General features: G+C 42.1%; 59 protein-coding genes, 1 pseudogene and 1 riboswitch (2 of these 61 cut by a window edge). Of the genes and pseudogenes, 37 read left to right on the top strand and 23 right to left on the bottom strand.

The window, feature by feature from the left end; all coding sequences use genetic code 11:
• Positions 1 to 300, top strand: the end of a protein-coding gene (locus tag ISALK_RS01360) for a glycerophosphodiester phosphodiesterase family protein (protein ID WP_201756810.1). Its footprint begins 480 nt before the window's first position; 300 of the gene's 780 nt are visible here — the last part of the coding sequence; the start codon falls outside the window, past its left edge; the stop codon is at positions 298 to 300.
• A 242-nt stretch (positions 301 to 542) separates the two neighbouring features.
• On the top strand, positions 543 to 1985 hold the full coding sequence (locus tag ISALK_RS01365; protein WP_201756811.1) for a DEAD/DEAH box helicase: 1443 nt from the start codon (positions 543 to 545) through the stop codon (positions 1983 to 1985).
• A gap of 234 nt (positions 1986 to 2219) precedes the next feature.
• On the opposite strand, the gene ISALK_RS01370 is transcribed toward ISALK_RS01365, so the two are convergent.
• The 4 genes from ISALK_RS01370 to ISALK_RS01380 all read right to left on the bottom strand — a co-directional run bounded on the left by ISALK_RS01370 (position 2220) and on the right by ISALK_RS01380 (position 4457).
• Complete coding sequence (locus tag ISALK_RS01370; protein ID WP_160718437.1) at positions 2220 to 2954, bottom strand: ABC transporter permease; 735 nt, start codon at positions 2952 to 2954, stop codon at positions 2220 to 2222.
• Positions 2951 to 3916, bottom strand: coding sequence for an ABC transporter ATP-binding protein (locus tag ISALK_RS01375; RefSeq protein ID WP_160718438.1), 966 nt, complete (start codon positions 3914 to 3916; stop codon positions 2951 to 2953). The genes ISALK_RS01370 and ISALK_RS01375 overlap by 4 nt, the downstream gene beginning before the upstream one ends.
• 72 nt (positions 3917 to 3988) lie before the next feature.
• Positions 3989 to 4120 carry a hypothetical protein gene (locus tag ISALK_RS15265; RefSeq protein ID WP_306770675.1) on the bottom strand — a complete coding sequence of 44 codons (132 nt, stop codon included), beginning with the start codon at positions 4118 to 4120 and terminating at the stop codon, positions 3989 to 3991.
• Positions 4113 to 4457: an ArsR/SmtB family transcription factor gene (locus tag ISALK_RS01380; protein WP_236660217.1), complete on the bottom strand. Its 345-nt coding sequence runs from the start codon at positions 4455 to 4457 to the stop codon at positions 4113 to 4115. The genes ISALK_RS15265 and ISALK_RS01380 overlap by 8 nt, the downstream gene beginning before the upstream one ends.
• A 255-nt stretch (positions 4458 to 4712) precedes the next feature.
• Here ISALK_RS01380 and ISALK_RS01385 point away from each other — a divergent pair, with 255 nt between their 5' ends.
• Positions 4713 to 5090 (top strand): DUF6608 family protein, encoded by a 378-nt coding sequence (locus tag ISALK_RS01385; protein ID WP_160718440.1) that lies wholly within the window; start codon positions 4713 to 4715, stop codon positions 5088 to 5090.
• Positions 5091 to 5441: 351 nt separating this feature from the next.
• A complete protein-coding gene (locus ISALK_RS01390) occupies positions 5442 to 5861 on the top strand; it encodes a flavodoxin domain-containing protein (protein WP_160718441.1) in 420 nt (139 codons plus the stop codon).
• Between the two features lie 112 nt (positions 5862 to 5973).
• Here ISALK_RS01390 and ISALK_RS01395 read toward each other — a convergent pair whose 3' ends face one another.
• A complete protein-coding gene (locus ISALK_RS01395) occupies positions 5974 to 7317 on the bottom strand; it encodes a CapA family protein (protein ID WP_160718442.1) in 1344 nt (447 codons plus the stop codon).
• A 121-nt stretch (positions 7318 to 7438) separates the two neighbouring features.
• A complete protein-coding gene (locus ISALK_RS01400) occupies positions 7439 to 8545 on the bottom strand; it encodes a D-alanyl-D-alanine carboxypeptidase family protein (RefSeq protein ID WP_160718443.1) in 1107 nt (368 codons plus the stop codon).
• A 472-nt stretch (positions 8546 to 9017) separates the two neighbouring features.
• On the opposite strand from ISALK_RS01400, the gene ISALK_RS01405 reads away from it, so the two are divergent.
• From ISALK_RS01405 to ISALK_RS01415, 3 genes are all read left to right on the top strand, one after another.
• Entirely contained in the window at positions 9018 to 10712 is a 1695-nt protein-coding gene (locus ISALK_RS01405) for a sensor histidine kinase (RefSeq protein ID WP_160718444.1), read from the top strand.
• Positions 10713 to 10745: 33 nt separating this feature from the next.
• Positions 10746 to 11528 carry a LytR/AlgR family response regulator transcription factor gene (locus ISALK_RS01410; protein ID WP_160718445.1) on the top strand — a complete coding sequence of 261 codons (783 nt, stop codon included), beginning with the start codon at positions 10746 to 10748 and terminating at the stop codon, positions 11526 to 11528.
• A 131-nt stretch (positions 11529 to 11659) separates the two neighbouring features.
• Entirely contained in the window at positions 11660 to 13084 is a 1425-nt protein-coding gene (locus ISALK_RS01415) for a carbon starvation CstA family protein (RefSeq protein WP_160718446.1), read from the top strand.
• Between the two features lie 102 nt (positions 13085 to 13186).
• Here the strand turns inward: ISALK_RS01415 and ISALK_RS01420 are convergent, their stop codons facing one another.
• The 4 genes from ISALK_RS01420 to ISALK_RS01435 all read right to left on the bottom strand — a co-directional run bounded on the left by ISALK_RS01420 (position 13187) and on the right by ISALK_RS01435 (position 17601).
• Positions 13187 to 14062, bottom strand: a complete 876-nt coding sequence (locus ISALK_RS01420; RefSeq protein WP_160718447.1) for a GDSL-type esterase/lipase family protein — start codon at positions 14060 to 14062, stop codon at positions 13187 to 13189.
• Positions 14063 to 14159: 97 nt separating this feature from the next.
• Complete coding sequence (locus ISALK_RS01425) at positions 14160 to 15170, bottom strand: DUF2705 family protein (protein WP_160718448.1); 1011 nt, start codon at positions 15168 to 15170, stop codon at positions 14160 to 14162.
• Positions 15157 to 16116: an ABC transporter ATP-binding protein gene (locus ISALK_RS01430; protein WP_236660218.1), complete on the bottom strand. Its 960-nt coding sequence runs from the start codon at positions 16114 to 16116 to the stop codon at positions 15157 to 15159. Before ISALK_RS01430 ends, ISALK_RS01425 begins: the two co-directional genes overlap by 14 nt.
• Before the next feature lie 324 nt (positions 16117 to 16440).
• Entirely contained in the window at positions 16441 to 17601 is a 1161-nt protein-coding gene (locus ISALK_RS01435) for an HD-GYP domain-containing protein (RefSeq protein ID WP_160718449.1), read from the bottom strand.
• Between the two features lie 217 nt (positions 17602 to 17818).
• On the opposite strand from ISALK_RS01435, the gene ISALK_RS01440 reads away from it, so the two are divergent.
• The 21 genes and pseudogenes from ISALK_RS01440 (at position 17819) to ISALK_RS01535 (ending at position 37530) form a co-directional block, all read left to right on the top strand.
• Positions 17819 to 19033: an EAL and HDOD domain-containing protein gene (locus ISALK_RS01440; protein WP_160718450.1), complete on the top strand. Its 1215-nt coding sequence runs from the start codon at positions 17819 to 17821 to the stop codon at positions 19031 to 19033.
• A 262-nt stretch (positions 19034 to 19295) separates the two neighbouring features.
• On the top strand, positions 19296 to 19874 hold the full coding sequence (locus tag ISALK_RS01445) for an HD domain-containing protein (RefSeq protein WP_201756812.1): 579 nt from the start codon (positions 19296 to 19298) through the stop codon (positions 19872 to 19874).
• 2 nt (positions 19875 to 19876) lie between these two features.
• On the top strand, positions 19877 to 20569 hold the full coding sequence (gene cuyB / locus ISALK_RS01450) for a cysteate racemase (RefSeq protein WP_160718451.1): 693 nt from the start codon (positions 19877 to 19879) through the stop codon (positions 20567 to 20569).
• Positions 20570 to 20707: 138 nt separating this feature from the next.
• A complete protein-coding gene (locus ISALK_RS01455; RefSeq protein WP_160718452.1) occupies positions 20708 to 21412 on the top strand; it encodes an SGNH/GDSL hydrolase family protein in 705 nt (234 codons plus the stop codon).
• 124 nt (positions 21413 to 21536) lie between these two features.
• Positions 21537 to 22469: a quinolinate synthase NadA gene (gene nadA, locus ISALK_RS01460; RefSeq protein WP_160718453.1), complete on the top strand. Its 933-nt coding sequence runs from the start codon at positions 21537 to 21539 to the stop codon at positions 22467 to 22469.
• Between the two features lie 13 nt (positions 22470 to 22482).
• Entirely contained in the window at positions 22483 to 24162 is a 1680-nt protein-coding gene (locus tag ISALK_RS01465; protein WP_160718454.1) for an L-aspartate oxidase, read from the top strand.
• Positions 24163 to 24218: 56 nt separating this feature from the next.
• Entirely contained in the window at positions 24219 to 25049 is an 831-nt protein-coding gene (gene nadC, locus ISALK_RS01470; RefSeq protein ID WP_160718455.1) for a carboxylating nicotinate-nucleotide diphosphorylase, read from the top strand.
• 24 nt (positions 25050 to 25073) lie between these two features.
• Positions 25074 to 25214 (top strand): hypothetical protein, encoded by a 141-nt coding sequence (locus ISALK_RS14990; protein ID WP_236660219.1) that lies wholly within the window; start codon positions 25074 to 25076, stop codon positions 25212 to 25214.
• Between the two features lie 159 nt (positions 25215 to 25373).
• Positions 25374 to 25514: a lmo0937 family membrane protein gene (locus ISALK_RS15200; protein ID WP_160718456.1), complete on the top strand. Its 141-nt coding sequence runs from the start codon at positions 25374 to 25376 to the stop codon at positions 25512 to 25514.
• A gap of 88 nt (positions 25515 to 25602) precedes the next feature.
• A riboswitch (M-box (ykoK) riboswitch) is annotated at positions 25603 to 25773 on the top strand.
• Between the two features lie 250 nt (positions 25774 to 26023).
• Positions 26024 to 27361 (top strand): annotated as a pseudogene (gene mgtE, locus ISALK_RS01480) (magnesium transporter); the annotation flags it as partial.
• A 34-nt stretch (positions 27362 to 27395) separates the two neighbouring features.
• On the top strand, positions 27396 to 28088 hold the full coding sequence (locus ISALK_RS01485) for an MgtC/SapB family protein (protein ID WP_160718457.1): 693 nt from the start codon (positions 27396 to 27398) through the stop codon (positions 28086 to 28088).
• A 162-nt stretch (positions 28089 to 28250) separates the two neighbouring features.
• Positions 28251 to 28688, top strand: coding sequence for a type II 3-dehydroquinate dehydratase (gene aroQ, locus ISALK_RS01490; protein ID WP_160718458.1), 438 nt, complete (start codon positions 28251 to 28253; stop codon positions 28686 to 28688).
• A gap of 70 nt (positions 28689 to 28758) precedes the next feature.
• Positions 28759 to 29619, top strand: a complete 861-nt coding sequence (locus ISALK_RS01495) for a shikimate dehydrogenase (RefSeq protein WP_160718459.1) — start codon at positions 28759 to 28761, stop codon at positions 29617 to 29619.
• Positions 29620 to 29910: 291 nt separating this feature from the next.
• Positions 29911 to 30954, top strand: coding sequence for a [citrate (pro-3S)-lyase] ligase (citC, locus tag ISALK_RS01500; protein WP_160718460.1), 1044 nt, complete (start codon positions 29911 to 29913; stop codon positions 30952 to 30954).
• Between the two features lie 118 nt (positions 30955 to 31072).
• Positions 31073 to 31741, top strand: a complete 669-nt coding sequence (locus tag ISALK_RS01505; RefSeq protein ID WP_160718461.1) for a GntR family transcriptional regulator — start codon at positions 31073 to 31075, stop codon at positions 31739 to 31741.
• 135 nt (positions 31742 to 31876) lie between these two features.
• Complete coding sequence (gene citS, locus ISALK_RS01510) at positions 31877 to 33277, top strand: citrate/sodium symporter CitS (protein WP_371723352.1); 1401 nt, start codon at positions 31877 to 31879, stop codon at positions 33275 to 33277.
• 127 nt (positions 33278 to 33404) lie between these two features.
• Positions 33405 to 33677 carry a citrate lyase acyl carrier protein gene (citD, locus tag ISALK_RS01515; protein WP_160718462.1) on the top strand — a complete coding sequence of 91 codons (273 nt, stop codon included), beginning with the start codon at positions 33405 to 33407 and terminating at the stop codon, positions 33675 to 33677.
• A gap of 2 nt (positions 33678 to 33679) precedes the next feature.
• Entirely contained in the window at positions 33680 to 34570 is an 891-nt protein-coding gene (locus ISALK_RS01520; protein WP_160718463.1) for an HpcH/HpaI aldolase/citrate lyase family protein, read from the top strand.
• Entirely contained in the window at positions 34567 to 36123 is a 1557-nt protein-coding gene (citF, locus tag ISALK_RS01525; protein ID WP_160718464.1) for a citrate lyase subunit alpha, read from the top strand. Before ISALK_RS01520 ends, citF begins: the two co-directional genes overlap by 4 nt.
• A gap of 2 nt (positions 36124 to 36125) precedes the next feature.
• Positions 36126 to 36635, top strand: a complete 510-nt coding sequence (gene citX, locus ISALK_RS01530; RefSeq protein ID WP_160718465.1) for a citrate lyase holo-[acyl-carrier protein] synthase — start codon at positions 36126 to 36128, stop codon at positions 36633 to 36635.
• Positions 36628 to 37530, top strand: a complete 903-nt coding sequence (locus ISALK_RS01535) for a triphosphoribosyl-dephospho-CoA synthase (RefSeq protein WP_160718466.1) — start codon at positions 36628 to 36630, stop codon at positions 37528 to 37530. The genes citX and ISALK_RS01535 overlap by 8 nt, the downstream gene beginning before the upstream one ends.
• Positions 37531 to 37708: 178 nt before the next feature.
• On the opposite strand, the gene ISALK_RS01540 is transcribed toward ISALK_RS01535, so the two are convergent.
• Positions 37709 to 38080, bottom strand: coding sequence for a hypothetical protein (locus ISALK_RS01540; RefSeq protein ID WP_371723356.1), 372 nt, complete (start codon positions 38078 to 38080; stop codon positions 37709 to 37711).
• Between the two features lie 173 nt (positions 38081 to 38253).
• On the opposite strand from ISALK_RS01540, the gene ISALK_RS15270 reads away from it, so the two are divergent.
• From ISALK_RS15270 to ISALK_RS01550, 3 genes are all read left to right on the top strand, one after another.
• A complete protein-coding gene (locus ISALK_RS15270) occupies positions 38254 to 38703 on the top strand; it encodes a DUF8806 domain-containing protein (RefSeq protein WP_306770676.1) in 450 nt (149 codons plus the stop codon).
• Positions 38704 to 38781: 78 nt separating this feature from the next.
• A complete protein-coding gene (locus ISALK_RS15275) occupies positions 38782 to 39276 on the top strand; it encodes a molybdopterin-binding protein (RefSeq protein ID WP_371723381.1) in 495 nt (164 codons plus the stop codon).
• A gap of 281 nt (positions 39277 to 39557) precedes the next feature.
• The gene (locus tag ISALK_RS01550; RefSeq protein ID WP_160718467.1) at positions 39558 to 41180 is read left to right on the top strand and encodes a cryptochrome/photolyase family protein; all 1623 of its coding nucleotides are present in this window, start codon (positions 39558 to 39560) and stop codon (positions 41178 to 41180) included.
• A gap of 88 nt (positions 41181 to 41268) precedes the next feature.
• Here ISALK_RS01550 and ISALK_RS01555 read toward each other — a convergent pair whose 3' ends face one another.
• From ISALK_RS01555 to ISALK_RS01610, 12 genes are all read right to left on the bottom strand, one after another.
• Positions 41269 to 41463: a CsbD family protein gene (locus tag ISALK_RS01555; protein WP_160718468.1), complete on the bottom strand. Its 195-nt coding sequence runs from the start codon at positions 41461 to 41463 to the stop codon at positions 41269 to 41271.
• 102 nt (positions 41464 to 41565) lie between these two features.
• Positions 41566 to 42747, bottom strand: a complete 1182-nt coding sequence (locus ISALK_RS01560) for a pyridoxal phosphate-dependent aminotransferase (protein ID WP_160718469.1) — start codon at positions 42745 to 42747, stop codon at positions 41566 to 41568.
• A 76-nt stretch (positions 42748 to 42823) separates the two neighbouring features.
• Positions 42824 to 44197 carry a YjiH family protein gene (locus ISALK_RS01565; RefSeq protein WP_160718470.1) on the bottom strand — a complete coding sequence of 458 codons (1374 nt, stop codon included), beginning with the start codon at positions 44195 to 44197 and terminating at the stop codon, positions 42824 to 42826.
• A 196-nt stretch (positions 44198 to 44393) separates the two neighbouring features.
• Complete coding sequence (locus tag ISALK_RS01570; protein WP_160718471.1) at positions 44394 to 44612, bottom strand: hypothetical protein; 219 nt, start codon at positions 44610 to 44612, stop codon at positions 44394 to 44396.
• A gap of 260 nt (positions 44613 to 44872) precedes the next feature.
• Entirely contained in the window at positions 44873 to 45766 is an 894-nt protein-coding gene (locus ISALK_RS01575; protein ID WP_160718472.1) for an ArsA family ATPase, read from the bottom strand.
• Entirely contained in the window at positions 45750 to 46646 is an 897-nt protein-coding gene (locus ISALK_RS01580) for an ArsA family ATPase (protein ID WP_160718473.1), read from the bottom strand. Before ISALK_RS01580 ends, ISALK_RS01575 begins: the two co-directional genes overlap by 17 nt.
• An 18-nt stretch (positions 46647 to 46664) precedes the next feature.
• The gene (gene arsD, locus ISALK_RS01585; RefSeq protein WP_160718474.1) at positions 46665 to 46964 is read right to left on the bottom strand and encodes an arsenite efflux transporter metallochaperone ArsD; all 300 of its coding nucleotides are present in this window, start codon (positions 46962 to 46964) and stop codon (positions 46665 to 46667) included.
• A gap of 123 nt (positions 46965 to 47087) precedes the next feature.
• Positions 47088 to 47936 carry a universal stress protein gene (locus ISALK_RS01590; protein ID WP_160718475.1) on the bottom strand — a complete coding sequence of 283 codons (849 nt, stop codon included), beginning with the start codon at positions 47934 to 47936 and terminating at the stop codon, positions 47088 to 47090.
• 74 nt (positions 47937 to 48010) lie between these two features.
• Complete coding sequence (gene arsB, locus ISALK_RS01595) at positions 48011 to 49102, bottom strand: ACR3 family arsenite efflux transporter (RefSeq protein WP_160718476.1); 1092 nt, start codon at positions 49100 to 49102, stop codon at positions 48011 to 48013.
• Between the two features lie 77 nt (positions 49103 to 49179).
• A complete protein-coding gene (locus ISALK_RS01600; RefSeq protein ID WP_160718477.1) occupies positions 49180 to 49521 on the bottom strand; it encodes an ArsR/SmtB family transcription factor in 342 nt (113 codons plus the stop codon).
• A 211-nt stretch (positions 49522 to 49732) separates the two neighbouring features.
• Positions 49733 to 49960 carry a thioredoxin family protein gene (locus ISALK_RS01605; protein WP_160718478.1) on the bottom strand — a complete coding sequence of 76 codons (228 nt, stop codon included), beginning with the start codon at positions 49958 to 49960 and terminating at the stop codon, positions 49733 to 49735.
• 108 nt (positions 49961 to 50068) lie between these two features.
• Positions 50069 to 51076 (bottom strand): permease, encoded by a 1008-nt coding sequence (locus tag ISALK_RS01610; RefSeq protein WP_160718479.1) that lies wholly within the window; start codon positions 51074 to 51076, stop codon positions 50069 to 50071.
• 195 nt (positions 51077 to 51271) lie between these two features.
• On the opposite strand from ISALK_RS01610, the gene ISALK_RS01615 reads away from it, so the two are divergent.
• The 6 genes from ISALK_RS01615 to ISALK_RS01640 all read left to right on the top strand — a co-directional run.
• A complete protein-coding gene (locus ISALK_RS01615) occupies positions 51272 to 51637 on the top strand; it encodes a VOC family protein (RefSeq protein WP_160718480.1) in 366 nt (121 codons plus the stop codon).
• A 133-nt stretch (positions 51638 to 51770) separates the two neighbouring features.
• Positions 51771 to 52319, top strand: coding sequence for an RNA polymerase sigma factor (locus tag ISALK_RS01620; RefSeq protein WP_160718481.1), 549 nt, complete (start codon positions 51771 to 51773; stop codon positions 52317 to 52319).
• On the top strand, positions 52300 to 52887 hold the full coding sequence (locus ISALK_RS01625) for a hypothetical protein (RefSeq protein ID WP_160718482.1): 588 nt from the start codon (positions 52300 to 52302) through the stop codon (positions 52885 to 52887). Before ISALK_RS01620 ends, ISALK_RS01625 begins: the two co-directional genes overlap by 20 nt.
• Positions 52877 to 55081: a hypothetical protein gene (locus ISALK_RS01630; protein ID WP_160718483.1), complete on the top strand. Its 2205-nt coding sequence runs from the start codon at positions 52877 to 52879 to the stop codon at positions 55079 to 55081. The genes ISALK_RS01625 and ISALK_RS01630 overlap by 11 nt, the downstream gene beginning before the upstream one ends.
• A gap of 244 nt (positions 55082 to 55325) precedes the next feature.
• A complete protein-coding gene (locus tag ISALK_RS01635; protein ID WP_160718484.1) occupies positions 55326 to 57116 on the top strand; it encodes an ABC transporter ATP-binding protein in 1791 nt (596 codons plus the stop codon).
• Positions 57117 to 57671, top strand: partial view of an ABC transporter ATP-binding protein gene (locus ISALK_RS01640; RefSeq protein ID WP_160718485.1) — the beginning only. The gene runs 1218 nt beyond the window's last position; only the first 555 of its 1773 coding nucleotides appear in the window; its start codon is at positions 57117 to 57119; its stop codon lies off the right edge, out of view.

Raw genomic sequence — 57671 nt, forward strand, 5'->3', positions numbered from 1 at the left:
ATCATCCGGGGACAAATCTCCGGAAGCTTTAAAAAGAAACAACTAACCCTGTATAAAAAATTCCTACTGAATCATTTACTACTGAACCATGTAAGTAATCCTCATTTTATCAATTATGACATCAGATACTTGTCCAATCTTCCCATGCGAATACGAAAGATGAAAGGGAGCATCATTCTGGGCCACACCGCAAAGAACTCAAAAGAGTATAAGAATACACTGGAAGAAATCACAAATGTGGTGTTTGAAGGGTTCAATCCTAAAAAGATGACAGCGGGACGGAGAAATTGTCATCTCTAACTAAGAAAAGCATAATGAAGTACTGCAAACTTTTGAACTATAGAGAAGTTCTTAGCCACCCCCATTTTATTATTAATGGAAAAGGGATCGGATTTTCATATTTTCATCTATCATGATCTTACGGAAATATATCTTGGGCAGAGAAGTGTGTTATAATGGAAAATAGTGTTTTAATTGATCCTATGTATAGTATCTTTAACACCAAATTATATTCTGATTAGAGAAGAAAGAGATGATAAATCATGGAATCACAATTTACGGATTATGAGTTAAGTAGTGAAATTTTAAAGGCGGTAAGCCTACTAAATTTCGAGAGTCCGACAAAGGTTCAGGAGTTGGTGATCCCGGCGACACTAAAGGAAAGGGACATCATCGTAAAATCCCAAACCGGAAGCGGAAAGACCGCAGCTTATGGCATTCCCATTTGTGAGTTGGTGGACTGGGGTGAAAACAAACCCCAGGCATTAATCATGGTTCCCACCAGAGAACTTGCTATGCAGGCCAAGGAAGATCTTTTCAATATCGGCAGGTTTAAGCGGGTCAAGGTATCGGCGATTTTCGGTCAGTCTCCCTTTAACAGTCAAAGGAAAGAGCTTCGGGAGAAAACCCATATCGTAGTTGGAACTCCAGGACGAATTATTGACCATCTGACAAGGGGCACTTTTGATTTATCAATGGTAAAATACCTTGTAATCGATGAAGCTGATGAAATGCTGAACATGGGATTTATCGAAGATATCGAGACTATTATATCCGGTGTGTCAAAGGGGCGGGTTACCCAGTTGTTGTCAGCGACGATGCCCGAAAGAATCGAGACATTGGCAAGTGAATATATGAAAGATCCTATTATTACCAAGATCGAAGAGGAAAATACAGCGGTGGATCGGATCATCCAGGAAAAATATGAGGTTGGCCAAAGAGACAAGAAAAAACTCTTAAGGGATATCACTGTCGTGGAAAATCCGGACAGTTGTATCATATTTTGCAATACCCAGCAAAGTGTGGATGAGGTTTACGAGGAGTTGTATGAGCTGGGATATACCTGCAGTGAAATTCATGGGGGAATCGAACAGGACGACAGGTTGCGAATCATGAAGGATTTTAAAAAAGGAGCCTTTCGATACCTTGTGGCTACCGATGTTGCAGCTCGCGGCATTGATATTGAGGATATTTCCCTTGTGATTAATTTTGATGTTCCCCGGGAAAAAGAAAGTTATATACACAGGATTGGTCGTACGGGAAGGGTGAGCAAAGAAGGAAAAGCGATCACCTTTGTTACCGAATATGAAAGCCGGTACCTGCGGGCCATCGAACAGGAAATAGACAGGAAAATTCCTTTCAAAGAGGGACCGGGAGCGGAAAAAGTGGAAAACTCTGAAGAAGAGTTTGCTCAAAAGATCAAAAACCCACCGGAAGAGAAGGAAAGCAAAGGAGATCCCTTAAGCAAGGAAATACTAAAACTCCATATAAATGCAGGAAAAAAGACTAAAATGCGACCAGTAGATATTGTTGGTACCCTTTGCAGCATTGAGGGAATGACTGCAGGGGATATCGGAATCATCAATGTGCTTGATGTGTCCACCTTTGTAGAAATACTGAACAATAAGGGAGAGCTGGTCCTTGAGGAATTACAAAACCGTCCCATTAAGGGAAGACTTCGTAAGGTCAGCAAAGCCGAGAGATAGGACGGACATATTTTCGGGGAATCCTGGATCCTGATGCAGAAGCCGCTCGGGAGCTTAAACCTTGCGCCGGTACTCAGTTTGATCCTGAAATTGTCGAAACATTTGTGAATAAGGTATTGAGACTAAAATGAAGCAAAGAGGATGAAGGTATTCGGTACATCATGTACCGAACGCCTTCATCCTCTTTTTTTCATCCTGCCAGGTCTTATTGCGAGGGCAGGTCTCGGTCCTCACCTAATAAATCCACTTTTTCTTAATATTATGGGTGCTGACCATAAACAGGGCCAGGGAGTATCCGATCAGCACTAAAAGACTGATCCATATACTAATGGAACCGTCGGCATTAATGGAAAACCTCAGCATATCCGCTCCGTAAGTTAAGGGAAGGATATAGGACAGGGGTTGCAGGAATGTTGGCAGACTTGCGATGGGAATAAACAGCCCGCAAAGAAACATCATGGGGAATCGAAAAAAGTTGGAAAATGTTTGAGCTTCAAAAACCTCGCTAACGGAAACGGCGATAAAGAGTCCGAGAAAAGTGGAGGTGATGGCGATTAAAACGACGCCGGCAATGGCGACGAACCAATTGATACCGGACAGATCAATGATAAAGGAAGCAAAAAGCACGGGAACAAAAGCATTAACAATACCGAAAAAAATGGCGCCGGTGGTTTTCGCAAGCATCAATAGATTTAGACTGATCGGTGCCAACAGTAAGCGTTCAAAGGAACGGCTTTTCCGCTCGAAGGTTATGGTAACCGCAAGCATAGATGTGGTTCCAAATAGAATGGACAGAGCCATAACCCCGGGAAGAATTCCACGAACATCCATTTCACCGCCGGAACGCATAAAAAACATTAAGGTCCAAGAAACGGGAAATATTATTCCCCAACTGATGTTGGGCGGTTTTAAGTAGTAATTTCTCATGTCTTTCATTAAGATGCTCCAAAAGGCCATTGTTTTATTCATCGCTTTTGTCCCTCCTGTTCTTTTTTCAGTTTATTAATCTCGATCCCGGTTATTTTTACAAACACTTCCTCTAAAGAGGGGTGGATGATTTTCGCTTCACTAATTTTGATATTCAACCCTTCAAAAAACTGCATAAAAGGCATAAGTTCTATGGAAAAAGGAGAGCTGATACGTATACAGTTTTTGGACTGGGACAGAATTGAAATATCAGGAAAAGTGCTGAGGAGCTGATCTTTGAGATCCAAGTTGTTTTTATCCGTTCGAAACTCCACAATATTGTCTTGCTGAGCATCTCTCATTAACTTTTCCACTTTGCTTACCTTAATGACATTTCCGGTTACTATAAATCCAATTCTGTGACAAAGTCTCTCCGCATCTTCAATGTAATGGGTGGTTAAAAAAATTGTAGTGCCTTTTTGATTGAGCTCTTTAATCATTCTTCGAATTTGTCGTGCACTCTCCACATCAATACCCGTGGTAGGCTCATCAAGAAAGAGAATTTCAGGGGAATGAATGATGCCGGCGGCGATGGTAAGTTTTCGCTTCATACCTTTGGAGTAGGCTTTGAATGGACGATCCCCCGTATCATCTAAGGAAAATTGTTTTAATAGTTCCGTTGCTCGTTTCTCCCGGAGACTCTTTTTCATACCATACAAGGAGGCACAAAAAACAAGATTGTCAAAGCCGCTCATATCGTCATATAGATTACTCTCATCGGGAACAATACCGATAACCTGCTGTACCTTTTTAATACCATCAATCCCGTTTTCTCCGGCAATAGTTATTTCTCCCGAAGATGGTTTTGCAAGGCCGGTCAGCATATTGATGGTGGTAGTTTTACCCGCACCGTTAGGACCAAGGAATCCGAAGACTTCCCCTTTTTCAACGGTAAAGTTGATGCCTTTCACCGCTTGAAAATTATCATAACTTTTACTAAGATTTTTCACTTCTATGATGTTCAAGTCATTACCCTCCTTGATTAATTGAAAGAAACAGAATTCCTTTTGAAATTCTGTTTCTTTCAAAATAGAATCCTATGCATTTTTCTCGTCTTCTTCATTACAAGGATGTTTGGAATCCTTGCCATGACATTTTTCGATTAGTTCTTCACTGCATTTCCCATCTTTTGGCTTTCGCTCAGGATGTTCACAGTTTTTCTTATCCATTTTGTTTCACCTCCTTTCGAGAGCAGGAGTGACTACTCCCTCGGGATTTTGAACATTCCATGGGGAGTTTTTCCAGATTCCCTAAGGCTGTAAGTTCCGATGCCGCACTCTTTAACAACTCCCGGTCTACGGAGTAGTGGGTATAGTAGCCTTTTCTTTCTCCCTTTACCACGCCGGCATTTCTAAGAACTTTTAAGTGCTGGGATACGGCAGACTCAGACAATCCCAATCTTTTTGCCAACGCACCAACACAGTAGTTATGTTGTAGAAGAGACGCCACGATATGGTATCGGTTCTGGTCCCCCAAAGCTCGCATAATTGCGACAAATTTATCCAAAATAATCATCTCCTGTTTGATTAAGTGTTTTCTGATTTAAATCATAATATACTTAAATGGATTTGTCAAATGTTAAACGTAAAATAAGTCAAGAGGGAGAAGCGCCAAATAATAAACCGTAAACTCCGCCTTAAGACGGAGAATAAAGAAGTCCTGGGGCGGTTCTTAATAAGTTCGGATTACGGTAGTATTGAAGTGAAAATATAGAGTTGTTGAAGAATTAATTGTTCACAGTGTACAGTAGGAGGAGCGCTGATGGGAAAAAGTGTATTAGTGAAAGTCAGGAATAATATAGCGATTTTAACGATAATTTGTAGCCTTGCAATGCTATTTTTGTATATTGTTGGATATTTTACGACCCTGCACCCCGATGCATACCGGGATCTGGTTCGAAGTATTCTTTTGGGGTACGGAATTTATCTTGCAATATTCAGCTTATACAACGGAGTTTATGGGAAGTTATCCGTCCGGGTTAAGGGAACAGGAAGCAATAGAGTACGCAGCAAAACAGTTGGAAAAATAAAAGAAAGTCCCTCGGAGGCGATCTGTATAATTTTTATGATAATCACATTCCTGAACAGCCTAATGATGCTGACGGGATTCGATACACCTAAGGAAGGTACCTATGCCTAAGATCATATGAAGACGCGGCTGGTGATCATCGCTGGCATCATTACGATCTTCATGTGGAAGGATGTGCTGCAGCGCAAGAAAAATTTCAATTTTCAAAATATATTCAGGAATTTTTACAACAAAGCTTATCAATCGATCTTTCGCTTCACTGCAAAAATATTTACCCTAATCACAGTAATATACTGCACGTTAATCATTGCCCTTCAAAGCATCATTGATCCTGATGGCGGACTGTTTTTTTACCAATCCTTGCTGGGAATTTTACTCTTTGTGTCGATAACAATGATAGTGTTTCGCTTTAGCAGAAGGGCTTAAGTCGGAAAAGAATTTGATTCGAGGAGGAAGGATAAAATGAACTCAAAAATTATCTACTTTACCAAAACCGGTCATTCGCGAAAAATTGCAAAGCGTCTGGAAAAAGATTTACAGGTAGAAGCCCTGGATGTAAAAGAAAATCCAAAGCTCGAAAACGTGGATTTGCTCTTTGTGATAGGGGGCATTTACGGAGGGAAAAGTGATCCGATGTTATTGACCTATGTTGAAAACCTGGATCAAGGAGTTGCAAAAAAGGCGGTACTGATGACTTCCAGCACCGGTATGAAAAATACTCAGGATCAGGTGCGCCAGATCTTGGTGAGCAAAGGGATTAAAGTGTCGAAGGATGAGTTTATTTGTAAAGGTAGCTTCCTCTGGATTTTTGCAAAGGGTTATCCCAACGAAGAGGACCTTTCTAATGCGGTGGATTTTGGGAAAAGACAGTTGGAAGAGTAAGTTCAAGTGGATCAAAGAATGAACCAAAGGGTAAACCAAAGGGTAAACCAAAGGGGACGGAGGTGTTCGGTACATCATGTACCGAACACCTCCGTCCCCTTTGGTTCTATATCTAGTGCGTAGCATCTTTTTTAAGAATAAAAGTGTCATTATTCTGAAGTACTATTTCCTCGGTTCTTTCCAAGGATGTTCTTATTCGATCCCTAAGGTCTTCCGATTGAATATCAAAGTCTTCAAAATTATCGATGGTCTCCGCCACAGGGAGGACTTCATATCCAAAACCGCTTCCTTCATTATAGCGATGAACCCATAGCGGGGTGTATTCTACGGAGGTTCTTTCAATCTCTTCACTTAAGGAGCTCTTTTCAAAGGTAGCGTGGACCATTAAACCGTCCTCCGTGTACTCCGCATTGGAAGTGTAGTTTCTTAAAGTCTCCTCTCTCTGGTTGGAAATCAAGTTTCCCATGGAATACACCACCAAGGTTTCGTGGCCGTCATTTTCTATAATATCCATGGGCTGGACCACATGGGGATGGCTACCGAAAATCACATCAACGCCAAGCTCCGATAATTTATTGGCTAATTGGGTTTGATAACCGCTGGGTTCTCGCTGATATTCATTTCCCCAATGAAGAAAAAACACAATAATGTCGGCACCGTCTTTTTTCATAGCCTCTATAATTTCTTCCATTTCCTTAATATCCTCTTCCTGGTAGTGGTCATGAAAGGTATTCATCAAGGGCTGGATATGTGGTGGTACGGGAATACCGTTTAGGGAGATACTTTCTCCCATTTTTTCAGTTTCATAGGTATATCCAGTCATACCGACTTTTATATTTTCCACTTCTTCAATGGTATACCGTTTCTCGGATTCATCGCTGCGGGTACCTATGGCCGTAAGCCCCTGATCGTCTAAAACCTCCAGGGTTCTGAAGAAGCCTTGTTCACCGGTATCATAGGTGTGGTTGTTGATCGTGCTGATAAACTGAAAACCCGCATCCCTTAGAGCTTCTCCCAGGGCATCGGGAGTGTTAAACATAGGGAAACTGGAATACCCCCGCTCCGGTCCTGCAAAGGTGGTTTCCAGGTTAGCCATATTGATATCGCTTTGATCTAAGTAAGGCTTCAGATGCAAAAAGTTGTTATGAAAATCATAGGCATCCTCCCCTGCATCGTACTGGGCGTCCAATTGACTTTGGTGAACCATCACATCACCGACGGCGGATATGGTAACCTCTGTGAACTCTTCAACTTCTTGAACTTCTTCCGACTCTTCCGAGTCTTGATTTTCCTGATCCTCCAGGCTGTCTTCTCCGACGTTGTTATTCTGTTCATTTAGTTCTCCGTTTTCTTGATTGGGTTCCGGGGCATCTGATTGTTGAATATTGCATCCAGTAATCAAAAAAACTCCAATTAATAATATTATCAGCAAGGAAATAATTTTTTTGTTAAACAATTTCATCTTCCTTTCACGAGTGTTTTAACTTCAAGGATTAAGAAAACCCGATACTAAGATTCTGGGGTTCTATGATCCGCTGATTCAGTAGTGGTTTTAAAATTTAGCAGACTGCAATATTTTATTGGACTTGACCAAAATACTCTTCCATGGTTAAACCCGTTTCGTAAAGCTCTGTTGCAAGCTCCTCTCCTACATAACGTATGTGCCATGGTTCGTAGATATATCCTGTAATTTCTTCTTTCTCTTTGGGGTACCGAATAATATAACCGTGTAAGTGGGCATTTTCTTCAACCCACTTGCCTTCCTCGGTGCTACCAAAGTCTGAAGATAACCCACCGTCTACACTGTCAGCGGTAATATCCATGGCAAGTCCCGTTTGATGTTCACTTTGTCCCGGTTTTGCGCTGAAGGTTCTTGCCTCTTCATAACCGTGATTGTTTACAAAGTTGATAAAAATGTTTTCCTGGGCTTCGTAACTTCGGAACCCGGTTCTACCCAATAGAGTGAGACCTTCCTCTGAAGCGTGATCGAATAAATCCTCTAAGGCTTCAGCGGCTTCAATGCGCATATAGCGGTAATTGGATACTTCTGCCCAAGGGACATCCGGTTGAACTAAATCTTCGGGATGGAAGTCCGGGGTTAAGGCGATCTCTTTATTTACAATGGCTTCAATATCCTCAGGATTTGGAAGAATGACCATTTCCTCTTCCATTTCTCCGCTTCCCCAGGTCATCGTCTCGATTTCTTCCTCCGATAAAAAAGCTTGGTGGATATATGCCGAGGTGTCTTCGGTTTCTAGCCGGATCCATCCATTGGCTACGATCCCCGAAGCTTCCACTGGTTCTTTCGCATCAATCTTGCCAAGAACCTCCGCCTCATAGATAGGCTCTTCACGATAAGGAACCGATATAAGAGTGTACATGGTTTCATTGATTTCTTCAATGCCCAGCTCCTCGGCTAAGGTTTCCGGTTCGGTGGGCTCTGTTTCTCCCTTATCTTCACTATCCCCATCAATGGGATCGGTGGTTTCTCCATCTTCTTCAACTTCTCCCGTGTCGCCGTTGTCCTCAGAGTCATTGTCTACTGAATCAATATTGCATCCTGTAATTACAAGGGAGAGGGCCATTAGAAGTACTAATATCAGAATTTTATTATTAAAAACTTTTCCTTGTTTGTTCATGATCTTACTTATTTTGGGGGTATTGCTCTGATTGGTGTTGGTCATTTTGAACTCCTTTCAAATACTTTATAAGCACTGGATTTGAAACTTCCTGTCATTCCTGTTTCTGGATTAATTTTAACACTTGCCATTTTCCTTTGCAATAAATTGTTTTATTTATACAATTTCTCTAAAGGCAATAAGATAGGGTTTATGAACCATTGCTTCAAAAGAAAGGGGCGGTGGTCCAAAGAAATCGACATCCTTGGAGGCAACACGGACTTTTGTACCTTTTTTATCTCTATAACAGAAGGCTTAGTTGGAAACTGAGATAAATCCAAGGATTACATAAGAAATAGAAAAGGTAGTCTTTAAGAATGTATGGTCCAAGGCGAAAAATTATGTTTGAGAAGAACTGTTCAGTTCCTTAGTGGTGAATTGCCTCCGTCTTTTTTGAGCTATTTGGGCTAAATCTTAGATATTTCTAGCATCTTTTCGCTCTTTTTAGTATAATAGGTCCATAAAGGAAGGTGACATAATGTTAGCAGAAATGATTTTCGCCTTAGTAAATCGATTAGGACTGATCATCATCTTAGCGGTGATCATCTCTAAAATAGGAATATTTAAACGCTTGATTATAAAACGAAATGCCAGTAAAAAGGACAAACTGATCCTTGCAGTGGTATTCGGAGTTATCGGCATCCTTGGAACCTACTCCAGTGTACCGGTTAACGGAGCCCTTGCCAACACCCGGGTGGTGGGCGTCATGGTGGGCGCTCTGCTGGGAGGGCCTCTGGTGGGGCTTGGAGCCGCCATTATCGCTGGAGGCCATCGTTTTCTAATTGATATCGGAGGCTTTACTGCGATTGCCTGTGGGATTTCCACCATCGTGGAAGGACTGATGGGAGGATATTTTTACTATTATCTTCGAAATAAAAAGCAGAAATGGAAATACGCACTGTTTTTCGGAATGCTTGCGGAAATAGCTCAGATGGGTATTATTTTACTGATTGCACGACCCTTTGCTGATGCTCTGGCCTTGGTGCAGATCATCCTGGTGCCCATGGTATTCGTCAATTCCATCGGGATTGCTCTTTTTGTAGGAATCCTTGAGAATATCTATAATGAACAGGAACGAATTGCTGCGGGTCAGGCAGAAAAAGCCTTAAAAATTGCCAACCTTACTTTACCCTATCTTCGAAAGGGACTGAAGGAGGATGTAGCAAATAAGGTCGTGGAAATCATCTATCAGGATGTGGATATTGCTGCGGTCTCCATTACCGATGGAGAAAAAATTCTTGCTCATATCGGAAAAGGAGGGGACCACCATAAAACCGGAGAACCAGTGCGAACAAGAGCCACTATGGAAGTTCTTGCCGATGGCAAGCATCGAATTATTCGGAAAAAAGGTGGAATCTACTGTAGTCATGATAACTGTCCATTAAAGGCCGCTGTGGTGGTTCCTTTAAAGGAGCAGGATATAACAGTGGGAACACTGAAACTATACCGGGAGACAGAGCACAGCATTACCCATTTGGATGAAAAACTGGCCCTGGGGCTTGCTCAGCTGTTCTCCACCCAAATTGAAGTCAGCCGGGTGGAAGCCCAGGAAAAGCTCCTGGTAGATGCGGAGCTACGGGCCCTGCAGGCTCAGATCAATCCCCATTTTCTTTTCAATGCCATCAACACGATCCAATCCTTCATGCTCTTTGACGGCAAACGGGCCAAGGGTCTATTAAACTCCCTGGCGGTGCTCTTTCGAAAAAGCCTTTCCACCCAAGGAGAACTCGTGGACTTTGACCAGGAAATCTCTCATATTCAGTCCTATTTGGAAATTGAAGAGGCAAGGTTCGGAGACCGACTGAAAGTGGAGTACGATCTTCATACCGGCGACGGGGTAAGGGTTCCGCCGTTAATTTTGCAACCGATTGTGGAAAATGCCGTGGTTCATGGTATTCTTCCTAAATCGGATGGGGGAATTGTGAAAATCTCCTCGTTGATCAGAAATGAAGATTATCTGGTTCGAATTGAAGATAACGGCACAGGCATCTCAACGACAAGAATTCCTGAACTGTTGAAGGAAAACCCAAGGGAAGGACAGCGAACCTCCGTAGGATTGATCAATATCCACAAACGCTTAACCACTCTATATGGAGAAGATTACGGAATGAAAATTCAAAGTTCCAAAGGAAAAGGAACCCAAGTGGAAGTTCGCTTCCCACTGGGAGCATAATAGCCATAAACATATTATATAAGGAGGCGGAGTATGGAAATTTTAATCGTGGACGATGAAATGCCAGCGCGGAAACAGCTTCGCGCCCTTCTTCAGGATTATAATAGCATCGAGTTGTCCATAGAAGAAGCGAAAAGCGGTGAGGAAGCCCTAAATTTTTTGAAGGGAAGAACCTTCGACGTGGTGTTTTTGGATATTCAGCTACAGGATATGACGGGTTTGGAAATTGCAGAAGAGATGGTATTGAGAAAATATCCTTCGAAAATCGTATTCGTTACTGCCTTCGACGAATATGCCTTAAAAGCCTTTGACTACGCCGCTGTTGATTATTTATTGAAGCCCATCGATGATCAAAGGTTTGAAAAGACCTTACTACGGATCGAAAAAGAATACCGGGAAAAGGGGAAAAAAGCTCTGGAAAACCCGATTTCCTCGGTACAGCGTCTGTTAAAGGAACATCTTCAAGAAAAACATCAGTCTAAAAAACTGACATTGGAGCGAGAGGACCGGTTGTATGTTTTGGATATTGAAGAAGTCATTTATATTGAAACTGAAGAAGGGAATACGAAAGTGGTAACCAGTAAAGGGGATTTTTCTTCTAACTTTACGTTGACGGAGTGGGAAACTAAATTACCGGATCCTCCTTTTTTTCGAATCCATCGAAGCTTTCTTGTGAACTTGGAAAAGATTGAGGAAGTGGTTTACTGGTTTAACAACTCACTGCAGATAAAAGTGAAGGAGAGACCGGATAATCTGATTCCAGTGAGTCGAAGCAGAAGCAAGAGCTTTAAGAAAAAGATGAATATCCAGAATTAGGATACGGTTTAGCTGACAATAGTGACCGTTTATCTGTAAAAGTAAACCGCTTAACAATTAATCAAATATTCAGCAAGACTTCCTTGTATAATGGACTTAATCAAAAACTATTATATGAGGAGGTTTTTTTTATGGCATTATTATTTATTTCTATAGTCGTATTGGTTTTCGGATATGTGCTGTACGGTAAATTTGTGGAAAAAGTATTCGGTATCAAGGAGGAGCGGGAAACTCCTGCGGTGGAAATGGCTGATGGGGTGGATTTTATTGAAATGCCTTGGTACAAACTATATTTGATTCAATTTTTAAACATTGCAGGGCTTGGACCAATCTATGGAGCGGTGGCAGGTGCTCTCTGGGGACCTCAAGCTTTTATCTGGATTGTCCTTGGGAGCATTTTTGCAGGAGGCGTCCATGACTACTTTTCGGGGATGTTATCTATAAGAAACGGCGGATCCAGTATTGCCGAAGTTGTGGGTAAATATTTAGGGGGCGGCGCCAAACAGTTTATGAGAGGCTTCTCTGTTGTTCTATTAGTGTTGGTGGGTACCGTATTTATGACAGGGCCCTCCATGCTTCTTGGTAATTTGAACTTTTTAGGAATTGGCTCCACTCAAGTGTGGTTGGGAATTGTTTTAGCCTATTATTTTCTGGCGACGATTTTACCGGTGGATAAGATTATCGGAAAGATTTATCCCGTATTCGGCGCGGTACTGATTATTATGGCGTTGGGAATTGCAGCGATGCTGCTGGTAGGAGGGTATCAATTACCACCTCTTACTGCAGAGAATATTCATCCCGGTGATCTTTCCGTATGGCCATTATTATTCATTACGATTGCCTGTGGAGCCATCAGTGGATTCCATGCAACTCAGTCGCCCTTAATGGCACGGTGTTGCGGTAAGGAAAGTGAAGGGCGAAGGGTATTTTACGGATCTATGATTTCCGAAGGGATCATTGCTTTGGTATGGGCAGCGGCGGCTATGAGCTTCTTTTACGGAACTGACGGACTTTCAGGAGCCCTGGATGCCGGTGGTCCCGGAGCCGTAGTCTATGATGTTTCCACATCCTTAATGGGTGTTGTTGGCGGACTGTTAGCTATGCTCGGCGTTATTGCCTGTCCCATTACTTCGGGAGACACCGCTTTTCGAAGCGCTCGCTTGGCCGTTGCTGATTTTTTAAAGAGTGATCAAAAAGTGTTGAAAAAGAGACTTATAGTAGCGCTACCTCTTTTCGTGATCGGATTCTCTTTAAGTTTGATCGATTTTGATATTATTTGGAGATACTTTGCCTGGTCGAACCAAACCTTAGCTACAGTAGTGCTTTGGGCTTCAGCGGCGTACCTGGTGCAAAATCAGAAGTTTCATTGGATTGCAACGGTTCCGGCAACCTTTATGACTGCAGTGATTGTCACCTATATTTTACAAGCACCGGAAGGCTTTCAGTTGGCAACTTCTATTTCCTATCCAATTGGAATTATTGCCGCTATCCTCACCTTTGGGTGGTTTATGTTAAAGGGGCAAAAACATAAGGTGAAAGAAGTTTTAGAAGGATAATAAGATGAACCAAAGGGGACGTGAACCAAAGGGGACGGGGGTGTTCGGTACATATCATGTACCGAACACCCCCGTCCCCTTTGGTTCACCCTTTGGTTGAACCTAATCAAAAGAGGGAAGAACATCAATGATCCGTTGTGCGATGGCTTCATAGCCTTCATCGTTGGGATGAAGACCGTCAAAGGAAAGAAATGTTTCTAATTGAAACTGGAAAAGGTCATAGGTGGGAATAAACACTGCATTCTCTTCTAAGGAAATCCACTGATTAGCAGCGGCATTCCAGCGTAGAAGAAATTCAGTCTCATCCTGATTGACTTCCGAGTAGTCCAAATTATAAAGACCGAGGAAGATGACCAGAGCCTCGGGGTTTTCACCGCGTAACAGGCGGAAGGTCTCTTCCAGGGTTTCAAAGTACATCTCCTCCAAGGATTCATAGGCTCTTTCCTGTTCTTCTACTGCCAGATTTTGAATCCTTCGCAAATCATTTCCGCCGATGGAGAGGAAAATAATATCGGCTTTTTCGATTTCCTCCATTAGGTCAGGATTTTCAAAAAGCTCCAGTAACTGGGGGCTTTGAAAACCGTCCACGGCAAAGTTATTATAGGTGATGGGCTCATCGGAGGAGTCTCGAAGATTTTCTACAACTCTTCCTGAAAAACCGAGTCCCTCATCATCTCCGGTACCTCGAGCTAAAGAATCGCCGAGACTTATAAAATTAAGCCCTTCCGAAGAATCTTCCCTAATTTCCTCTGCGTCCTCTCCGGGGACCTCGGTGGTTTCTTCGTCGTCGTTTTCATCCAACGGGTCTTCGATGAAATCCTCCTCTTCATTCTCCGTAGCATCCTCAGAAGGTTCTTCTGAAACCTCACCGGAGACGACCTGAAAAGAATTATACACGCCGAAGATGAAAAATCCGCTTCCAATAATGAAAAGCACTAGAAATACGGGCCATAAATAATTTTTAATAAATTTCAACATGGTTGTTCCTCCTAATCCAAAATGAAAACCTGCCAAAGGTTGATCCATATAGTCCAAACTTATATGAGACAATTTCTAAAGATCGAATTTCATAATTTTAATCCATAAAATCCTTATATTGAAAGACACCGTAGGCGATAATTACAGAACCTAAGGCCCAAGCCATCAGTACAGCGACGGAAAATCCCAGGCTAAGTCCCTCCACTTGTTGGAGATTGCCTGAAAGGAAATCCGTCAGTTGTAGATTTACATTAAAAAGGTAACGGGTCAATTCCCAGTCACCGATAAAGAAGCTGAGAAAAGTGCCACCGATTAAGGAAGACATCATAATTCCGATAGCCGCCGGGGTACTCTTTACTAATACGGAAACCATCAGTGCCATTTTCCCAATGGTAAAGGCAACGATATAACCTAAAGAGTAAACCATGATGTTGTACAAACCCAGACTCACGGTTTGAATGTTGGAAGTATCGAGACTGCCATCAACGATCCGAAACCCGGTAATCACCGGCTCTCCAAAACCTAAGCTTCCGAAGGTGAAGTAAGCGATGACTAAAGAAATCCCCGCCATAGCGAAAATCACCAGCATCTCCAACACCATCAGGGCCAAAACTTTTGAGGTAAGGATTTTCCAACGGGGTACCGGACGGGTCATTAAGAGTTTAATGGTACCGGTGGTGGATTCCTTCGAGACAATGTCGGCTCCCAACAGGATAATCAATAAAGGGAGAAAGAGAAATATAGACTGTTCCATAAAGTTACTCATGAATTGTCCTGCACTGAAGGTAGTGGGGTTGATGTCCTCTTCTAAATAGTAACGAAGCTGCTCTGCCCGAACTTCCAGGGAAGCCCGGCCTTCCTCGGGGATGAAGGGATTTTCTAACCGTCGGTCCAAATCCCGAAGCTGTTGATTGGTAATTTCCCGCCAGTCGTCGACATCCTCAATCCCCAGCTCTTCTGCCACTCGGGCTTCGGTGCGGTCCCGGGTGTACTGTTCCCCATAGGCGAATAACCCGATTAAAATTAAAAGAATGCCCAGAACCACAAACAGCCGTTTTTTCATAAAAAGTTTTAGTATCTCGTTGCCTACCAGATTATACAATTTCATCACCTGCTGTCAGCTCAAGGAAAAGATCCTCAAGGGATTTTTGGTTTTTCGCCACATAATATAGGGGGATTCCTTTGGAAAAAAGTCGCTGGTTTATGGCAGGGACATCTTCTTCCTTCACGAAAGCCACCAGTTCTTCATCATCTCTGATTTGCACTTGACCATTAAATTCGGTCTCGATCAGGGATTTTGCTTTAAGAGGATCCGCCAGTCGATAGGTGATTCCCTTTTCTTTAATGATTTCATCCACAGAGGTGACCTTAACGATACTACCTTGACGTATAATCGCCACACGGTCCGTCAACATCTCCATTTCCCCAAGGATGTGGCTTGATACCAACACCCCGAGATTTTCTTTTTCTGCAAGGGAGCGAATCAGATGTCGAAATTCGCTGATTCCCGAAGGATCCAATCCGTTAGTTGGCTCATCGAGGATTAATAGTTTCGGCCGTTTCATCAAAGCCTGGGCAATGCCAAGACGCTGTTTCATCCCTAAAGAATAGGTATATACTTTGTCATCAATTCGCTTTTCCAGTCCCACAAGGCTTACCATTTCCTTAATTCGGTCCTTGGTAATACCCCTTTCCATGGAGGCAAGAACTTTTAAATTTTCCCAGCCGGAAAGATAATCGTACATCTCCGGATTTTCGATGATGCAACCCACATTTTCCATGGCCTTCACAAAATCCTTTTTCACCGAGTATCCTCCGATTTTGATTTCTCCTTCTGTCATTCGAATCAGCCCCACAATCATTCGTAGAGTGGTGGTTTTTCCCGCTCCATTGGGACCGAGAAAACCAAAAACTTCCCCTGCGTATACGGATAAATCGATGCCTTTGATAATTCCTTTTTTTCGGATGGTTTTTTTCACATTGCTCAGTTCTAATACGGGATCTTTATTTTCCCGTCTTTTATTTTTCTCTTTTTTGATATCTTGGTCCATCATTACTATCCCAACTTTCTATAGCCCTAAGAACATGGATTATTCAATGAAGAATTTATACCCGAAAAAAGGGAAGTGAATCAATGAGTTGATAACATTTATTAATAAATAAAAGGCTGAGCTAAGTAAGATTGTAAAACAGAAGAATCTTCTAAAGGAATAGAAGAAAGGCAAAAAAAAGAGCATTCAAAAGAGAGAAGTCTTTTGAAAACTCATTGAAATCTTTCGGCTATTAAAGGGCAGCTATTTCTTCAGCAAAGGTTTCGTAGCGCTGCCTTGCTTTCTCCTGAGAACGAATTCGTTCCCAACGAATTCCTTCCCATCGCTTCAAAAGGACGGAAACGATTTCAGGATCCAGGGCCTGTTCTTCTCCCATTTTTTTATCACTTGATGAGCCTTTGCTTCCATCATTCCTTTTCGATAAGGGCGATTCTCGGTAATAGCGGTGAATACATCAGCCACCGCCATGATTTTCGCGCCGGTAGAAAGTTCATGGGCTTGTCGTTTAAAGGGATAACCTTCTCCGTCTAAGCGTTCATGATGCATTGAAGCATAACTGTTGATTTCCTCCATCCCTTTCACCCGATCCAATAATATGTAGCTATGATAGGTGTGGCCTTTCATCACTTCAAATTCATCCTCGGTTAAGGGACCGGGCTTCTCTAAAATTTGCCTCGGCACTGTAAGTTTACCGATATCGTGAAGGTAACCGGCAATTTCGATTTTCGCCACTGTTTTAGGATCCATTTCCATGGCTATTCCCAGGTTTTTTGCCACTGAGGCCACACCTTCACTATGCACCGCGGTAAATCGGCTTCGAAAGTCTATAATTCGGGCAAAGAGTTTGCTGATCCCTAAAAGCTCCTGAAGGTTTAATGTATAATCCTTTAGTTTAGGGCGCTTATAAAAATTTCCTCCTTTTCTTATGGAATCCATATCGTACCAAAAATATTCTTTTTTACAAAGACGATGGAAAGCTGCTACCATGCTAGGATGAAACTTTTTCCCTTGGTATTTGGTCAGTCTTTTCATCACCAGCCGTTTATTCTCTGTATTAATAGGCAAACCGATTAAAGAAGTGGCGATTCGGTCCGCTAAGTGAATCACATGACTGGAGGGACATACTTTTTCTCCTTCGTGGAACGCTCCCTTACCTTCTTCCCAATCCACATGATGATGTTTGATGATCCGGGCAATCTTTTGAAACTCCTTATACTCTCTAAGGAGTAGCCAACCAATCTTACCGTGTTTATGGGGATTAAGGACTTCAAAGGTTAAAACATCCAAGCGTTCCTGAATACTAAGGCCTCCGATATCATGAAGGATACCCGCAATTACCAAATCGTTTTTTTCATTTTCCTGGTAGTTTAACTCCTCCCCAAGGGCATAGGCGATATAAGCCACTTGCCGTTGATGCTCATTCACTTTAGGACTGATCATGTCCGAAGCCCTGGACAGTTCTATCGTTAAGTCGAGCAAAGATATCATTTTTTACCTTCTTTCTGTATGCAGTGATAAGAATATAGTCCTATAAATCTTAACATTACACCTGAATCCATTCAACAATTATTACTATTCCTTCACAAACAGTTGGATTTACCGTAGATTGCCACAAAGTTTTTACGAGTTGTCTTTAATGATTATTCAAAAGGTATAAAAAGTGGTATTATAGTACTATGTAAAACATGAATCCGGGGGGATGAATATGTACATTGCAAGACAGCCCATCTTCAATACAGAAAAGAGAGTATATGGATATGAACTGCTTTTTCGAAGAGGGAGGGAATCCCGGGCCTTTGATGGAAGCTCCGCTGCACATGCCACTGCCAGTGTGATTGCAGGCCTTTTTGAGTCAGGGATTGAAAAAATAGTGGAGAATAAAAAGGCCTTTATTAACTTTGACCATGAATTGATCGGGATGGACTTTGTAGAATTGATTCCTCCAAGCCGACTTGTGGTGGAGGTCTTGGAAGATGTAGAAGTATGTGAGAGTGTACAGGAACGTATTCGGTATCTTTCGAAACAGGGGTATCAAATTGCCCTGGATGATTTTGTTCATGATTACGGGTCCTATCCTTTAGTTAAAGAGGCGGATATTATCAAGTATGATTTGATGGCCACACCGCTGAACACCTTAAGAGAAACGGTTCAAATGGGATTGAAAGAAAAGAAAGTGCTACTGGCGGAAAAAATTGAAAGTGAAGAAGAGTTTCAACAAGCCAAAGCCATGGGATTTACTTTGTTTCAAGGATTTTTCTTTAGTAAACCCGCTATCATTGGGGCTGAAAATCGAACGAAGACCACCACTAAGACTCAGTACATTCGATTGATTCAGGAATTGCAACGGGAAGAGCCCTCTTTTGATTGTTTGGCCGAGATGATCGGTCAGGACGTGAACCTAGCCTATCGATTTATTCGGGTAATCAGCGGTCGGACTCGGGAAAATTCTGTGGATTCTATAAAGAAAGCTTTAACTTACATCGGTTTAAAAGAATTGGAACGGTGGATTCATGTACTGATGATTCAAGAGCTGGGAAGTGACAAGCCCCAGGCACTGGTGCAACTTTCCCTTATTCGATCTAAATTCGCCGAAAGGCTGGCTAAATGCAGTCGGTTAAAAAAACAGCAGCATGAAGCAGCATTAATGGGGCTTTTCAGTACGATTGACGCCTTAACAGATAGAGATATGAAACAAGCTCTGGAAGGGGTGTCCTTGTCGAAAACTGTTCGAAGCGCATTGCTTGAAGAAGAACAGGGCGAGCTCTCGGATATCGTTGAAATGATTAAATCCTATGAAAAGGCACAGTGGAGCAGTATTGATCGACTGGCGAAGAAATTGAATCTGAAACCGGAGGAGGTTTTTGATTGTTACTTACAATCCGTGGACTGGGGAAAAAAGACGATGGCAGACATGGTGTAGAAAAACTGATTGGCTGCGTTTAATAGGCAAATAAAATCCCTCGATGCATAGAGGAAGAGACGTCCCTTGAATGGTTAAAGGATATTACGGCAGAAAAATAACTAGACGGAATCAGTGTTATAGAGGATTTATCCTATACAACTGGAATTGTTAATACCCACAGGTTAAAATATTAGAAAAGAAAATTAATCCTTAAATAAAGGGTTTTTAAAATAAAGGGAGAATTATAATAAGAATAAACCCTATATAAAGGAGAAGATCTATGGAGAACATTCACAAGGATCAGCTACTGGTGAAAGCCATTGAAATTGCTGCAAAAACCCATGAGTATCAGAAACGAAAATCCACGGATATCCCCTACATTGTCCATCCCTTTGAAATCGCTATGATCCTTCAACGTAACGGGGTAGAGGATCAGGAAATTCTCGCTGCGGGGATTCTTCACGATACCTTGGAGGATGGCAACTTACAGGTGTCGGATCTTGAAAAGTGGTTTACTTCCCGGGTAAAGGAACTAGTGCTCCTGGCCTCAGAAGAACTTGAGGGTAGGAGTGAAAGACCCTGGGATAAGCGCAAGGCTCATACCATCGAAGCAATAAAAAGCTTAAACACCGATGTAAAGTTGATTGTCTGTGCGGATAAACTGAGTAATGCAAGAAGTATGCTTCGGTCTTATGAAAAAATAGGGGATCAACTGTGGGACCGTTTTAATGCAGGTTTTACAGATCAGCAATGGTATTATGACAGTCTGGTGGAATCTTTGAAAGATATGGAATCCTATGCAATGTACCAAGAGTTTAAAGAAACTGTTCAGCGCATTTTTCACAGGAAGGGAGAATAGTTATGAAAACTATTGGAATACTAGGAGGCATGGGTCCTGAGGCGACTCTGTTACTGTATCGGTTGATCATCGATCACACCGATGCAAAGTCGGATCAGGAACACATCCCAACCCTTATTTACTCCAACACGAGGGTCCCTGACCGAACCCGGGCTATCCTGCATCAAGGGGAAGACCCTCTGCCTTATTTGATCCAGTCGGCAAAAGTTCTTCGGGAAGGGGGCGCTGATATAATAGGGATGCCCTGCAATACCGCTCATCATTACTTTGATCGCCTCACTGAAGAGGTGGAGGGGGATTATGTTAATATGGTGGAGCTAACATACCGGCGGATATTGAATAACGATAGCCGTAAGAAGATCGTGCTTTTTGCCACGGCGGGAACCATCGAAACCGGGATTTATGATTTTTCTTTAAGAAATAAAGGTATCCAAGTATTGTCCCCGAAGCCAAAGGATCAGGAAGTCATTATGAAAATGATTTACGGACAGATCAAATCCGGAAAACGACCAATTGATTTAGAGGAGTACCAGGAACTGCTTTACCGGATGGAAGAGGAGGGCTTTGAGGCGGTGATTCTTGGTTGCACCGAGCTATCCTACCTTCACAGCATGTTTAAGTTTCCCGTTAATATAGAGTTCATCAATACCTTGGATCTTCTGGCCGCGGAACTGGTGAAAAAGGCAAAGCAGTAAGACAGAATAAATGAATAAAAGGAAAAAGTGTACCATGGGGTCGGACCCTATGGTACACTTTTTCCTTTTAGGTCTTTTATAGACAGTAATTTCCCTCTGGTGTACAATAAAAGAAAATGAAGTACAAGGAGGCATATTATGATTCAATGTTTTGGCGACAGCATTACCAAGGGTACCCCCGGGGTATCCTATTTAAAATACCTGGAAAAGGGAAAGTACCAAAATCAGGGGACTGGAGGGGAGACCGTTGAAGGTCTATATCCCAGACTCTCACACAGCATTAAACACGGCAAACATGAAAAATACATTATTCAAATAGGTACAAACGATATTTTGCTCCCCTATCTGGAAAAGTCTTCACCGAAATGGAAAAACAGGCTTAGAAAAATTGACAAGGTAAAAAAAGAAGGGGCAAGACCTAGCCGAACGGAAATCCAGTTTCAAAAGAGTTACCAAGAAATCGTAGATTTACTGAAAGAGCATGAAAAAGAGGCAGTATTGATCAATATTCCTGTAGTAGGAGAGAATTTGAGCCACGAAAGAAACAAAAAAACGGAGAAATTCAACAATATTATTAAGGCCATCGCTGAGAAGGAGGGTCTTCTCTTGGTGGATTTTTACGCCTGGCAGAAAAAGACCCTGGAAAAACTACAGAATAAAAAAGATTACTTTATAGATCCGGATCCGAAGCAAGTGGTGATCGATGGTTTAAAAAGCATTACAAGCCTGGGAAGAATGAGACTTTCCCAAAAGCGAAATTTAGTGCTCACCGTGGATGGGGTCCATTTAAATGATACAGGAGCTAAGGGTCTTGCAAAATTAGTCAGGGAAAAAGTGAAGTAGGCACAAAAGTGTACCATGGGGTCCGACCCCCTGGTACATTTTTTTGATTGAAACTGATAGGAAGCTGTGGTATATTTGACATGTTAGGTGACAAGACACCAAAAACCGGGAAAGGGTTGAATTCATGGATAAATATACGTTGATTCAAAGAATCCACCAATTGAAAAAAGAAAAGGGGGCCGTAATCTTAGCCCACCACTATCAAGTGGAGGAGGTAAAGGAAGTGGCGGACATCATTGGAGACTCCTTGGAACTGAGCCGAAAAGCCAGGGAAGTTAAGGCGAAAACCATTGTCTTAAGCGGGGTACATTTTATGGCGGAAAGTGTGAAAGTGCTGTCTCCCGATAAAAAAGTCTTGCTTCCCGTAAGGGATGCCGGGTGTCCCATGGCGGATATGATTGATGAAGAAAAGCTGGAAAGTTTTAAATCTGAGCATCCTAACGGCAAAGTGGTCTGCTATGTCAATACATCAGCAGAAGTAAAAGCAAAAAGCGATATTTGCTGTACCTCTTCTAATGCACTGTCTGTAGTAGATAGTATGGGAGCGGATCCGGTCCTCTTTATTCCGGACCAGAATCTGGGAAACTACGTAAAACAACATTCGAAAAACAATAACGTTATACCCTACGAGGGATACTGCATTACCCATCACCGAGCAAGAAAAGAAGACGCAATAAAGGCCAAAGGAAAGCATCCTGAAGGAAAGTTCCTGGCACACCCGGAATGCCGGCAGGAAGTCTTGGAAGAAGCGGACTTTATCGGAAGTACAACGGCCATTATCAACTATGCCAAAGATTCTAATAGTAAAACCTTTATTATCGGAACGGAAATGGGGGTGGTGGAGAGCTTAAAAAAACAACTGCCCAATAAAAACTTTTTTCTGCTGGCTCCCAGCTTTATTTGCAGCAATATGAAAAAGACCCGGTTAAAGGATGTTTACCGGGCGTTGAAGGAAGAAGAACATGAAATCCATTTAGAGGAACAGACCCGTAATAAAGCAGAAAAAGCTCTATCTAATATGCTGGCCGTATCTATAAACAGTCCTAAATCATTATAAGAGGTGGGAGCGTATGAATCAAGGGATGGAAAAAAGCTCGGCAACCCCAGAGTCATTTGGTATAACTCCGGAATATTTCGATGTGATTATTATCGGAACTGGAATTGCCGGGATGTTTACCGCATTGAGTATCGAGAGGAAACTGAAGGTATTGATGATCACCAAGGAAACCCTGGATCGTAGCACCAGTAACATGGCCCAAGGGGGGATTGTTTCGCCTATTTTTGGTGAAACCTTATATCAGGATACTCTAAAGGCGGGAGGGTATGTAAACGATCCCAAACGTGTAGAAATATTGGTGAAGGAAGGGTCGAAACAAATTGAAAAGCTCATAGAGTGGGGGGTTCCATTTGATCGGGATTCGGAGGGCAATCTTCTAGCAACCCGGGAAGGAGGTCACTCCGGGAGAAACATCCTTCACTGCAAAGATGAAACCGGAAAAAAAATAATGACCGGACTGGAGAGGAAGCTTCGGAATAAAAAAGGGGTTACCCTACTGGAAGAAACCTATGCTTATCAACTTACGGACTTTTCGGACTGGCAGAATAGTTCTAATAATCAAGGGGATGAGAATCAAGGTGCCGGGGAAAGCAAAGAAGACCCGGGGAACAGAGAAAAAGGCGGCATGGTATCGGTAATTCTTCCGACGGGTGATGTCGGAAAGTTTTACAGTCCGAACATAGTGATCGCCACTGGTGGCATCGGGGGGCTGTATCAGCACACTTCAAATCCTGAAGGCAACACGGGTGACGGTATAGCCCTTGGTAAATCTCTGGGAATCGAAATAAAAAACATGGAATTTAATCAATTTCACCCCACTTACTTTCAGGCTAAAGAAGGTACAGGTTTTTTAGTGACGGAAGCCCTACGGGGAGAAGGGGCAACACTTCGTAATGGAGAAGGGGTGGCTTTTATGAAAGAACGACATCCTATGGGAGACTTAGCCCCAAGGGATGTGGTGGCAAGAGGAATTTTTGAGGAACTTCAAAAAGTTCCAAAGACCATGGTTACAGTGGATATATCCCATCGGGAGGAAAACTTCATCAAGCAGCGGTTTCCGAAGATTTATCGAAAAGCATTAAAAAGAGGCTATGACATTACAAAGGAACCCCTGCCGGTAACGCCAGCCAGTCATTATATCATGGGAGGCATTGCAGTGGATGACTATGCCGAAACATCAATTCCGGGAATATTTGCTGTGGGGGAATGTGCTTGCAGTGATATTCATGGAGCCAATCGCCTAGCCAGTAACTCCCTATTGGATGCCATTGTTTTTGCAGGAAGAGCAGCTAATAAAATTACCGAAGCATTTCCTGAAACGATACAGGAAGAGTCTGTCCAAAGAATTACGTTGAATTGCAACAGTTTTCTGGAAAACAAGAGTTATAGAGAGTTTAGCTGGTCTCATGAGGAACTGAGGGCTTTTCGAAAAGCGTTGAAGAAGGATACACAAAAAGTTTTAGGCATTATAAAAAAAGACCGCCTGTTAAGTGAATTTCTTTTGGATCAGGAGCTTGCTTTAAGACTGTTTGATGATAAAGATCCCCCCAAAAAATGGACAGGGAAGGAAAAAAGAGATTTTCATGAAGTTAAAAATCATTTAACCGTTGCCCGCGTAATGACCAAGGCGGCACTTGAGCGAGAAGAGAATATTGGAGCCCATTACAAAGTGCAAGATGAAAAGAACCCTTAAAAATAGAAAATGATTAAAAGAAAAGAAAATAATTTACTGCAGAGGAGTTTATAAATATGAGGGAATACGGATTAGAGAAATTAATCGAAAGGGCTTTCGAAGAGGACTTCCCCTACGGAGATTTGACCACGGATGCACTGGTTTTGGGTAGAAAATCAGGAAAAGGGACAGTAACCGCAAAGGAGGATGGTGTGTTTGCAGGAGGTTTTGTATTCAAAGAAGTATTTTCCCGGTTAGATGAGGGCATCACCGTAACTTTGTCGGTGAAGGAAGGGGAAATTGTTCAAAATGGTCAGGAAGTAATTACCATAGAAGGCCCTTTAAACTCCATTCTAAAAGGTGAGCGGATCGCGTTGAACCTTTTGCAGAGACTTTCCGGAATTGCCAGTGCCACAAAAAACTACGTTGAAAGAATACAAGGTACTAAAGCGCAAATCACCGATACGAGAAAGACTACCCCAGGGCTTCGAGCCTTGGAGAAAAAAGCGGTGCAGTTAGGAGGCGGAATCAATCACCGTTTCAGTTTAAGTGACCATGTTCTGATCAAGGATAACCATATTATTGCCGCCGGGGGAGTGAAGCCTGCTATTAGAGGATGTCGTAAGGGTCTGTCTCACACGGTCAAAGTTCAAGTGGAAGTAAAAAATTCAGCAGAGCTTACCCAAGCAATCGAAGAAAATGCGGATATGATATTACTTGACAATATGACAATACAAGAAATGAAAGAAGCAGTGGACTTCACAGACGGCCGTGCAGTGCTGGAGGCTTCGGGAAATGTAACCTTAGAGCGAGTCGAAGATATTGCAAAAACCGGAGTAGATATTATTTCCATTGGGGCTCTGACCCATTCGGTAAAGGCCATGGATTTCAGTTTAAATATTAACTAAAGTTCTGAACTTGACGCAGGGAACGTGTCCATCTCCGGGCAAGAGGATTATTCGAAAAGTATATTGGAAGAGTTGATGCTGAAAAAGGAGACCATTGAAGATATTATTGCAGAAAGAGAAATGGAACTGGAAGAAAGCCCGCATACAGGAGAAACAACGGTATAAAGCTAAGATAATAATGAAAGGTGCGCCGAAATCGGCGCCTCATGTTTTGTTTTGAGTCTATTATAGATTTAGGAAATATAGGTAAGAAGTTTCCTAGGGAAAAATCAGGGTATGTATTTCCTAAGAAATTTTCGTGAAAACAAAAAAGGAGGAGGTACCGTGATTTATACAATTATCTTAATTATCTTAGCTATATGGTTGGCTGGTTTTGTACTGGAAATTGCCGGCGGACTGATCCACTTACTTTTGATCCTGGCAATAGCCGTATTTATTTTTAATCGGTTATCGGGACGCAAATAAAACGTCATAGAACGATTTTTTTCTATTGACTAATTATTTGGATGATGATAGCATATATTTGTAAGTTAAAAATAATAAAAATTGAATTTAATGATCTTGTTAGGAGAGACTCCTAGATGAACATAGGTTGTTGCCCAAAAATGTGGAGACACGCCAATGGGTAGAACAGGCACGATCGGATTAAGGTCTGCTTAAGGCAACTGATTCTATAAAGAATCTACGTCATCTAGTGTTGAAACCAGTACGAGGAGAATCGTTTGTTGTTTGAATGAAGCCGTTAGGCTTTATTCATGTTCCTTTGATATAAAAACGACTTCTCGGAGTCGTTTTTTTTAATGGAGTTAAAACTAATCGGTTCTCGATTTAATAGGGAGGTGAGCCCATGGACCCCGACGGACAATTTTGCGAAAACAGAAAGGAAAAAAACCAAACCCTTATAAACGAAAAAAAGCATTTGGAGGAGGAAGTACCATGAACAACATTAATGAAAAAAAGTTCTTGTACGGGCTCACATCAAAAATGAAAGTATCAAAGATTTAAAGGAAACCTTAAAAGAGTTATCGGAAATTGAAATTTTAGAACTACTAAGGGACTTTGCATCGGAGGACCAAGTGATGATCTTTCGGTTGTTGGAAAAGGAACGGGCATTGAATATTTTTGAAGAACTGGATCAGTTTTTACAGCAAAAATTAATCGAATCTTTCACAGATAGTCGGGCGGAAGCGTTAATCCAGGAAATGGCCCCCGATGATCGTGTAAAACTCTTTGACGAAATGCCGGCGAAGGTTACAAAACGTCTTTTGGAAACCCTCCCCAAGGATAAAAAGGAAGAAACCGCCCTGTTGATGGGTTTTGAGCCGGAAACCGCGGGACGTCTAATGAATCCCTCTTATATGAAGATTAAAAAAGAGGATACGGTTCAGGAAGCTCTCAAAAAAGTACAAAATGCAGCAGAGGATATTGAGAGTATTTACACCCTATACGTTACTGATGACAAACGAAAGCTTGAAGGAGTAATTTCTTTAAGAGAAGTGATGATGGGAAAAGAAGATCAAAAGATCAAAGAACTGATGAATGAAAATGTCATAAAGGTTCAAACTGATACGGATCAGGAAGAAGTGGCGGGAATCCTAAAAGATCTGGATTTTATGGCAGTTCCTGTAGTGGATAAAGAATCCCGATTAGTAGGGGTAATTACCTATGATGACGGAATGGATATATTAGAAGAGGAAATGACTGAGGATATTTATGATAAAGCGGGATTGGCAAATTTGAAAACAAAAGAATCTTCTCGAAGCGCAAAATTAATTGACGGTAGTATTCTGCAGATTTGGGCGGTCAGATTACCATTTTTAGTTATTGCATTATTTGGAGGTCTTGCGGCGGGAGCAGTTATCGGTGCCTTTGAAGAGTCCTTGGAAGCTATTGCGGCAGTGGCTATATTCATTCCGGTTATTATGGATATGGGTGGAAATGCCGGTACCCAATCCTCCACTATTTTTGCAAGAGGGTTCATTTTAGGCCATATCACGCCGGATCGATTCTTGAAGCATTTGGGAAAAGAGGTTTTGGTAGGAGCTAGCATGGGTACATTGGTAGGAGTAGTAGCAGGACTGATTGCCAATGCATGGCAGCCGATTGAAGGGCTGGGTTTGGCCGTAGGGCTAGCTTTAGGACTCACCATGACCATTGCCACAACCCTCGGGTTTATGATTCCCTTCCTTTTGCAGAAGTTTGGAGTGGATCAAGCGGCAGGTTCCGATCCAATTATTACAACAATAAAAGACATTAGTGGACTCTTAATCTACTTTTTACTGGTTAATCAATTTCTTGGACATTTAATGTAAAAAACGATAAAAATTGAAGTAGGGACGTGTAATAATGGTATCAATGGAGTTTTTAATACGAATTATATTTGCATTTTTGCTGGGGGGCGCCATCGGGTTTGAGCGTCAGCAGCGACAACGTATGGCTGGTGTTCGAACCAACGTACTGGTGAGTCTGGGAGCATTTTTGTTTATTACCCTGTCCACCATGATCGAGGGAGAAGGGAGCCCCACTCGAATGGCAGCCCAAGTGGTATCGGGAATCGGTTTTCTCGGCGCCGGAGTAATTATTCGCCAAGGGACTAATATTCGGGGGCTTAATACTGCGGCAACCCTTTGGTGTGCGGCGGCCATCGGTGTACTCACCGGTTTCGGATTTATTGCAGAAGCCGTAGTTGGGACCATTTTTATTCTCTTTGCCAATATTTATTTACGACTTTTCTTAAAGAAAATCAATCTGCCCTCCACGTCTAAAGATGAGGATCAAGAGGAAATTCATTACCGAATAAAAGTGCGGTGCAATGAGGAAGTTGAGTTTCAAATCCGCGCTCTCTTAATTGATTTAATGGCAAAGGAGGACCTTTTGCTTAGCTATTTAAAAAGTGAGGAGCAGGAGGATACCGGTGACGTCAAGATTTTTGCAGACATCGTAGCCTTCGAAAAATCCCATAAAGAGATTGAAGAACTGGCTGGAAAGCTGAGTCTTGAGAAACATGTTACCTCCGTGGGCTGGAAGGCTAGTGTGTAAATAGCCTTTCGATAAGCAAAGCACCGACCTTAGTGTCGGTGTTTTTTAGAATATATCATTAGGAAGCAGGAGATTTCCTTGATGGTATCGAATATTATAAAGGGACTGTAGAATAAAACTTATCAGTAGCTAACACGTATCAATTAAAGGAGGAACAGGATCATGAGAAAGATTTTGGTACTGCACGGAATCAATCATAATATGTTTGGAAAACGAGATCCGAAACAATACGGTACCGTAACCCTGGAAGAAATTAATCGCCGTATCCTTGAGCTGTCCGAGACCTTAGAGGTGGATGTGGAATTTTTCCAAACAAACCACGAAGGAGAAATGTGTGATCGAATTCATAGAGCTTATGAGGACATGGTTGATGGAATTGTGATCAATGGAGGAGCCTGGACCCATTACAGCTACGGAATCCGAGACGCCCTGGATATTCTTGAGGTGCCCATAGTGGAGGTGCACATGTCTAATGTGTATGCCAGGGAGTCCTTTCGGCACCATTCAGTATTTGGGGAAATCGTTCAAGGAGTAGTCTCCGGTTTCGGAGTAGACAGTTATCTGTTAGGTCTTCGGGCAGCAGTAGCGTCGATGGAATAGTTAGGATGAATAACTTTTGGTGTTTCATCGAGGAAAAATATACTGCACAAGTGATACGAGGAGTGACAATATGAAGAAAATAATCAGTGGAAAAACAAGGTTGGTTGGATTATTAGGGGATCCTGTGGAACACAGCTCATCCCCTTATATTCAAAATGCTGCATTTACAAAACTGGGGTTGGATTATGTCTACATGGCCTTTACCGTCAATCAGGAAAACCTGACGGAGGGAGTGCAGGCGTTGAAGACTTTGGACGCTCTGGGATTTAATGTGACCATGCCGAACAAAGAAGCGATTATCCCCCTCCTTGATGAAGTTTCCAAGGAGGCGAAACTGATCGGCGCGGTTAATACCGTGAAAATCACCGACAAAAGGTTAAAGGGATACAACACCGACGGAATGGGATTTGTAAAATCCCTAAGGGAGGAGGGGATTTCCCTTGGGGAGGAAAAATTTGTACTGGCCGGGGCTGGGGGAGCGGCAAGAAGCATTGCGGTTCAGTTAGCCCTGGAAGGTGCAAAAGAAATCGTGATTCTTAGCCGAAAGGGGGCTGACGGAGAGGTTATATGCAACGGGATCCGGGATAACATCCCCGGAGTGCTGGTAAACGGCGATAAGCTTACGGATGCAGCTTTAGAAAAAGAACTCAAAACTGCAGGGGTGTTTGTCAACTGTACCCCTTTGGGAATGAAACCCCGTGAGGATCAAAGTGTCATCCCGGATCCGAAGCTGCTTCGAAAAGATTTGGTGGTCTCGGATATCATTTATTCTCCTCGAACAACCCGACTGATGAAAATGGCCGTGGATAGAGGTTGCAAAGTAATTGGAGGAATGGGGATGCTACTGGGGCAGGGCGCTTTGGCTTTTGAAATATGGACCGGGGAGAAAATGCCGGTGGATGCTGTTAAAAGTGAATTGTTTTATAAGTAGATTTCCACGAAGGAACAACGTACAACAACGATTGCATACCGCGATGATTTCATAAGAAAATCCCAGGGAAGTAGTGGCACCGAATTTTAAGATCCTTTCAAATATTGAAGGGGTCTTTTATTAATGATAAGATAATTGGTATATTGTAGTAAGAGAAAAATTTTAAGTTTATACGGCCATCATGTATGAAGGGTTTTTCTAGGGTCCTATATGTAATTTTAAGGAATTAAGCTTAAGAAAGTTATAAAACGAAGATGAGAAACTGCAGGAAAAAACTGAAGGGGGATTTACATGAACATCGACTTTGAAATCACCATAAGGGAAATGAACACCGCGAGAGAACGTAAACGAGTTGTCCTGTTTTTAAATGAACAGGAACTTGAGCTGGAAAGGGACGTGGAATATACCTTGGCAGTTTTTCATAAAGACGAGATGATCGGCACTGGTTCTTTGAAGGGAAAAGTGTTGAAATCCATAGCGGTAAAACAAAATTTTCAAGGATCGGGGGTAACGAACAAAATAGTTTCTGAACTGATAAACGAAGCTTATTATCGGGGAAAGAGACATCTTTTTGTCTATACAAAGCCGGAAAACCGAAAGTTTTTCGAGGATTTGGGATTTTATGCCGTTGTAGAGGTGAATGATCGGGTTTGTTTACTGGAAAATCATAAAGAGGGCATCCATGGTTTTGTCCGGGAACTCAAAAGAGAGAAGATCAAGGGAAAGATCATAGGATCCATTGTAATGAACTGCAATCCCTTTACTTTAGGTCATCAATACCTGATTGAAAAGGCAGCAAAGGAATGTGACGGTGTCCATGTATTTGTTTTATGGGAGGACCAATCAAGTTTTCCTTCAGACATCCGCTATGAGCTTGTAAAAAAGGGAACGAAACACCTTTCCAATGTACGGGTGCATAGGGGAAGGGATTATGTGATTTCCGGTGCCACATTTCCGTCTTATTTTATACAGGGAGAAGAAGCCGTGGTAGAATCCCAGGCTTCATTGGACGTAACCATTTTCAAAGAATACATCGCTCCGGCCCTGGGTATTAATCGTCGTTATGTCGGGGAGGAACCCTTCTGCGCCGTGACCAATTTATATAATAAGACGATGGAAAAAATTCTTCCGCAGGTCGGTATTGAAGTGAAGGTGATCCCTAGGAAAAAAAGTGAGGGACTGGAAATCAGCGCCTCCATGGTTCGAAAAGGGTTGGTAGAACAAGGGGTGGAAAGTGTTCGACACTTAGTTCCGGAAAGTACTTATAATTTTTTATTATCCAAGAAAGCCAAGGGAATTATTGAAAAGCTGGGAAAAGAAAACCGACGTCATTAAAAGTTGATAGGTTTTTCACAAAAAAATCAAAAAAGTTATTTGAAAACTTAAACAAATATGATATGATGGGTGCAGGTTGAAAATTGTATACTAGGATACTAAAAGAGGTGAAAAACGTATGACAGATCTAGGACAGGTTGATTTAAGCGATCCTCGACCAATGCGAGAGATCGTATTGGAGAAGATTAAACAGGCCATCTATGAAGGTAGTTTAAAAAAAGAAGAGCGGCTGGTGGAAAGTACCATAGCGGATAATTTAGGTGTCAGTCGGACCCCGGTCAGAGAAGCACTACGGCAGTTGGAAAGCGAAGGCTTGGTTAAAAATTACCCTCGTCGTGGAGCGGTTGTGGAGGGAATCTCCATTAAGGATGCCATGGAAATTTATGATCTCAGGGAGGTTCTGGAAGGATTGATGGCGAGGAAAACCTGTGAGAACATAAGTGATGAAGGGATTCAACAACTAAAAGAGATCCTGTTGAAAATGAGAATTTCCATTGACGGTTCGGAGTATGAACAATATCTGACCCTTCATAACGACTATAATCGTATACTGCTCACGAATTCTAAGAACAAACGCCTGATTGCTATGATAACGAATATTCATGATAATTTATCAAGTTTAAGAAATATCACCCTACTGACAAAGGAACGTCGGGAAGAAGCTTTTTATGAGCATGGGGAAATTGTGGCGGCCCTTTCTGATAGAAACAGGGAACGGGTGGAAATTTTAGCAAGGAATCATGTAATCAATGCCAAAAGAGCTTTCCTGGATTCCGTTTCAAAGTAAACAGGAAAGTTTTTTTTACTGAAGAGTGTATACTAGTATACAATTTAAAATAAGAATGTAGCAAACTTTTTTCAAAAGAAGGAAAGAGGTGGTTCGATTAGAGTAGCTAAATGAGGAAAATGCGGAGCAAAGCCAGTGTGCAAAGCAAGTAAAAAAATCAAAAGCGGGGTGCAAATGATGAGTGAAGCAAAAGTTGAAAGCAAAGCAGCGGTTGGAACAAAAATCGTTGAAGAAAAAAGCAAATCGAAAGTGAAAATGTTTGGAATGCCTCTTTATATGTATGGAATTTTCGCAGTAATTATGGTTGCCGGGCTATTAACAGAAACGATTTCTACGGACTTAGCCGGAGGTTTTGCAATTTTATATTTCTTAGGAATTACCTTTGGAGAAATTGGTGATAGAATCCCCATATGGAAAGAATATATTGGCGGCGGAGCAATCCTTGCATTTTTGGGCGCGGCGTACTTGGTTTATGCAGGCATTTTACCGGAAACCTACGTTGAGTCGACTTCAGATTTTATGGCAGGAACCGGATTTTTAACCTTATTTATTACGGTACTGATCACCGGTTCAATTTTATCGGTAAACCGTAAACTGTTGATTCGATCCTTTGCCGGCTACATACCGGCAGTCCTTGGAGGATTACTGGGGGCGGCGATACTTGGAAGTGTTGCGGGGCTTCTTATGGGGATTCCCTTTACTGAGGTTATTATGCTTTATGTTCTTCCGATTATGGGAGGCGGAAACGGCGGAGGGGCTATTCCCCTCAGTGAAATCTGGCACCAGGTAACGGGAGAATCCCAGGATGGATATTATTCTTTTGCCATTGCAATTTTAACTATTGCCAACATTGTAGCGATTTTCGCAGGTGCTCTGTTAAACAAACTGGGCGAGAGCCAAAAAGGTCTTACGGGCAACGGATCCGATTTGATTCGAAACGAAAAAGCCTTTATTGATACAAAGGAAAAAAAGGAAGTCAAGATTACCCATCGAGAAATTGCAGCAGGTCTTGTTTTAGCCGCGATGTTTTATGCTCTGGGAAGACTATTCTCAGGATTTATCCTTCCTTCCATCGGCGGCGTGGTAATCCATCAATATGCTTATATGGTAATATTTGTAGCCATCTTTAATGCTATCGGAATTATTCCGGATGAGTTAAAGGGTGGAGCAAAGAGGCTTCAAACCTTCTTCTCCGGTCAATTTATCTGGGTGATTATGGCCGGTGTGGGAATTGCCTATACGGATTTAGGAGAACTTTTTGCAGCCATTACGTTAGGAAATGTATTTATCGCAACGATCATCGTACTCGGTGCAATTGCCGGGAGTGCCATTGTCGGTTATCTGGTAGGGTTCTTCCCTATTGATTCTGCGGTAACCGCGGGTCTTTGCATGTCTAATCGTGGAGGATCCGGTGACTTAGCAGTTTTAGGGGCCGCGAAACGGATGGAGCTAATCTCCTACGGACAGATAGCCTCTCGACTGGGTGGAGGAATGGTGCTTGTAATCGCTAGTATTTTCTTTAGTATTTTCGCATAATCGGATATAATAGAGTCAGAATTAGAGTGAAATCATAGCATTGACGGAATAAAGAAAAGGGAGTCAGAAAAACATCATTCTGACTCTCTTTCAATGATATGATTTGGACTGTGAAGGAGGATGAATTATGGATATGAAGGGGATTGGCCAGGCCGGAAGCCTGGAATCCAATGACGTAATGGTGACGGTGGAGCTATTGGAGCAGGAAGATCTCACTATTGAGTTGGAAAGTACCGTAAAGGAGCAATTTGGTAAACAGATCGAAGAAGTCACTCGAGAGGTATTGAAAGAGATGAAGGTAGACAAGGCATTTATCCGGATCATCGATAAAGGAGCCTTAGACTTTGCTGTTCGGGCACGGATTAAAACTGCAATCAATAGGGCAAGGAGGAGTGAGTAGGGATGAAACAATTACGAAGGACCATGCTGTTTGTTCCGGCAAACAACCCAAACATGATGCTTAATGCATCGGTCTTTAAACCGGATTGTATTATCTTTGATTTGGAAGATGCCATTGCAATTCGGGAAAAAGACAGTGCAAGGGATTTACTTGTGGAAGCCTTGAAAACCATAGATTACGAAGGGGTTGAAATTCTGGCCCGGGTGAACCCTCTGTATACACCCTACGGGAAAGAGGATGTGAAAGCCCTTATTAAAGCAGGACTTAGGAATGTACGGTATCCCATGTCCGAGACCAAGGAGGATATTGAGAAACTGGATCGTTTAATAACAGAGACGGAAAAAGAATTGGGAATTGAAGAGGGTTCTGTGAAAATTCTCGGAGCCATAGAAACCGCAAAAGGGGTAATTAATGCTCCCCAGATTGCCACAGCCAGTACCCGCATGGTGGGGATTTCCTTCGGAGCGGAAGACTTTACCCGTACTATCGGTGCTGAGCGAAGCAAAGGTGCAGAAGAGCTCTTTGTTGCCCGTTCCCAAATTGTACTTGCGGCAGCTTCTGCAGGAATTGATGCCATTGATACGGTGTTTGCCGATGTGGAGGATATGGAAGGGTTTGAGCGGGAAGTGGAATCCGCAAAGAGATTGGGGTTTGCAGGAAAATCTGTAATTCATCCCAGTCAGATCCCCGCTGTCCATAAGGCGTTCACCCCTTCGGAAGAAGAGTTGGAAAAAGCACTTCGGGTGATGGACGCCATCAATGAAGCGGAAAAGAAGGGACTTGGAGTCATCTCGCTGGATGGAAAAATGGTGGATGCTCCGGTGGTGGCCAGGGCTGCCAAGATCGTTCGACTAGCCGAGGGTGCAGGGATGATTCAGGAGGTGGAAGAATGAAAAAATTTGTAAAAAATGCTATCGGACGGGAAATTCCCGTCTTTATGGAAGGATTGGGGAATCTTACCCCGTTTAAGGGTGCATACGATCATTTTCCCGAAGGAAATAGACATGCAACAAGACTTACGAAGAGTTTTGAAAGTGAAAACAAACTGTTGTCCGACTTGAAAACCGGTATTGAGAGAAGCGGTATCAAAGACGGCATGACCATTTCCTTTCATCATCATTTCCGGAACGGAGATTTTCTTGTAAATCAGGTTATGGACATCCTTGCGGAAATGGGAATCAAAGACATTACCATATTTGCCAGCTCCTTGCAGGGCATTCATAAGCCTCTTATTGAACATATAAAAAATGGTGTGGTTACAGGGATTGAAACCAGTGGTATTCGTGGAGAATTAGGGGAAGCTATTACCCGGGATCACATCTTAAAGAAACCGGTCATCATCCGGTCCCATGGCGGTCGACCACGAGCTATTGCAGCAGGAGAGACAAAAATCGACGTCGCTTTCCTTGCGGCACCGGCAGCGGATGAATACGGAAATGTAAATGGAGTGGAAGGTCCCACTGCCTGTGGATCTCTAGGGTATGCTATGGCTGATGCGGAGTATGCGAATAAAGTTGTGGTGGTTACAGACCACTTAGTGAATTATCCGGCAACCCCCATAAGTATTCCCCAAACCCTGGTGGATTACGTGGTTAAGGTTGACAAAATCGGGGATCCCGCTGGGATTGTATCGGGTGCTACAAGGATTACCAAAAATCCAATGGAGCTGCTGATTGCAGAGCAGGCATCGAAGGCGGTGATTTCTTCAGGACTGGTTAAGGAAGGATTTTCCTTTCAAGCAGGTACTGGTGGTCCGTCCCTAGCGGTGGCTCATTTTCTTCGAGAGCATATGATAAACGAAGGCATCAAGGGTAGCTTTGCATCGGGAGGTACCACGGGATATCTCGTGGAAATGTTAAATGAAGGATTATTTAAAACTTTGCTGGATGTACAGTGCTTTGATCTGAAAGCCGTAGAATCCATTAAGACCAATCCGAATCATGTGGAAATGTCGGCGGATTACTACGCGAACCCTCATAACAAAGGTTGCGCGGCAAATAAGTTGGATATTATGATTCTTAGCGCGACGGAAATTGATGTGGATTTTAATGTGAATGTTATTACTGGCTCCAACGGTGTGATTATGGGAGCCTCCGGAGGGCACTGTGACACCGCAGCAGGAGCAAAACTTTCCATTGTGGTGGCACCCCTCCTTCGTGGACGACTGCCCATCGTGGTGGACAAAGTAACCACTGTAATTACTCCTGGAGAAACCATCGATGCGGTGGTAACCGAACGGGGAATCGCCGTAAACCCAAGGAGAAAAGACTTAAAGGAACAGTTTACAAATGCCGGTTTAAAGGTTGTAACCATGGAAGAGTTAAAATTGATAGCGGAGAAGCTTTCGGGAAAGCCGGAAGCGATTCAAACCTCCGATGAAATTGTGGGTCTTGTCCAGTATCGGGACGGCACGATCATCGATACAATCAAAAGAGTGGTGGAGTAACCATGAGTTCCCTCCATCAAAAAGTGTTGGAAGCGAAGGAAGAACGAAGTCTTTTTCAGTCGGAATTACGTAACAAACACGGCCTCCCGGTGATCTCCCTTACCTTAAATCTTCCCGGAGGATTTGAAGGGTATGAAGGTTGGGAAGCTGTGTTCAAAAAATCTAGAGACATCATAAGCAAAACCTTTTCACAAGGGATCGTAGAGCATCATCACCGTTTAGGTAAATGGGGGCCCGAAGGGTTCTGGGTTGTAAACCTTCCGGCAGAGACAGTAAAGAAGCAAACGATAGAAATAGAAGAAAATCATTTTTTCGGGCGTATTTTTGATCTGGATGTACTTAACGAAGCGGGGACCATTCTCTCAAGACGGGATTTTTCCATGGAGGGAAGGCAATGCGTAGTCTGTGAAAAACCTGCCCTGTCATGTTATCGAGGGCAGTCCCATGAACTATGGGAAGTTAAAGAAAAAGTAGAAGAAATCATCTGTAAAGGATTGAGTCGGGATGTCTAAGAGGGAATGGAAAGTATCAAAGGAAGCCATGAATATCGGTCAGGCCATGACTGCGGGAGTTTTACTGGAAGTTGCCTGTGAGCCATCCCCTGGGCTAGTAAGTCCGAATTCCGCAGGAGCCCATGGTGATATGAATATGATGAGTTTTCTCCTCAGCAGTGCAGCCATTGCTCCCTACTTCAGCCTTTTTGCCCAACTGGGCCGGGACTGGGATGAAGAAGAACCCCTACTGGAAGTTTTAAGACCCCATGGGATAAATGCGGAAAAGGAATTTCTCGCTTTAACAGATCAGGTAAATACCCAGCGAGGCATTTTGTTTGTGGGTGGAATTGTGGCCGCTGCCGCCGGAATGGCGGGAAAAACCGGAAAAATTACCGCAGTGAAAATAAGTCAACGTGTAGCGTTAATCTGCGAGGGAATTGTACAGCGAGAATTGGAATCCGTAAATCCCAACGGCAAAAACAGCAACGGAGAAAAGCTTTTTATGGAGCATCACTTGACAGGGATTCGGGGAGAAGTAGAAAAAGGACTGCCTTCAGTGATGGAAGTGGGTTATCCTGTGTTTTGCAAAAGTATGAATCAGGGTATGGGTCTCAATGACTCTATGGTGCATACCTTGATTCACCTGTTCAACTGCGTAGAGGATACCACCGTTGCATCAAGACTCGGACCCCACGGGTTGAAAAAATGCAAAGATGCCTCAAAAATCGTGATTGAAAAAGGGTCTATGGAAACTGAAGAAGGTCGTAGGGCCCTAAAAGAGATGGATGATTACTTTATAAAAGAAAACATCAGCCCTGGAGGTTGCGCGGATCTATTAGCAATAATCGTAGGCATCTACCTTCTGGAAGGGCATTCCTTGGAATTGGAAAGTATCCTGAGACGAGAGCCTTAACAGTAAAGATTTCACAACAGTGATTCCGGATAATGCATGCACATATAAAGCACCCTGAAGGATATCAGGGTGCTTTATATGTGCATGTAAACCCCTTCGTCAATAATTGCAGTTATCTATCGGGACTTCCAATCAATTAGTTTTACATTGCAAACGGTTTTGTAATTGGTTCAAAGATTTACTTCTCTACCTTTTCAATAATATGAACTTCTTCTAGCTGCAAGGGATAACTCTCCATAACGTCGCCGGTATAAAAGATCCGAAGGGTGTCTCCTCCTTCCATTTCCGGTACATCCCCCGGGTCTAAGGTATCTGTGTTTATTGATACCCGATCTCCGCTTTGAAGGAGATCCTCTCCTTCCGCGGGTTCGACTAGGATGGTATTTTCATCGATTTCCAAAAGTGTGGCCACAAACTGTAAAATTTGAACTTCATCATTTCCATTCATATCGCCATTTTCCGGATCTCCTCTGTTATTATCAGCACAGCCGATCAGTAATAATCCGGTGAAAATCAATAGTAGAAAAGGCTTTAATGGTTTTTTTATCACGTAAAACACCTCCATATAACTCTTATACCCATTAGACGAAGAAAGACTTGAGAAGTTCCAAGTAAAATAGTCGAAAAACCCTTGAAGGATTCTTACAAGGCATTTTGAAAACATCTATGGTGTACTAAATAATATAAATAGTATAAAATTCTTATAATGAAAGAGGTACCGCTATGAAAGCCATAAAAACTGAAGATGTGGTAGGGATGGTTTTGGGTCACGACATTACAAAAATTGTACCAGGAGAATTCAAAGGTGTTGCCTTTAAAAAAGGACATATTATTGAAGATAAAGATATTCAAGAACTATTAAATATTGGAAAAGAGCATATTTATATTATGGAATTTTCTCCTGAGGAGATCCATGAAGATGAAGCAGCAATAAAATTAGGAAGACTTGCTTTGGGTGGAGGAGTCAGACTAACTCTCCCTTCACAAGGGAAAGTTAATTTACCGGCAAAAGAAGAAGGGTTGTTAAAGGTTAACAAAGAGTTATTGTTCGAGATAAATGATTTAGGTGAAATCTGTTTTGTCACCATTTATGGAAATCATAGGATAAAAAAAGGTGGGCTCATAGCAGGATGCAGAATAATACCACTAATTATAAAAAAGGAGAAAATATAACAGCAGAAAAAATTCTTGAAGACCATCCTCCTATGATTTGAAGTAAAGCCCTTATATGCTTTAAAGATAGGAGTCATCATTACAGGAAGAGAGGTCTACAAAGGCAGAATTAAGGACAAGTTTGGACCGGTTATTGAGAAAAAGCTGAAGAAATATCCTGCTGATATTATCGCAAAAACTAAGGTGCCCGATGAAATTGAAGAGATTGCAACAGCAATAATGGATTTTAAAGCTCAAGGAGTAGAGTTGATTATCGTAACCGGAGGTATGTCTGTGGATCCCGACGACAAAACTCCTGGTGGTATAAAAGCCACGGGAGCAGAGATAATCATCTACGGTACACCAGTCCTGCCTGGTGCAATGCTTATGATGGCGTATATCGAGAATACAACGATTTTTGGATTGCCCGGATGCGTAATGTTCTCCCGCACCACTGCATTTGATATATTACTACCTAGGATATTTGCAAAAGAAAAGATAGAACGGCGGAGCATTGTGGAATTGGGTTATGGAGGACAATGCTTAAAATGTGAGGTGTGTACTTTTCCTGACTGCCATTTTGGAAAAACTTAGAGAATGAAGAAAAATATTGCTGTGTCAGCTTTGCTTCCCAGGAACATTAGTAAGGTCATTTATCCGGTCATATTTCAAATTGAAGAGTAAGGTTTTGTTTCAACTTTTCTCAAACATTCAAAGATCGCTATAGTTAGTGTAGGGATCTTATTTTTGTTCTATCAGTTCTGATGAAAAGCCAAAAGTATTAATAAAATTTTGAAGTAGGTTTTCATGTAAATATTGTTCTATTGCGCGATTCAGGGTATAAGGAAAATACAAAACAAAGGAGGTTACCCCTGATGAAAACACTATGGATTTTAGGAGATCAGTTAAATAAAGAGTTGGCGGGTTTTAAAGAGATCGACCCGAAGAAGGACATTGTATTGATGATTGAGTCCAAGGAACGCAGTCGTTTAAGAAGAGTACATAAACAAAAGGTGGTGTTGATTTTTTCTGCCATGCGGCATTTTGCCCGGGACTTAATAGCCGAAGGGTATAGGGTGGATTACCGGGAAGCCCCTAGCTTTACTAAAGGACTGGAAGAACATTTTAACAAGTATAACTCTACCACATGTTTGGTTCATGAACCAACGGATTATTTCATTAGTAAATTATTTGATCAAAAGATCAATTCCATCGATAAATTAACGAAGGATGTCCTTGATAAGGATTTCAGTAGTTCTTCAAAGATAAAATTTGAAGAGAATTTCTCGAAGATGTATGATCTTATAGACTTTAAGCTTCTCAGCGAAGAACCTTTATTTCTAGTGCCAAAGAAAGATTGGGGGAATTACTTAACTAAAAATGAGTCCTGGAAACAGGATAAGGTTTATCGTCGATTGCGAAAAGAGTTCAACATTTTAATGGATGGGGACCGGCCTCTGGGATGTAAATGGAGTTACGATACGGAGAACCGAAAACCGCCAAAGGAGGGTCTTCATTTTGAGGAAGCGATTAAATTTATTCCCGACAGGATTACAAGGGAGGTCATGGCAAAGATTCAGGAGGAGTATTCCGATTATTTCGGGGAGACAGATAGCTTCTCCTGGCCGGTAACAAGGAAGGAGGCACTTGAGGCTTTAAATCACTTTATTGACCGGCGTTTAAAAACTTATGGAGACTACCAGGATGCCATGCTTACCGAAAATCCCCTGATGTCTCACTCCCTGTTATCTGGGGCGATCAATATCGGTCTCATTACCCCGAAGGAGGTCATTGATAAAGCTGAGTCGGCCTATCATCAAAAGAAAGCACCGCTGCCAGCAGTGGAAGGCTTTATTCGCCAAATCCTAGGTTGGCGGGAATATGTTCGGGGAGTGTATCTTAGAAGCATGCCGAAATATGAAAAAGTCAATTATTTTGGTCACCAAAGATCGCTGCCGGAGTACTTTTGGACTGGGAAAACCGATCTTCATTGTGTAGCCACAGCGGTTATGGAAGTGAAAAAAAGCGGATACAACCATCATATTCAACGTTTGATGGTTCTCGGCAATTGGGCGAATCTCCTTCGTATAAGACCTCAAGAGGTTTCGGAATGGTTTTTAGAGGTGTATGCAGACGCCTACGAATGGGTGGTGCTCCCAAATGTTCTGGGGATGGCGTTATATGCCGACGGAGGATTGATGAGTACGAAACCCTATGTATCTTCCGGGAAATATATTCAAAGAATGAGTAATTACTGCGATTCCTGTCACTATGATATCAATGATAAAGCCGGGGAAAAGGCCTGTCCCTTTCATGCTCTTTATTGGACTTTTCTGGAAGACCACCGTGGGCTTCTGGGAAGCAATCCCAGAATGCGACTGATGTATGCTAATTGGGATCGACAAAAGGAAGAGAATCGGGATGCACTGCTAAAAAAAGGGCGGGAGTTGTTAAAAGAGGCAAAAGCGGAGTCGCCAACCAGCAGCTACTCAGGTTGACTAAAAAGATATAAAGGAGAACTATTGCAAAGGTAAAAACCGCTTATAAGCTGATTGATTAGCTTTTAAGCGGTTTTTTAATAAAGTTTTACTTGTCTTTATTAAAATCGTCTATTTTCTTTTCGGCCTGCTCCTTGGTAAGTCCATATCTTTCCTTTAATTTACCCACCAGCCGGTCTTTGTTTCCATCGATTTGTTTTAAATCATCGTCGGTAAGTTTACCCCAACGTTTTTTCATACTGCCTGTGATTTGATCCCAACGACCTTCCCATTTTTTACTCATCCAAGTCACCTCCTTTATTTTATAGCAATGATTTTACGGATTAACTTCTTTGGGTGTTTCTATACCCTAATCCAGCATAATCAAACGGGGATTCCTAAAATATTACAGTATTGATTTGGGGGATTGCTGAAATAAATCAATTTTCTCGATTCGGTCAAAGGCTTCTTCTAACTTATCAACCCCTACAGTGCAGGCGATTCGTATATAGCCTTCGCCGGATTTTCCGAAGGCATCCCCCGGTAGCGTAAGCACATGGGCTTCCTGCAAAATTCGGTCACTGATTTCCTTTGAAGTGAGTCCTGTATCTTTGATGTTGGGAAAAAGGTAAAAAGTACCTTTCGGAGGAAGTACCGACATATTATTCAGTTTGTTGATTCTTTTCGCCGCATGAAGTACCCGGTCCTGATACTCTTCGACCATTGGTGGCTGAATGGTTTTCCGTTGCCGTAGGGCATGAAGGGCTGCCCGTTGGGATACGGAAGGAGCCGTGAAAACCACGTTTTCGTTAATTTGCTGGATGGTTTCGATGATAAAATCCGGGGCAATCACATGACCCACCCGCCAGCCGGTCATGGTATAATCCTTGGAAAAACTGTTGATGGTAATGGTCCGCTCTTTCATTCCCGGAATGGAGGCCATGGGAACAAACTCCCGCTGATAGCTGTAGGCTCCGTAGATTTCATCGGCAATGAGGATTAATTCATGCTTCTTAGCCACCTCTGCCACGGTCTCTAGGGTTTCTTTGCTGAAAGAAGTTCCCGTGGGATTGTTGGGGGTGTTGATCACCAATGCTTTCGTTCTCTCCGTAATTAAAGATTCCAGTCTTTGGGGATCAATTTCAAAATCGTCCTCCTCAAAAGTATCCAAGGGAACAGGAATCCCCCGGGCTAGGCGAATCTGCTGAGGATAAGGTGTAAAACAGGGTTCGTGAATAATCACCTCATCGCCGTCGTCTATAATGGCTTCTAAGGCCAGGTACATGCCGAGACAGGCACTGGCGGTCACCATAATTTCCCGATCGCTAAATTGCAGGTTAAAATCCTCGAAATACATTTTTCGAATAGCCTCCCGAAGTTCGGGATCTCCCCGAAAATCCGTATACTTGGTGTGGCCCGCCTTAGCATCCTCAAAGGCGGCATTAATCACGGATTCCGGTGTAGTTTGATCCGGGTCCCCGAGACTGAGGTCGATGACATCATCGAAGGACTTTGCTAATTCATCGGAGTCTCCCATGGGAGTTTTTTGGTCTTTCCAGTATCGTTTTGCAATAAAGGGATGTTTCATTAAAGCACCTCTTTTCATAAATTAAAAATCAATTTTCGTTGTACTTAATAATTACCCTGAGAATCAGGAACAAAACTTAATAGATCCAATGAGCGATCAGTACCACAATGGGAAGGGTAATAATGGTACGTTGGAGGAAAACAATAAAAAGGTCCAACAGATTCATCGGGATCTTGGACTTTAAAATTACAGCACCGGTTTCACTAAGGTAAACCAGCTGGGTAAAGGACATGGCTCCGATGATAAATCGGGTAATTTCATATTCCAAATTCGAAACTAAGATGGCAGGAAGAAACATGTCCGCAAATCCTACCACCACCGCCGGAGCGGCCACTTCCGCTCCAGGTACCTGTAGTAGATTTAATAGAGGAATAAGAGGATAGGATATCCATGTGAAAATCGGGGTATGTTCCACGATGATCAGGGATAATGTCCCCCAGGCCATAACCAGGGGCATAAGACTTAAATAGATGTCGATTACGGTTTTTGTCCCGTCTACGATTACCCCGGTGGCGCCGTTGGCATCCTTGGCCCGAAGAATACCTTTTTCCACCGCATAGTTATGAAGACTTCGGTCATCAGGGACTTCTTCGTTGATGTTTTTCTCCCCTCCATCATAATAATCCTCTGACTTCTTTGTAAGGGGCGGGATTCTAGGAAGGATTAAGGCGGCGATAAAACTTGCAAAGGAAATGGTAAAATAAAACTGTAAAAACACATGCTGTAGTTCAAGGAACTGAGCCACAACCACGGCAAAGGGAAGAGATACGATGGAGAAACAAACGGAGATGATACTGGCCTCCTGAGCCGTATAAAAACGTTTTTGATACTGTTTATCCGTTAACACAACTCCCACGGGTCCGCTTCCAATCCAGGAGGCAATGCCGTCAATAGCGGATCTTCCCGGCACTCGGAACAAGGGGCGCATAAGCTTTCGAATGAGGGTTCCAAGATAATCCATGGCACCGAAGTCTAACAGCAGGGGAAGTAAAAAGCCTGCGAAGAAAAACCAGGTGGCCAAAGTAGGAAGAAGTTCATAAAGGATAGTGCCTCCGGTAGCGCCGGAAGTGACAAAACCCGGTCCGATTTCATAAAAGGTCATAAGAATGAAAAAAGCCCCTAACACTCTGGAGATCAACCATAAGGGGCCGACAGCCAATAGGTTCTTTAAAAAAGGGTGATGCATCACAAGTTTTGGTTTTGCCGCCGCGACGATCAGAGATAAGAGAGCACTGAGGCTTACCACGGCAACCATCAGTGCCGGCAACATGTCTCCGAAGGATTCCCGGAACAGATCCGCCATCCGGCCGACGCCGATGGTGAAGTTTCCGTCATAGGGTAGGGGGATAACGAATAAAATGAGACCGATTAATGAAGGTAAAGCAAATTTCAATAAAGATTTTCTTTCAAAAATAACATTGCTCTGAGGACCCTCTGTATTTTTTGCCATAAGATCACTCCTTATATTGTGATATGATTTTTAACTATTAAATAATATCATAAAAAAATGTAATAATCAAAAGCTTTTATGTATAAAAATACAAAAAAGATTCTCATCGAGGGTTAACTTCGGTGAGAATCTCCGTAAGTGGTATTTGTAATCAAGTTCCAAATTACGAGAAAGGCTATTTAAGGAACTTTATTTATTAAGCCTTTCCAGCCTGCTCAATATATTCAATAAGCTTTGCTTCATCCACCTTACCGGAAAAGCTGGCTTTGCCGTTGATAAAGGTAATGGGAAGCTGATAGCCTTTATCGATGAATTTCAACTCCTCTGGATAATTATCCGCTTTATCATCCATTAAATCCACAAACTTTGTTGCGGTTTGTTGGGCAAGGGGACTGTTTTCGATTGCCTTTACCATGCCTTCAAAAACTTCTTTCGTACTTGGATCCTCACTAGGACCGCAGCTTGTGCTCGGACCTCAGCCGCAGGCTTCCGATACCGGATCGTTTTTCATACCGAACATTAACACATTGACTTTTTCCTTCATAGTTAAATTCCTCCTAGTTTTGTAGAGTATTATGACTTGCTTAATAATTTATTAGTAAAACCAAATAATATCAATCATTATACGGTTTGTACTGTCAAGATTCATAAAGCTCACTAAATTACTTAATAAATTTACTTAAAGATTTTTTCACCGATCTCTTTTAGCATGTAAAGCCCTTTTATCTCCTCACCGTACATGGGCACTTCCAAGTGCGCCGACTCAGGAAAAGTCTCTTTCATTTCCTCTAAATAATTAAGTTGCATTTCCCGCCGGTTTTTAAAGAAGGGGGTAATGGCGTGTTCTTCGGGAATTACTAAGTTTCCAACCGCCAGTTGAGTCGAAATGCCCAAGGTTTTTAGTTCCTCTGATGCTCGATAGGCTTCCGCGATGGGGGTTTTTTCCGGATACATTACGAAAGAGAAAGTAGTCTGTTCCGGATTTTTCATCATGTTGATTACCCGGTCAAACCGGTCTTTTTGGATCTGGTCCTCTTTGCTGATCTCTGTGGAAACTCCGGCTTTCATCTGAATCTGTTTGCTCCAGTCCATGGGCAGTTCCAATAGTCGAAGGGTGTGACCGGTGGGTGCGGTATCCACTACAATGACTTCGTAGTCGGAACCTCCGGCGTAGTCCACAAACTTTTGAAAAGAGGCCATCTCTTCGGTGCAAGGGGAGTCTAATTCTTCCTCCATAGCCATAATCGTGGTCTGATCAAATTTATCTCTTGCATCTTGTAAAACCTGCTCTTTATATTCTTCCGTAGCTTTTTTTTGATCGATTTTGACCGCATAAAGGTTTTCCTGGTTATGCACATTGGTAATTTCATCGGTGATCGGGCAGTCCAACACATTTCCGATATGAGAGGCGGGATCCGTGGTAAGAAGAAGGGTTCTAAAGCCTTTCTTAGCAGTCTCCACAGCGGTGATGCAAGCCATGGAAGTTTTTCCGACCCCTCCTTTACCGGAGAAGAAAATGTTTTTTTGTTGTCCCTTAACAGGGTACAGGATCTTATGGTTGAGGTTCATAAACAGCCTCCTCTTGATAAAGTCTTTCAGCACACTGCTTAAACATGGAAACACCTTTTAACTCACTATCAAAAAGCTCCATGGTTTTAATCGGAACCTCACTGAAGCTGCTCCGGGTTTTTTCAATAATTTCCTGCTGTCGATCATATTTTCCTTTGAAAAAGGGGATAACCGTTTCTTCTTTCGGGATTAAACCGTTAATGATTAAGTGACCGGTATAGATGCCAAGCTCCTGAAGATCCTTCGAGGACCGCTGCGTTTCTTCCAGGGAAGAGGATTCCGGCTGCATGACGAAGATAAAATCGGTTCTTTCTTTATCCCGAAGGGCAGCAATGGCTTTGTCATACTTTTCCTTGCTTTCCGTTAGCATTGCCACCGGCCCCATGCAGGTATTGCCGCTACCCTTCGAGCTTTCTTCGATATGTTTGGACCAGTCTACAGGCAGTTCCAGCAGTCGGATGGTGTGTCCTGTAGGAGCGGTGTCGAAAATGACAACATCGTAGTCATCATTATCCATAAAGTCGATAAACTTATCAAAAGCTGCCATTTCCTCCGTGCAAGGTCCGCTCAATTGTTCCTCGGCAATTCGAATCATTTCATCATCGAAAAGCTCCCGCATAGGGGCGAGGGACTGTTCCTTATATTCTTCCGTGGCTTTATCGGGATCAATTTCCATCGCATCTAAATGCTCAACCCCATCAATGGCCGTAATGCGGTGGCCGATTTCCTGCTCAAACACGTCGGAAAGATTGGCAGCGGGGTCTGTGGTGACAAGCAGGGTTTTGTGGCCGAGATTAGCATGATGAACGGCGGTGGTGGAGGCCATAGAGGTTTTTCCTACACCGCCTTTACCGGAAAAAAGAATATATTGTGTGTCCATAGTTTTCAGCTCCTTATATTATAGTGCGTTTTCGATTTCTTCTATATCAGGATAATCACCATATTTGATGATCTTGTCATTGACTGTGGTAATGGGTAAAATTTCCCGTCCTTTCTCCTTTACCAACTTGAAGACTTCCTGGTTTTCTCGGAATTTCAAAGGTTGTTGGGTAATCATATATCTTTCCACCGCTGTATCCGGGTGCTTATTTTCTATTTTTTTAAGGTTTTCATTAAACCGGACTAATTTATCATCCACACTGGGACCACATATTCCTGTAGAACAACACATTGGAGGATCATATACTTGAATTTTCATTTTGCTCATCCTTTCGACTTTAAAGTTCCATCTTAAAGTTTCCACTTTAGGGTTATAAAAATGTAATTAAGCAGGGTTTACGATAATATTTCGGTTAAAGACTTGGGAAAACTTCTGAACGAATCAGGAGTTTTCTTCAGGGAACACCAAAACCGGAACTTTGGATTTTCGAACTACGGCATCGGCGGTACTACCGATTAATAATTCCTTCATATCGCCGGCACCTTTTTTCGGTATTGCAATGAGGGTAATATTTTCTTTAGCGGCGATTTCCAGAATATTATCCGAAGCCTTACCTTCCCGAACTTCGGTGGTGGCGGTAAAGTTTATATCCTCAAATTCTTTTTGCATAGTAGATAGTTTGTCTTTTAAGTCGTTCTTTTTCTCAGCAACTTCTTCCGCAGTTTCTCCTTTTTCAATAACAGAAAGAAGAACGACCTCCTGGAGATTCTTGATCTCTTTAATTTTATTAACCATTTTATCCGCATGGATTGAAAAATCCGTGGGGATTAGGATTTTTAAAAATTTCTGCTTGCATAAAGCTTCGCATTGGTTCGGACCGGTTTTTTTACATTTTTCCACAAGCACCGGTGTGGCAGCTTTCCTAAGAATATCCGTGGTGGAACTACCCAGGAGCCGTCGCTGAATGATCCCTTTTCCCCTTGATCCCGTAAGGATTAAGGAAACCTTTTCTTCATCGGCGATACGGTTGATTTCTTCTCCGATGAATCCAATAGGTACCTTAACCGTAACGGAAAGGCCCAATTCTTCGAGTTCTTTTTTATAAGCTTCAAGTTTTCTTTCATTGTGCTTTTGAAATTCCACCACATTTCCACCGGCAGAATGAGTATCCGCAACATGGGTAAGAATAACTTCCTTTAGTCCGAAGTTTTTCAGTTCCGGCAGACATTGAAAAAGGGTTTCGGCCGCCGGAGAATAATCCGTAGCTAATAATACTTTGTCAAACAGCATATAAAAAACCTCCTTTGATTTTTCATAAGAAACATACAGGCTAACTACAGGAAAGGGTTTATCTAGTCCCTCCGCTACGAAGACTTAGTCCCAACATTGCCTCCCTCCTTTTGGGGGAACCAGTGGCGGGTTTTGTTAGCAATTCGAACCAGTGTCAGCATCAGCGGCACTTCTACCAGAACCCCGACCACCGTGGCCAGTGTTGCAGGATGTTGTGGTCCGAACAGGGCAATAGATACGGCCAAGGCCAGTTCAAAGAAGTTACTGGCACCGATCATGGCTCCGGGGGAGGCCACATTGTGCGTTAGCTTCCAGGCTTTTGCCCAACCGTAGGCGATGCTGAAGATGAAGAAGGTCTGAATAATCAGCGGTACGGCTATTAAGGCAATGTGTATAGGATTGTTTACCAGAGCCTCTCCCTGGAAGGTAAAGATTAAAATCAAGGTAAGAAGCAGTCCGACCATGGTGATATTATCAAATTTTTTAAGAAATACATTCTCAAAGTATTCGATGCCTTTATTCTTAATGATTTGTTCTCGAGAAATAAACCCTCCTACTAAGGGAATTACAATAAACAGAGCAACCGATAGGAATAAGGTTCCGTAGGGAACAAATACATCGGATACACCTAGTAAGAAAGCAACGATGGGGGTAAAGGCTACCAATAAAATCAGATTGTTTACCGCAACCTGTACTAAGGTGTAGGCCGGATCACCGTCGGTTAGGTGGCTCCAAACAAATACCATAGCAGTACAAGGGGCAGCGCCCAAGAGCACAGCTCCTGCTAAATACTGATTGGCAAGTTCCGTTGGTAGAAAGGCCTGGAACACAAATCTAAAGAAAAATGCAGCAATCAGATACATGGTAAAGGGCTTAATTAACCAATTTACGGTAGAGGTTACAATTAGACCTTTGGGTTTTTTTGTTGCGGCCACAATGCTTTTAAAATCAATTTTAAGCATCATTGGATAAATCATCAACCAAATTAATACCGCAATGGGAATTGAGATTTCATATACAGTGAATTGTCCTAACGTATCAGGTACTACGGGTAAAAATTGTCCGATGGCTACCCCGATAACAATACAAAGGGCTACCCAAAGAGTTAGATTTCGACTGAAAAAGTCCATTCCTTGTCTAGCAGATTCTTTTTTCTTTTGACTCATAATGATCGCCTCCTAGTAATTTGATTAGTAATATATCGTAGAATAAGTACTGAATGACAGTAAACTTAGCTGCGAGCTTAAACTAAGGTTTTACAATTTTCCTGTTTTTTGTTAAAAACTTGTAAGGTCTTTAAGTCTTTCTGATAAATGGCTCCGGTTTCCTGTTTTTCTCTTAGATATTTATAAAGAGAGGAGTGAGCGCTTTTAAACTCCGGGTGAATATGATAATACACCCATTGGGCTTTTTTATTACAGGCAATAACTCCCGCTAGTTTTAGTTTTGTTAAATGTCTTGATGCATTGGATTGGGTAGTCTGAAGAATTTCTTCGATTTCGCATACGCATAATTCCCGGTGCACTAATAAATGTAAAATCCGCAAACGATTCTCATCTCCTAGAGCTTTAAATAGTTCATCCATCTTTTCACCACCTTATATGATTGAAATGAATTATAAGTATATACTAATAATAAATTGATCTATGCCGATTGTCAATGATACTTCGAAAATTTAACAAATAATTAACTAAAAACAGTAGAGGCCGATATGAAATAACAAACAATATAAAACACTCCCGAAAAGCTAATGCTTTTCGGGAGTGTGAATAGTGTGAATAGATGGTATAAAATTATTATAGAAACTTTTTAATATCTTCTGCTTTCAACACTTTACCAGTACTTTTTACTACGCCGTCAATAACTAAACCGGGAGTACTCATAACGCCGTACTCCATAATGGTTTTCATATCTTCTACTTTTTCTACTGTGGCTTCAACCCCTAGGGATTGTACAGCCTCCTTAGCGTTTTCTTCTAGCTTCTTGCATTTTTTGCACCCTGTTCCTAGAATTTCAATTTTCATAATACCGCCTCCTTTAAATACATTATAATTTATTTGGTGTTGATTTTGCAATCCCATTCTTTATTTGTATTGCTTAAACGAAAGAATATGATAAATAAAATGTAGGAATTAATGGAGAATAAAATTGAAAACGTATCCTACCAATATGATACTGAATCCTGTGATCGCAATAAATATTCCTAAAAGTTTCGGTTTGATGACTTTTCGAAGAAGAATTAAGGCAGGCACTGAAAGAGCCGCAACAGCCATCATAAAAGAAAGGGCCGTTCCCATACCCATGCCCTTGCCAATTAAGGCCTCTGCAATGGGAATAGTTCCAATAACGTCGGCATAAAGGGGGATTCCAATGGCTACTCCTACCAGTACTGCAAAGGGATTTTCCGGACCGGCATATCGAGTTAGGATTTCTTCCGGCGCCCATCCGTGAATTGCAGCACCAAGACCGATTCCAATAAGCAGATATAGCCAAACATGACTGACAATATTCTTTACTTCTGTTGCCGCATAATCGATCCGTTCTTTTCGAGTGAGGGTTTCAATTTCTCCGCCACCGGTTTTCATTTCATATACATAACCTTCCACTTGATCTTCCAAGCCAAGTTTTCCGATTACGATGCCTCCGATGATTCCGATGATGACACCCATTATGATATACAGCACGGCTACCCGCCAGCCAAATGCTGCAAGGAGAACGATAATGGCTCCCTGGTTGATTAGGGGAGAGGTAATCAGAAAAGAAAAGGTCATACCAAGATTAACGCCACTCTCTACAAAACCGATGAAAATCGGTACGGACGAGCAAGAGCAAAAAGGAGTTAGGGTTCCCAGTAGGGATGCCATAATATTTCCTTTAATGCCTCCCAGTTTTTCCAAAATCTTTTTTGTCCGTTCGGGTGGGAAGTAACTTCTAATATAAGAGATAATAAAGATCATAATACTTAAGAGAATTAAAATTTTAATAACGTCATAAATGAAAAAATGAATAGAAGAACCTAGATTACTGTCCATGGACAGTTGAAAAACATTTTCTACGAGGTAGGCCACACCCTCATACAACCAGGTGAATTGTAAAATGGCGGTAAAGATACTCCAGATACTATTTAAAAACTCTAACATAAGAACTCATCCTCTCTAATGACAATCTATCAATATATAAGCATATACTTATGATACTGCTGAATTGATTTTTTGTCAATGAGTTTTTACATAGAGAAATACTAGTTATTTTATATTGAGCCTTTTAGAAATTTTGATTAATTAGAGAAAGTTGGGTATGAACTTAAGGTATGGAACTGCAAAGGAGGAATAAATATGGATTTTTGTTGGAGTACATTGTATGTAAAAGATATGGATGAATCCGTAAAATTTTATGAAGAGGTGATTGAGCTTCCTATCAAGCAGCGGTTTGAGGCCGGACCCGGTACGGAAATTGCATTTTTGGGAAAAGGAGAAACCCTGATCGAGTTGATTTCCGATCAATCGAAAAAAACCATTAACCTCGATCTTGATATTTCTTGGGGTTTTCGTGTAGATTCTTTAGATCAAACCATGAAGTTTTTAGTGGATAAGGGAATAAACATTATTGCAGGACCGATTGAGCCAAAACCGGGCACACGGTTTATTTATATTTTAGACCCCAATGGCATGAAGATTCAATTAGTTGAGCAAAGCAGCTGATTAATTAAATTAGTTAGATTAAACGTAACATTTTTTTTGAGAATGTTGCGTTTTTATTTTTTTGCCAATTTACGCAACCTTTTTAGTATAATAAGGTCTAAGAAGTAATACGTCATACATAATGGGGGTGCCTATGGAAGAAAAACAGCTGATCTCCGCCTTGAAAAGAGGAGACGAAAAAGGCTTTGAAGAGTTTGTACAGCGCTACGGTGATCGACTGTACCGCAGTCTATACTTTACCGTAAAAGATGAAGCTACAGCACGGGACTTGGTGCAGGATACGTTTTTAAAAGTGATAAAACATATAAAAAATTTCAAAGGGGATAGCAAACTCTACACCTGGGTATACCGCATCGCCATTAATCTGATGAAGGACGGATTTAAAAAGAAACGGGAAGATCTAATGGAAATCGAAGACCTTCAGATAGGAAAAAGTCACGTGGAGTCCGATGTATTAAAAAACTTTCATCACCACCAGGTAAAGGAGTGCATTAAAGAAGTTCCCCTGATCTATCGACAAGTAATGGTGCTGTTTTACTTTGAAGAGATGAAAATCAGAGAAATTGCGGAAGTGCTGGAAGAAAAGGAAGGAACCATAAAGAGTAAGCTGTTCCGGGGAAAACAGGCTTTGAAAGAGAAGCTGATCGAAAGGGAGGTTTTCCATGAAAAAGAAACCATTTGATACAAATAGATTGCAGGATGAAAAATTGGATAGTAAAAAAGATTTAGAAGTAAATCAAAAATTAGAAGAAAAGACAGTTCATGAATTTGTCCATGATTTGAGTTATGAGATGGATAAAGAGTCAAATGAAGTCATAGAAAACACTCTGAAATCCGCTTACGCTGAAGAAAAGAAAAATTTACATCTTACAGAGGAGTTTAGACGTTCATTAATTGTGCAGATGAAACAAGTAGCAGCTGAGGAAAGTCTTAATAATACAATATACAATCATTCAGCAATAGAGGATAGCGCAAATTGCACAGCCACCGATGATGCTGATACAGAAGGAGAAAAAATTAAAACTGAAACAAGTTCCAATGGAGTTATTCATAGTATCCGTCACTTTTTAAACCGGGAAATTGAAATTCCCTTAGTGCCGGTATTGGCTGCATCACTGTTACTGATTGCCATAAATGTGATGCCATTAAACTATGAGCCCAGACCGGAAGGAAGAATAATCGAAGTAGGAGGATCCCAACTGTGGATTCCTTACAACGGGGAAGGAGAGGATGTAGCATATGAAAATTAAACTTAAAGTAAAAACCTTAATCCTTTTCAGTCTGGGGTTTCTACTAATGGTATTTGTCCTGCTTCCCAAGGGGAATATTATAATTGCAAGAGCACTCAATCATATGGATTCTCCCTATGCGGAAGCTTTTTATGAGCGGTATCTAGACCAAAACTTCGGGAATCCATCTTTCTCAGCTCGGGTAGAATATGCAGAGAGCTTAATTGATGGATTCCATCGTTATGGAAGGTTTAATAGTTTCAGCGGTGGAGGTTCCAACAATCGCCCGGAGGATATGGAAAAAGCGAAGACACTTATTATTGAAGGATTAAATCGTCAGAAGAACCTGGAAAACCATGAAGTCATCTACATCGAAGCCTATCGATTATTGATGGATCTTCTTATTGCCACCGGCGATGCCGAGGGTTTTAATAGTTGGTTGAATATGGAGGTTGGAGAAAGCAAAGAATTTCAGGAACTCCAATTAGTTTATGAGGCTTATTTTCAGATATACTTTGGTGATATGAAGAGGGCAAAAGTCTTGCTGGAAGAGGAAATTGATCCTGATTATTATCAGAGAGAGCAACAAGTTTTACTTGCAGAAATTGCTTTGCGGGATGGGGACCTAGAAAGTGCAGAGGAACATATAACTCAGGCAAGGGCGTTGTACGCCGAGGATTCTAAAGCTCTAGAACGTTCAGTATTTGGAACAGGTGCTTTTTCTAATCAGAAGTATTGGATGAATAATTACCGTAAGGATATCTCCGGAGATTTTACCCTTTCCGGGAGAGTTGTCTTTGAAGGAGAACCCATGCCTTTTGTGGAGATCTACGTGAAAAGCGGACTGGATTCGGGATGGAGTAGTAGGGGAGAAAGATTTGTGGCCATCACCGATGAAGGGGGCTATTTTGAAACCATCGGTCTTCGAAGAGGAAGTTATGATGTGGGAATCGGTATCGACACCAGCCGGATCCACGATAAATATTATGTTCAAAATCAAGGGGATTTGGCGAAGGGATATCTATTACTGGAAGAGGACCATTATATGGAGTTGTCATTTATAGAACCTATTCAGTTTAATGATGTGAAAGATCGATATACGGTTACGGAAGAAGAGGAATTTAATCTTTCTTGGGAATCGGTTCCGGGGGCAGCCTACTATCAAGTACAATTTCTCTCTTTTAGCAATCCGATGGAAAAATCAGGATCACACACACAACGTCCCTTAATTACATCCGATGGGGAAGAAAAAATTACTGAAAACCAGGGAAATTTTACAGTTTCAAGTATCAATCAAAAAATTATCGGAGGAATCGTTACTTACGGCGATGAGGACATGCTTTTAGGTTCCACAGCAGTACTGCGACCAATCTTGCCGGGTGTGGAGTACCCCATGATCATTAAAGCTTTTGATGAGGCTGGGCAAGAAATTACTTCCAGTCTTGCGCTGCGGGGAGATTACAACGAGGTTCCTAGCTTTACCTTAGAAGGGGAGCTCACAGAAGGAGAAGAGCTGATTTTAAATGAAGATTATCCGGAAGCCATCACCTTTTATAAAGATCATCTCCATGATGAAGAAATTCGAGAAGAAGCCCTTAGAACTCTTAGTCTCTTGTATCATTACGGATGGAAAAGAGGAGAAGAAGATCCGAGCTTAGCTTTGTCCTTCGCAAAGGAATATTTCGAGGAAACAGGACACTCTCAAAACCTGGAGATGATTATCGGACGTTTATCCTTAGAAGAGTTGGAAAAAAATCGTAATAAAATCGAAAATTTGATTCAAGAAATTGAAGAACCAGAGGAGCCGTATAGTATTCAGCAAGTTCGGGCGAACCTTTATCTAATCGATCGAGACTGGGAAAGCGCCTTGACGGTTTATGAAGAAAATGAAGACGCCTTATCTTCGAAAGTACTTTACTTGGACCTTTTACTAGGAGATTATCAAAGAGCTTCGAAAAGGCTACGGGATAGCCGGTTCCATATATACCGCATGGATCCCTTAAGAACCGAAGAAGCGCTTCAGGCTCTTTCTGAAGAAGGGCTATCCTTTGCTGATGAAACTCGATTGGAAAAACTGATGGAAGCCTTGTTAATCGAAAGTAGAGATTCAGCAGAAGAAGTATATAGGGAAATTCTTCCCGATGTTGAGAGCAAAGCGCTACGGGATTTATTGTACGAGATTCATCTAAACAATAATTGGGATCGGGATTGGTAGACTAGGGAAAGATAAGTCCCTGTCTCATCCTTTGCTTGGTCGCTTAGACAGCATTATTGTAACTAAAATTAGCATAATTAATATTTGTAAAACGCTGAATTCCATTAGGAAAACGGCGTTTTTTTCAATCCCTCTCAGCCTCAAGGCGGAGAGAATATCTGTCCCAAGAGGGTTCATTAAAAGATGAAGTTCATATAGAATATGGATATACAGATAAGACACAATCATTCTAGGAGGCGGAGCATTGGGAAAAGAAAAGAAAGCTAAAGAGACTTCATTCTTGAAGGATTTATTACAGATGATCAAAGATTTACCCTATAAAGGATTACTGACGGGGGTATTGGTGACAACCATATTTTTGTCCTTAATACAAATCGTAATTGCGGATTATTTGCGGGTTTTAATGGACTCCCTGGTGGGTGAAAATGATTTCAGCATGGGGATGCTGGGGGTGATGGTCCTTATTTTTGCTGTGGACTTAGTTTTGATTTATTTTCGGACCCTGGCTTCGGAAAAATATTCGGAAAAGAACTTGAAGTATCTACGAAAAGAGTCCACGGATAAGCTGATGGATACCTCCGTGGAAGAAGTGGAGAAAGCCCATTCGGGAGATTTTATCTCGAAGTTGACCAATGACTTAAACAAAATTCAAACATTTACCAAGGAACGGGTACATAACTTTATTTTTGTACCCCTGACAGCGGTATTATCCTTGGCTTATCTACTGTATTTAAACTGGATTCTGACGCTGATTTCCGTCGCCATGATCCCGGTCATCCTGGTGGTATCCAATATCATCGGCAAGCCCATCGGTAAAAAGACCACGGAATACAGCGAAGCCATGGGAAAAATCAATACCATGAACACGGAGTACATTAAGGGGATTGAAGTGGTAAAAGCCTTTCATCTGAATGACCGATTAATGAAAAAGTATACACCGGAAGTGGAAAACAGCGTGCAAAAGGATACCGCCGTGGCGAAAAGTAAGGCGTTTATCAACTCCTTGTCGGGGATTGTCTCCATCCTGCCCTTTTTCATCACCTTCGGTTTTGGTGCCTATTTTATCAGCATCGGTGATTTAACCCTGGGAGGCTTAATTGCCTTTACCAATTTACTAAACTATTTATCCTTTCCCTTATCTCAAATTCCAATGCTGATTGGAAACGGAAAAGGGGATTTGGCGGCCTACAAGCGGGTAAAAAGTGTAATCAATTTAAGCGAGGAGCGAACCGGCGGAAAGGTTTTGGCTTTTGATGAGAACTTTCGGTGGGAAAAGCAGTCTGATCAAGAGGTCATTGCCATTCGAAATCTAAGCTTTACCTATCCCGGTGCTACGGAGCCGTCCCTGAAAAACATCAACATCAGTATTAAAAAGAACCAACAGATCGCCTTGGTGGGAGAAAGTGGAAGCGGGAAAACCACCCTTAGCAAGCTTTTGCTGGGTTTTTACCCCGTGGTTTCGGGGAAAATAGAAATCGGGGGAAAGGATCTTTCCGATTGGAATTTAAAGGCCCTTCGCCAAAATATTGCTTTCGTACCTCAGGAGGTGTATCTGTTTCCCGGAGATGTAGAGGAAAATATTCGTTACGGGAAGCCTGAAGTCGGTGAAGGTGGAATCATCAGTGCTGCAGAAAAGGCTTATGCCCACGGATTTATCAAAAATCTTGATCGGGGATACCATACGGTGGTGGGAGAACTTGGAGACCGGGTGTCCGGAGGACAAAAACAACGAATCTCCTTAGCAAGGGCCTTTCTGAAGGACAGTAATATTGTTTTGTTGGATGAAGCTACCTCGGCCCTGGATAATGAATCGGAAAGCTTGATTCAAAAGGCTTTGGACAGCGAGTTAAAAGAAAAAACATCCATCATTATTGCCCACCGGTTATCCACAATTAAAGACGCCGATGAGATTATTGTTCTAAAAGATGGAGAGATCGTAGGAACGGGTAGTCACTTAGAACTCATTAAAAGCAACGGCTATTACCGAAGCCTTTATCAAAAACAAATGGAAAACGGAAAAAGGGAGGCGATGTAATTGAAGGAGCAGATACTACGAATTTTTGACAACCAAAAAAGTAAAGTCTTGAAGTTCATCCTCCCCTTTATTCTATTAGGACTTGGGAATGCCCTGGTAAATCTGACCCTAGCCACCCTGTTAATGTACGTGTTTGACTACGCCGCAGAAGGGGAGTTTGCGCTGATTTACCGAGTGGTAATCATCTCCGGAATTACTGTGGTTCTGCTTTTTATTACCACACCGATCTTTGCCTACTTCGGGCGAAAAAACATTGCGGTGCTGATGGGAAAACTCCGCCGGGAAACTTTTGCGAAAACCATGAATCTTCCCTATACCTATCATAAAAGCCGGCACTCGGGAGATACCATTTCAAGACTGACCAACGATCTAACAGAATTCGAGACTTTTTTGAAGGAAGGTTTCTTAAATTTTGCCAATCTATTGATTTTAGGAACCGCCGCCGTTATCTATATGTTTGTGCTGGAATATCGGCTGGCCATCGTATTTTTGATTTTTACCCTGGTAATCTTTAAGCTGAATCAGGGGTCGGCGAAAAAAATGAAAGTTCTCAGT

The organism is Isachenkonia alkalipeptolytica (genome assembly GCF_009910325.1).
In the GTDB taxonomy this organism is placed as follows: domain Bacteria; phylum Bacillota; class Clostridia; order Peptostreptococcales; family T1SED10-28; genus Isachenkonia; species Isachenkonia alkalipeptolytica.

What these genes read in the sequence shown, in the direction of transcription:
- ISALK_RS01365 (WP_201756811.1), top strand. Translation starts at nt 543, where the DNA reads ATGGAATCACAATTTACGGATTATGAGTTAAGTAGTGAAATTTTAAAG.
- ISALK_RS01370 (WP_160718437.1), bottom strand. Translation starts at nt 2,954, where the DNA reads ATGAATAAAACAATGGCCTTTTGGAGCATCTTAATGAAAGACATGAGA.
- ISALK_RS15265 (WP_306770675.1), bottom strand. Translation starts at nt 4,120, where the DNA reads ATGGATAAGAAAAACTGTGAACATCCTGAGCGAAAGCCAAAAGATGGG.
- ISALK_RS01385 (WP_160718440.1), top strand. Translation starts at nt 4,713, where the DNA reads ATGGGAAAAAGTGTATTAGTGAAAGTCAGGAATAATATAGCGATTTTA.
- ISALK_RS01390 (WP_160718441.1), top strand. Translation starts at nt 5,442, where the DNA reads ATGAACTCAAAAATTATCTACTTTACCAAAACCGGTCATTCGCGAAAA.
- ISALK_RS01400 (WP_160718443.1), bottom strand. Translation starts at nt 8,545, where the DNA reads ATGACCAACACCAATCAGAGCAATACCCCCAAAATAAGTAAGATCATG.
- ISALK_RS01405 (WP_160718444.1), top strand. Translation starts at nt 9,018, where the DNA reads ATGTTAGCAGAAATGATTTTCGCCTTAGTAAATCGATTAGGACTGATC.
- ISALK_RS01410 (WP_160718445.1), top strand. Translation starts at nt 10,746, where the DNA reads ATGGAAATTTTAATCGTGGACGATGAAATGCCAGCGCGGAAACAGCTT.
- ISALK_RS01415 (WP_160718446.1), top strand. Translation starts at nt 11,660, where the DNA reads ATGGCATTATTATTTATTTCTATAGTCGTATTGGTTTTCGGATATGTG.
- ISALK_RS01420 (WP_160718447.1), bottom strand. Translation starts at nt 14,062, where the DNA reads ATGTTGAAATTTATTAAAAATTATTTATGGCCCGTATTTCTAGTGCTT.
- ISALK_RS01425 (WP_160718448.1), bottom strand. Translation starts at nt 15,170, where the DNA reads ATGAAATTGTATAATCTGGTAGGCAACGAGATACTAAAACTTTTTATG.
- ISALK_RS01430 (WP_236660218.1), bottom strand. Translation starts at nt 16,116, where the DNA reads ATGATGGACCAAGATATCAAAAAAGAGAAAAATAAAAGACGGGAAAAT.
- ISALK_RS01435 (WP_160718449.1), bottom strand. Translation starts at nt 17,601, where the DNA reads ATGATATCTTTGCTCGACTTAACGATAGAACTGTCCAGGGCTTCGGAC.
- ISALK_RS01440 (WP_160718450.1), top strand. Translation starts at nt 17,819, where the DNA reads ATGTACATTGCAAGACAGCCCATCTTCAATACAGAAAAGAGAGTATAT.
- ISALK_RS01445 (WP_201756812.1), top strand. Translation starts at nt 19,296, where the DNA reads ATGGAGAACATTCACAAGGATCAGCTACTGGTGAAAGCCATTGAAATT.
- cuyB (WP_160718451.1), top strand. Translation starts at nt 19,877, where the DNA reads ATGAAAACTATTGGAATACTAGGAGGCATGGGTCCTGAGGCGACTCTG.
- ISALK_RS01455 (WP_160718452.1), top strand. Translation starts at nt 20,708, where the DNA reads ATGATTCAATGTTTTGGCGACAGCATTACCAAGGGTACCCCCGGGGTA.
- nadA (WP_160718453.1), top strand. Translation starts at nt 21,537, where the DNA reads ATGGATAAATATACGTTGATTCAAAGAATCCACCAATTGAAAAAAGAA.
- ISALK_RS01465 (WP_160718454.1), top strand. Translation starts at nt 22,483, where the DNA reads ATGAATCAAGGGATGGAAAAAAGCTCGGCAACCCCAGAGTCATTTGGT.
- nadC (WP_160718455.1), top strand. Translation starts at nt 24,219, where the DNA reads ATGAGGGAATACGGATTAGAGAAATTAATCGAAAGGGCTTTCGAAGAG.
- ISALK_RS01485 (WP_160718457.1), top strand. Translation starts at nt 27,396, where the DNA reads ATGGTATCAATGGAGTTTTTAATACGAATTATATTTGCATTTTTGCTG.
- aroQ (WP_160718458.1), top strand. Translation starts at nt 28,251, where the DNA reads ATGAGAAAGATTTTGGTACTGCACGGAATCAATCATAATATGTTTGGA.
- ISALK_RS01495 (WP_160718459.1), top strand. Translation starts at nt 28,759, where the DNA reads ATGAAGAAAATAATCAGTGGAAAAACAAGGTTGGTTGGATTATTAGGG.
- citC (WP_160718460.1), top strand. Translation starts at nt 29,911, where the DNA reads ATGAACATCGACTTTGAAATCACCATAAGGGAAATGAACACCGCGAGA.
- ISALK_RS01505 (WP_160718461.1), top strand. Translation starts at nt 31,073, where the DNA reads ATGACAGATCTAGGACAGGTTGATTTAAGCGATCCTCGACCAATGCGA.
- citD (WP_160718462.1), top strand. Translation starts at nt 33,405, where the DNA reads ATGGATATGAAGGGGATTGGCCAGGCCGGAAGCCTGGAATCCAATGAC.
- ISALK_RS01520 (WP_160718463.1), top strand. Translation starts at nt 33,680, where the DNA reads ATGAAACAATTACGAAGGACCATGCTGTTTGTTCCGGCAAACAACCCA.
- citF (WP_160718464.1), top strand. Translation starts at nt 34,567, where the DNA reads ATGAAAAAATTTGTAAAAAATGCTATCGGACGGGAAATTCCCGTCTTT.
- citX (WP_160718465.1), top strand. Translation starts at nt 36,126, where the DNA reads ATGAGTTCCCTCCATCAAAAAGTGTTGGAAGCGAAGGAAGAACGAAGT.
- ISALK_RS01535 (WP_160718466.1), top strand. Translation starts at nt 36,628, where the DNA reads ATGTCTAAGAGGGAATGGAAAGTATCAAAGGAAGCCATGAATATCGGT.
- ISALK_RS15270 (WP_306770676.1), top strand. Translation starts at nt 38,254, where the DNA reads ATGAAAGCCATAAAAACTGAAGATGTGGTAGGGATGGTTTTGGGTCAC.
- ISALK_RS01550 (WP_160718467.1), top strand. Translation starts at nt 39,558, where the DNA reads ATGAAAACACTATGGATTTTAGGAGATCAGTTAAATAAAGAGTTGGCG.
- ISALK_RS01555 (WP_160718468.1), bottom strand. Translation starts at nt 41,463, where the DNA reads ATGAGTAAAAAATGGGAAGGTCGTTGGGATCAAATCACAGGCAGTATG.
- ISALK_RS01560 (WP_160718469.1), bottom strand. Translation starts at nt 42,747, where the DNA reads ATGAAACATCCCTTTATTGCAAAACGATACTGGAAAGACCAAAAAACT.
- ISALK_RS01565 (WP_160718470.1), bottom strand. Translation starts at nt 44,197, where the DNA reads ATGGCAAAAAATACAGAGGGTCCTCAGAGCAATGTTATTTTTGAAAGA.
- ISALK_RS01570 (WP_160718471.1), bottom strand. Translation starts at nt 44,612, where the DNA reads ATGGTAAAGGCAATCGAAAACAGTCCCCTTGCCCAACAAACCGCAACA.
- ISALK_RS01575 (WP_160718472.1), bottom strand. Translation starts at nt 45,766, where the DNA reads ATGAACCTCAACCATAAGATCCTGTACCCTGTTAAGGGACAACAAAAA.
- ISALK_RS01580 (WP_160718473.1), bottom strand. Translation starts at nt 46,646, where the DNA reads ATGGACACACAATATATTCTTTTTTCCGGTAAAGGCGGTGTAGGAAAA.
- arsD (WP_160718474.1), bottom strand. Translation starts at nt 46,964, where the DNA reads ATGAAAATTCAAGTATATGATCCTCCAATGTGTTGTTCTACAGGAATA.
- ISALK_RS01590 (WP_160718475.1), bottom strand. Translation starts at nt 47,936, where the DNA reads ATGCTGTTTGACAAAGTATTATTAGCTACGGATTATTCTCCGGCGGCC.
- arsB (WP_160718476.1), bottom strand. Translation starts at nt 49,102, where the DNA reads ATGAGTCAAAAGAAAAAAGAATCTGCTAGACAAGGAATGGACTTTTTC.
- ISALK_RS01600 (WP_160718477.1), bottom strand. Translation starts at nt 49,521, where the DNA reads ATGGATGAACTATTTAAAGCTCTAGGAGATGAGAATCGTTTGCGGATT.
- ISALK_RS01605 (WP_160718478.1), bottom strand. Translation starts at nt 49,960, where the DNA reads ATGAAAATTGAAATTCTAGGAACAGGGTGCAAAAAATGCAAGAAGCTA.
- ISALK_RS01610 (WP_160718479.1), bottom strand. Translation starts at nt 51,076, where the DNA reads ATGTTAGAGTTTTTAAATAGTATCTGGAGTATCTTTACCGCCATTTTA.
- ISALK_RS01615 (WP_160718480.1), top strand. Translation starts at nt 51,272, where the DNA reads ATGGATTTTTGTTGGAGTACATTGTATGTAAAAGATATGGATGAATCC.
- ISALK_RS01620 (WP_160718481.1), top strand. Translation starts at nt 51,771, where the DNA reads ATGGAAGAAAAACAGCTGATCTCCGCCTTGAAAAGAGGAGACGAAAAA.
- ISALK_RS01625 (WP_160718482.1), top strand. Translation starts at nt 52,300, where the DNA reads ATGAAAAAGAAACCATTTGATACAAATAGATTGCAGGATGAAAAATTG.
- ISALK_RS01630 (WP_160718483.1), top strand. Translation starts at nt 52,877, where the DNA reads ATGAAAATTAAACTTAAAGTAAAAACCTTAATCCTTTTCAGTCTGGGG.